Source organism: Bradyrhizobium genosp. SA-4 str. CB756 (assembly GCF_000473125.1).
In the GTDB taxonomy this organism is placed as follows: Bacteria; Pseudomonadota; Alphaproteobacteria; order Rhizobiales; family Xanthobacteraceae; genus Bradyrhizobium; species Bradyrhizobium arachidis.
This window is the reverse complement of sequence record NZ_KI421499.1, coordinates 4,557,932-4,614,009: the sequence shown is the minus strand read 5'-3', so window position 1 is coordinate 4,614,009 and position 56,078 is coordinate 4,557,932. Positions and strand designations below refer to the sequence as shown.

54 protein-coding genes, 2 pseudogenes and 1 riboswitch (2 of these 57 running past the window's edge) are annotated in these 56,078 nt (G+C 64.3%); of the genes and pseudogenes, 35 read left to right on the top strand and 21 right to left on the bottom strand.

The features are described 5' to 3' along the window. From mmsA to BRAGE_RS0122610, 4 genes are all read left to right on the top strand, one after another. On the top strand, positions 1-1,278 hold the 3' portion of the coding sequence (gene mmsA / locus BRAGE_RS0122625) for a multiple monosaccharide ABC transporter ATP-binding protein (RefSeq protein WP_028146346.1). 300 nt of this gene lie to the left of the window's left edge; the window shows 1,278 of its 1,578 coding nt (coding positions 301-1,578); its start codon lies beyond the left edge, outside the window; the stop codon is at positions 1,276-1,278. Then, positions 1,275-2,465, top strand: a complete 1,191-nt coding sequence (gene mmsB, locus BRAGE_RS0122620; RefSeq protein ID WP_027558905.1) for a multiple monosaccharide ABC transporter permease — start codon at positions 1,275-1,277, stop codon at positions 2,463-2,465. The genes mmsA and mmsB overlap by 4 nt, the downstream gene beginning before the upstream one ends. A gap of 95 nt (positions 2,466-2,560) precedes the next feature. Next, the gene (locus BRAGE_RS0122615; protein WP_027558906.1) at positions 2,561-2,773 is read left to right on the top strand and encodes a hypothetical protein; all 213 of its coding nucleotides are present in this window, start codon (positions 2,561-2,563) and stop codon (positions 2,771-2,773) included. A gap of 137 nt (positions 2,774-2,910) precedes the next feature. After that, entirely contained in the window at positions 2,911-4,155 is a 1,245-nt protein-coding gene (locus tag BRAGE_RS0122610; RefSeq protein WP_027558907.1) for a sensor histidine kinase, read from the top strand. 27 nt (positions 4,156-4,182) lie between these two features. Here BRAGE_RS0122610 and BRAGE_RS54720 read toward each other — a convergent pair whose 3' ends face one another. Beyond that, positions 4,183-4,338, bottom strand: coding sequence for a hypothetical protein (locus tag BRAGE_RS54720; protein ID WP_085965373.1), 156 nt, complete (start codon positions 4,336-4,338; stop codon positions 4,183-4,185). Positions 4,339-4,509: 171 nt separating this feature from the next. Here BRAGE_RS54720 and BRAGE_RS0122600 point away from each other — a divergent pair, with 171 nt between their 5' ends. The 15 genes from BRAGE_RS0122600 (at position 4,510) to BRAGE_RS0122530 (ending at position 19,656) form a co-directional block, all read left to right on the top strand. Further along, a complete protein-coding gene (locus BRAGE_RS0122600; protein ID WP_027558908.1) occupies positions 4,510-5,085 on the top strand; it encodes a cytochrome c oxidase subunit 3 family protein in 576 nt (191 codons plus the stop codon). 2 nt (positions 5,086-5,087) lie between these two features. Then, positions 5,088-5,348 (top strand): cytochrome C oxidase subunit IV family protein, encoded by a 261-nt coding sequence (locus BRAGE_RS0122595; RefSeq protein WP_027558909.1) that lies wholly within the window; start codon positions 5,088-5,090, stop codon positions 5,346-5,348. A gap of 112 nt (positions 5,349-5,460) precedes the next feature. Next, positions 5,461-5,913 carry a c-type cytochrome gene (locus BRAGE_RS0122590; protein WP_027558910.1) on the top strand — a complete coding sequence of 151 codons (453 nt, stop codon included), beginning with the start codon at positions 5,461-5,463 and terminating at the stop codon, positions 5,911-5,913. A gap of 39 nt (positions 5,914-5,952) precedes the next feature. After that, positions 5,953-7,299: a cbb3-type cytochrome c oxidase subunit I gene (locus tag BRAGE_RS0122585; RefSeq protein ID WP_027558911.1), complete on the top strand. Its 1,347-nt coding sequence runs from the start codon at positions 5,953-5,955 to the stop codon at positions 7,297-7,299. A gap of 62 nt (positions 7,300-7,361) precedes the next feature. After that, positions 7,362-8,174 carry a CbbQ/NirQ/NorQ/GpvN family protein gene (locus BRAGE_RS0122580; protein WP_027558912.1) on the top strand — a complete coding sequence of 271 codons (813 nt, stop codon included), beginning with the start codon at positions 7,362-7,364 and terminating at the stop codon, positions 8,172-8,174. 10 nt (positions 8,175-8,184) lie between these two features. Further along, entirely contained in the window at positions 8,185-10,104 is a 1,920-nt protein-coding gene (locus BRAGE_RS0122575) for a nitric oxide reductase activation protein NorD (RefSeq protein ID WP_027558913.1), read from the top strand. Between the two features lie 76 nt (positions 10,105-10,180). After that, positions 10,181-10,846 carry an HAD family hydrolase gene (locus tag BRAGE_RS0122570; RefSeq protein ID WP_027558914.1) on the top strand — a complete coding sequence of 222 codons (666 nt, stop codon included), beginning with the start codon at positions 10,181-10,183 and terminating at the stop codon, positions 10,844-10,846. A 4-nt stretch (positions 10,847-10,850) separates the two neighbouring features. Beyond that, a complete protein-coding gene (locus BRAGE_RS0122565) occupies positions 10,851-11,801 on the top strand; it encodes a sugar-binding transcriptional regulator (protein ID WP_027558915.1) in 951 nt (316 codons plus the stop codon). A gap of 306 nt (positions 11,802-12,107) precedes the next feature. Beyond that, positions 12,108-13,418: an ABC transporter substrate-binding protein gene (locus BRAGE_RS0122560; protein WP_027558916.1), complete on the top strand. Its 1,311-nt coding sequence runs from the start codon at positions 12,108-12,110 to the stop codon at positions 13,416-13,418. Between the two features lie 96 nt (positions 13,419-13,514). Beyond that, positions 13,515-14,387: a carbohydrate ABC transporter permease gene (locus BRAGE_RS0122555; protein ID WP_028146344.1), complete on the top strand. Its 873-nt coding sequence runs from the start codon at positions 13,515-13,517 to the stop codon at positions 14,385-14,387. Position 14,388: 1 nt separating this feature from the next. Continuing rightward, complete coding sequence (locus tag BRAGE_RS0122550; RefSeq protein ID WP_027558917.1) at positions 14,389-15,219, top strand: carbohydrate ABC transporter permease; 831 nt, start codon at positions 14,389-14,391, stop codon at positions 15,217-15,219. Positions 15,220-15,228: 9 nt separating this feature from the next. Further along, positions 15,229-16,236: an ABC transporter ATP-binding protein gene (locus BRAGE_RS0122545; protein WP_027558918.1), complete on the top strand. Its 1,008-nt coding sequence runs from the start codon at positions 15,229-15,231 to the stop codon at positions 16,234-16,236. Positions 16,237-16,255: 19 nt separating this feature from the next. After that, complete coding sequence (locus BRAGE_RS0122540) at positions 16,256-17,029, top strand: SDR family NAD(P)-dependent oxidoreductase (protein WP_027558919.1); 774 nt, start codon at positions 16,256-16,258, stop codon at positions 17,027-17,029. Positions 17,030-17,068: 39 nt separating this feature from the next. Beyond that, the gene (locus BRAGE_RS0122535; RefSeq protein ID WP_027558920.1) at positions 17,069-18,715 is read left to right on the top strand and encodes an FGGY-family carbohydrate kinase; all 1,647 of its coding nucleotides are present in this window, start codon (positions 17,069-17,071) and stop codon (positions 18,713-18,715) included. Between the two features lie 5 nt (positions 18,716-18,720). Next, positions 18,721-19,656 carry a carbohydrate kinase family protein gene (locus BRAGE_RS0122530; RefSeq protein WP_027558921.1) on the top strand — a complete coding sequence of 312 codons (936 nt, stop codon included), beginning with the start codon at positions 18,721-18,723 and terminating at the stop codon, positions 19,654-19,656. A gap of 6 nt (positions 19,657-19,662) precedes the next feature. On the opposite strand, the gene BRAGE_RS0122525 is transcribed toward BRAGE_RS0122530, so the two are convergent. Next, positions 19,663-20,550, bottom strand: coding sequence for a LysR family transcriptional regulator (locus BRAGE_RS0122525; protein ID WP_027558922.1), 888 nt, complete (start codon positions 20,548-20,550; stop codon positions 19,663-19,665). 121 nt (positions 20,551-20,671) lie between these two features. Between BRAGE_RS0122525 and BRAGE_RS0122520 the strand changes: the two genes are divergently transcribed. The 7 genes from BRAGE_RS0122520 to BRAGE_RS0122490 all read left to right on the top strand — a co-directional run bounded on the left by BRAGE_RS0122520 (position 20,672) and on the right by BRAGE_RS0122490 (position 28,925). Further along, positions 20,672-22,093: an amidase gene (locus BRAGE_RS0122520; protein ID WP_027558923.1), complete on the top strand. Its 1,422-nt coding sequence runs from the start codon at positions 20,672-20,674 to the stop codon at positions 22,091-22,093. A gap of 84 nt (positions 22,094-22,177) precedes the next feature. Then, a complete protein-coding gene (locus tag BRAGE_RS0122515; RefSeq protein WP_027558924.1) occupies positions 22,178-23,128 on the top strand; it encodes an ABC transporter permease in 951 nt (316 codons plus the stop codon). Continuing rightward, complete coding sequence (locus BRAGE_RS0122510; RefSeq protein ID WP_027558925.1) at positions 23,125-24,018, top strand: ABC transporter permease; 894 nt, start codon at positions 23,125-23,127, stop codon at positions 24,016-24,018. The genes BRAGE_RS0122515 and BRAGE_RS0122510 overlap by 4 nt, the downstream gene beginning before the upstream one ends. A gap of 2 nt (positions 24,019-24,020) precedes the next feature. Then, entirely contained in the window at positions 24,021-25,034 is a 1,014-nt protein-coding gene (locus tag BRAGE_RS0122505; RefSeq protein ID WP_027558926.1) for an ABC transporter ATP-binding protein, read from the top strand. Further along, positions 25,031-26,035 (top strand): ABC transporter ATP-binding protein, encoded by a 1,005-nt coding sequence (locus tag BRAGE_RS0122500; RefSeq protein WP_027558927.1) that lies wholly within the window; start codon positions 25,031-25,033, stop codon positions 26,033-26,035. The genes BRAGE_RS0122505 and BRAGE_RS0122500 overlap by 4 nt, the downstream gene beginning before the upstream one ends. A gap of 54 nt (positions 26,036-26,089) precedes the next feature. Continuing rightward, positions 26,090-27,586 carry an ABC transporter substrate-binding protein gene (locus BRAGE_RS0122495; protein WP_027558928.1) on the top strand — a complete coding sequence of 499 codons (1,497 nt, stop codon included), beginning with the start codon at positions 26,090-26,092 and terminating at the stop codon, positions 27,584-27,586. A gap of 364 nt (positions 27,587-27,950) precedes the next feature. After that, positions 27,951-28,925, top strand: a complete 975-nt coding sequence (locus BRAGE_RS0122490) for a magnesium transporter CorA family protein (protein WP_027558929.1) — start codon at positions 27,951-27,953, stop codon at positions 28,923-28,925. Positions 28,926-28,995: 70 nt separating this feature from the next. Here BRAGE_RS0122490 and BRAGE_RS0122485 read toward each other — a convergent pair whose 3' ends face one another. The 3 genes from BRAGE_RS0122485 to BRAGE_RS0122475 form a co-directional block, all read right to left on the bottom strand. Beyond that, a complete protein-coding gene (locus BRAGE_RS0122485) occupies positions 28,996-30,546 on the bottom strand; it encodes a winged helix-turn-helix domain-containing protein (protein WP_027558930.1) in 1,551 nt (516 codons plus the stop codon). Between the two features lie 146 nt (positions 30,547-30,692). Continuing rightward, positions 30,693-31,328 (bottom strand): alpha/beta hydrolase, encoded by a 636-nt coding sequence (locus tag BRAGE_RS0122480; RefSeq protein ID WP_027558931.1) that lies wholly within the window; start codon positions 31,326-31,328, stop codon positions 30,693-30,695. Next, on the bottom strand, positions 31,325-32,263 hold the full coding sequence (locus BRAGE_RS0122475; RefSeq protein WP_027558932.1) for a ring-cleaving dioxygenase: 939 nt from the start codon (positions 32,261-32,263) through the stop codon (positions 31,325-31,327). Before BRAGE_RS0122475 ends, BRAGE_RS0122480 begins: the two co-directional genes overlap by 4 nt. Positions 32,264-32,391: 128 nt before the next feature. Here BRAGE_RS0122475 and BRAGE_RS0122470 point away from each other — a divergent pair, with 128 nt between their 5' ends. Continuing rightward, positions 32,392-33,303 (top strand): LysR family transcriptional regulator, encoded by a 912-nt coding sequence (locus BRAGE_RS0122470; RefSeq protein ID WP_027558933.1) that lies wholly within the window; start codon positions 32,392-32,394, stop codon positions 33,301-33,303. A gap of 18 nt (positions 33,304-33,321) precedes the next feature. Here the strand turns inward: BRAGE_RS0122470 and BRAGE_RS0122465 are convergent, their stop codons facing one another. Further along, positions 33,322-34,203 carry an alpha/beta fold hydrolase gene (locus tag BRAGE_RS0122465; RefSeq protein ID WP_027558934.1) on the bottom strand — a complete coding sequence of 294 codons (882 nt, stop codon included), beginning with the start codon at positions 34,201-34,203 and terminating at the stop codon, positions 33,322-33,324. A 55-nt stretch (positions 34,204-34,258) separates the two neighbouring features. Then, positions 34,259-34,459: pseudogene (locus BRAGE_RS57925) on the bottom strand (hypothetical protein); the annotation flags it as partial. Between BRAGE_RS57925 and BRAGE_RS52965 the strand changes: the two are divergent. The 4 genes and pseudogenes from BRAGE_RS52965 to BRAGE_RS49095 form a co-directional block, all read left to right on the top strand. Next, positions 34,448-34,689: pseudogene (locus BRAGE_RS52965) on the top strand (LysR substrate-binding domain-containing protein); the annotation flags it as partial. The pseudogenes BRAGE_RS57925 and BRAGE_RS52965 overlap by 12 nt on opposite strands. A 265-nt stretch (positions 34,690-34,954) precedes the next feature. Beyond that, positions 34,955-36,553, top strand: coding sequence for a hypothetical protein (locus BRAGE_RS0122450; RefSeq protein WP_027558935.1), 1,599 nt, complete (start codon positions 34,955-34,957; stop codon positions 36,551-36,553). A 19-nt stretch (positions 36,554-36,572) separates the two neighbouring features. Then, positions 36,573-37,181 carry a tetratricopeptide repeat protein gene (locus tag BRAGE_RS51730; protein WP_051377985.1) on the top strand — a complete coding sequence of 203 codons (609 nt, stop codon included), beginning with the start codon at positions 36,573-36,575 and terminating at the stop codon, positions 37,179-37,181. A gap of 176 nt (positions 37,182-37,357) precedes the next feature. Then, positions 37,358-37,588, top strand: coding sequence for an MGMT family protein (locus BRAGE_RS49095; protein WP_035729978.1), 231 nt, complete (start codon positions 37,358-37,360; stop codon positions 37,586-37,588). 318 nt (positions 37,589-37,906) lie between these two features. Here BRAGE_RS49095 and BRAGE_RS49090 read toward each other — a convergent pair whose 3' ends face one another. The 6 genes from BRAGE_RS49090 to BRAGE_RS0122410 all read right to left on the bottom strand — a co-directional run bounded on the left by BRAGE_RS49090 (position 37,907) and on the right by BRAGE_RS0122410 (position 42,693). Further along, positions 37,907-38,317, bottom strand: coding sequence for a cupin domain-containing protein (locus tag BRAGE_RS49090; RefSeq protein ID WP_051377983.1), 411 nt, complete (start codon positions 38,315-38,317; stop codon positions 37,907-37,909). Positions 38,318-38,473: 156 nt separating this feature from the next. Beyond that, positions 38,474-38,875 carry a hypothetical protein gene (locus BRAGE_RS0122430; RefSeq protein WP_231164316.1) on the bottom strand — a complete coding sequence of 134 codons (402 nt, stop codon included), beginning with the start codon at positions 38,873-38,875 and terminating at the stop codon, positions 38,474-38,476. A gap of 191 nt (positions 38,876-39,066) precedes the next feature. Next, positions 39,067-39,504 carry a hypothetical protein gene (locus tag BRAGE_RS0122425; protein WP_141262973.1) on the bottom strand — a complete coding sequence of 146 codons (438 nt, stop codon included), beginning with the start codon at positions 39,502-39,504 and terminating at the stop codon, positions 39,067-39,069. A 148-nt stretch (positions 39,505-39,652) separates the two neighbouring features. After that, on the bottom strand, positions 39,653-39,892 hold the full coding sequence (locus tag BRAGE_RS0122420) for a DUF3551 domain-containing protein (protein WP_027558938.1): 240 nt from the start codon (positions 39,890-39,892) through the stop codon (positions 39,653-39,655). Positions 39,893-40,140: 248 nt separating this feature from the next. Further along, positions 40,141-41,112, bottom strand: coding sequence for a 2,3,4,5-tetrahydropyridine-2,6-dicarboxylate N-succinyltransferase (gene dapD / locus BRAGE_RS0122415; RefSeq protein WP_027558939.1), 972 nt, complete (start codon positions 41,110-41,112; stop codon positions 40,141-40,143). Positions 41,113-41,715: 603 nt separating this feature from the next. Beyond that, positions 41,716-42,693: an ABC transporter substrate-binding protein gene (locus BRAGE_RS0122410; protein WP_084334266.1), complete on the bottom strand. Its 978-nt coding sequence runs from the start codon at positions 42,691-42,693 to the stop codon at positions 41,716-41,718. A 348-nt stretch (positions 42,694-43,041) separates the two neighbouring features. Here BRAGE_RS0122410 and BRAGE_RS0122405 point away from each other — a divergent pair, with 348 nt between their 5' ends. Beyond that, the gene (locus BRAGE_RS0122405; RefSeq protein ID WP_181411692.1) at positions 43,042-44,013 is read left to right on the top strand and encodes a cysteine synthase A; all 972 of its coding nucleotides are present in this window, start codon (positions 43,042-43,044) and stop codon (positions 44,011-44,013) included. Between the two features lie 511 nt (positions 44,014-44,524). Here BRAGE_RS0122405 and BRAGE_RS52135 read toward each other — a convergent pair. The 6 genes from BRAGE_RS52135 to cobU form a co-directional block, all read right to left on the bottom strand. Beyond that, positions 44,525-45,493, bottom strand: a complete 969-nt coding sequence (locus BRAGE_RS52135) for an ABC transporter substrate-binding protein (RefSeq protein ID WP_159073923.1) — start codon at positions 45,491-45,493, stop codon at positions 44,525-44,527. A gap of 202 nt (positions 45,494-45,695) precedes the next feature. Next, on the bottom strand, positions 45,696-48,389 hold the full coding sequence (locus BRAGE_RS0122385; protein WP_027558945.1) for a hybrid sensor histidine kinase/response regulator: 2,694 nt from the start codon (positions 48,387-48,389) through the stop codon (positions 45,696-45,698). After that, positions 48,386-49,429 (bottom strand): ABC transporter substrate-binding protein, encoded by a 1,044-nt coding sequence (locus tag BRAGE_RS0122380; protein WP_027558946.1) that lies wholly within the window; start codon positions 49,427-49,429, stop codon positions 48,386-48,388. Before BRAGE_RS0122380 ends, BRAGE_RS0122385 begins: the two co-directional genes overlap by 4 nt. Positions 49,430-49,600: 171 nt before the next feature. Then, positions 49,601-50,233 (bottom strand): 5,6-dimethylbenzimidazole synthase, encoded by a 633-nt coding sequence (bluB, locus tag BRAGE_RS0122375; protein WP_027558947.1) that lies wholly within the window; start codon positions 50,231-50,233, stop codon positions 49,601-49,603. A 4-nt stretch (positions 50,234-50,237) separates the two neighbouring features. Then, positions 50,238-51,020, bottom strand: coding sequence for an adenosylcobinamide-GDP ribazoletransferase (gene cobS, locus BRAGE_RS0122370; RefSeq protein WP_027558948.1), 783 nt, complete (start codon positions 51,018-51,020; stop codon positions 50,238-50,240). Further along, a complete protein-coding gene (gene cobU / locus BRAGE_RS0122365) occupies positions 51,017-51,520 on the bottom strand; it encodes a bifunctional adenosylcobinamide kinase/adenosylcobinamide-phosphate guanylyltransferase (RefSeq protein WP_027558949.1) in 504 nt (167 codons plus the stop codon). The genes cobS and cobU overlap by 4 nt, the downstream gene beginning before the upstream one ends. Positions 51,521-51,640: 120 nt before the next feature. On the opposite strand from cobU, the gene cbiB reads away from it, so the two are divergent. Then, positions 51,641-52,594, top strand: coding sequence for an adenosylcobinamide-phosphate synthase CbiB (gene cbiB, locus BRAGE_RS0122360; RefSeq protein WP_027558950.1), 954 nt, complete (start codon positions 51,641-51,643; stop codon positions 52,592-52,594). 11 nt (positions 52,595-52,605) lie between these two features. Continuing rightward, the gene (cobD, locus tag BRAGE_RS0122355) at positions 52,606-53,571 is read left to right on the top strand and encodes a threonine-phosphate decarboxylase CobD (RefSeq protein ID WP_027558951.1); all 966 of its coding nucleotides are present in this window, start codon (positions 52,606-52,608) and stop codon (positions 53,569-53,571) included. Here cobD and BRAGE_RS0122350 read toward each other — a convergent pair. Beyond that, positions 53,560-55,008, bottom strand: coding sequence for a cobyric acid synthase (locus tag BRAGE_RS0122350; protein ID WP_027558952.1), 1,449 nt, complete (start codon positions 55,006-55,008; stop codon positions 53,560-53,562). The genes cobD and BRAGE_RS0122350 overlap by 12 nt on opposite strands. A gap of 5 nt (positions 55,009-55,013) precedes the next feature. After that, complete coding sequence (gene cobO, locus BRAGE_RS0122345) at positions 55,014-55,646, bottom strand: cob(I)yrinic acid a,c-diamide adenosyltransferase (RefSeq protein ID WP_027558953.1); 633 nt, start codon at positions 55,644-55,646, stop codon at positions 55,014-55,016. A 40-nt stretch (positions 55,647-55,686) separates the two neighbouring features. Further along, positions 55,687-55,907: riboswitch (cobalamin riboswitch) on the top strand. Between the two features lie 96 nt (positions 55,908-56,003). On the opposite strand from cobO, the gene BRAGE_RS0122340 reads away from it, so the two are divergent. Then, positions 56,004-56,078 carry the beginning of a DUF1636 family protein gene (locus BRAGE_RS0122340; RefSeq protein ID WP_027558954.1) on the top strand. The gene runs 300 nt beyond the window's last position, so only the first 75 of its 375 coding nucleotides appear in the window; its start codon is at positions 56,004-56,006; its stop codon lies off the right edge, out of view.

The following is a 56,078-nucleotide window of genomic DNA, read 5'->3' as shown; positions in this document are numbered from 1 at the left end:
AACATTTTCCTCTCGCATCCGCCGTCGAAGTTCGGTGTGATCGATCGCGACGAGGTCTACCGGCGCACGCGCGAGCTGCTGGCGCAGGTCGGCCTGAAGGAGTCGCCGGATACGCTGATCACCGATCTTGGCGTCGGCAAGCAGCAGCTCGTCGAGATCGCCAAGGCGCTCTCCAAGCGCGTCCGCATGCTGATCCTGGACGAGCCGACCGCGAGCCTCAACGAGGCCGACAGCGCCGCGCTGCTCGAGCGCCTGATGGCGTTCCGCCAGCAGGGCATCGGCTCGATCCTGATCTCGCACAAGCTCAACGAGGTCGCCAAGGTCGCTGACCACATCACCGTGCTGCGCGACGGCCGCACCGTCGACAGCATCGATTGCCGGGCCGAACCGATCCAGGAAGACCGCATCATCCGCAGCATGGTCAACCGCGATATGGCTCACCGTTTCCCGGAGCGTAGCGCGAGGATCGGCGAGCCCGTGCTGACCGTCGAGAATTGGTCGGTCTATCACCCCATCCATCCCGAGCGGCAAGTGATCAAGAACGTCAATTTCGGGGTCAAACGCGGCGAGGTCGTCGGAATTGCCGGGCTGATGGGGGCGGGCCGCACCGAATTCGCCATGAGCCTGTTCGGCCGCTCCTGGGGCACCAATATCAGCGGCCGCATCGCCCTTGAGGACCGGGAGATCGCGTTGCCGAGCGTCGCCGCGGCGATCGATGCCGGCCTTGCCTATGTCACCGAGGATCGCAAGCAACTCGGTCTGATCCTCGCCGACGACGTCCGCAAGAATATTACGCTCGCGAGCCTCGACCAGGTCGCGCCGGGGAGGGTGATCGACGATATCGCCGAGCTGAAGGTCGCCAGCGATTACCGCAACCGCATGCGCATCCGCTGCTCCGATGTCTACCAGGAGACCGGCCAGCTCTCCGGCGGGAACCAGCAGAAGGTGGTGCTGTCGAAATGGCTGATGACCGACCCCAAGGTCCTGATCCTGGATGAGCCGACAAGGGGCATCGACGTCGGTGCCAAATACGAGATTTACTGTATCATCAATGAGCTGGCAGAGGCCGGCCGCGGCGTTGTGGTGATCTCCTCGGAGATGCCCGAGCTGCTCGGCATCTGCGACCGCATCTGCGTCATGAACGACGGCGCCTTCGTCGGCGAGTTCAAGGGCGCGGATGCGACGCAGGAAAAGATCATGCGCGCCATCATGCGCAACGAACGAAGCAACGGAAACGGCGCGGTCGAGGCCGCGGAGATGGGAGGTGAGCAGCCATGACCGACAAGACGGTTTCGCTGCCCGAGGAGCGGCGGCACGGCAGCTTTATCAAGAACAATCTGCGCAATTACGGCATGCTGATGTCGCTGATCGCGATCATGCTGTTCTTCCAAATCATGACCGGCGGCACGCTGCTGCAGCCGCTCAACCTCACCAACCTGGTGCTCCAGAACAGCTACATCGTCATCATGGCGCTCGGCATGCTGCTGGTGATCGTGACCGGACATATCGACCTCTCGGTCGGTTCAGTCGCGGGCTTCGTCGGTGCAGTCGCCGCGCTTCTGATGGTGACCTACAAGGTCGACTACACGCTCGCGTTCATTGCCTGCCTGCTGGTCGGCGCAGCCATCGGCGCGGCGCAGGGCTATTGGGTGGCCTATTTCAAGATCCCGTCCTTCATCGTGACGCTGGCGGGCATGCTCGTGTTCAAGGGCCTCGCGCTCGCCGTGTTGCAGGGCCAGTCGCTCGGGCCGTTCCCGTCGACCTTCCAGAAATTGTCGTCGGGCTTCATTCCGGAGCTGCTGCCCGAAGCCGGCACGCTGCATCCGACCTCCATGCTGATCGGCGCGGTGCTCGCGCTCGGGCTGGTCTACGCCAGCGCCAAGAGCCGGGCGCGGGAAGTGTCGCACGGTATCGAGGTTGAACCCTACGCGTTCTTCCTCGGCAAGAGCATTGTGCTGTCCTGCGCCGTGCTCTATTTCACTTATCTGATCGCGACCTATCGCGGCCTGCCCAACGTGCTGGTGATCATGAGCGCGTTGATCGCGCTCTACGGCTTCGTCACCCGCCGCACCGTGATCGGCCGCCAGATCTATGCGGTCGGCGGCAATGCCAAGGCGGCCAGCCTGTCCGGCATTAAGACCGAGCGGCTGACCTTCCTCACCTTCGTCAACATGGGCGTGCTGGCCGCGCTCGCCGGCCTCGTCTTCGCCGCGCGGCTGAACACGGCGACGCCGAAGGCGGGCCTCGGCTTCGAGCTCGACGTCATTGCCGCCTGCTTCATCGGCGGCGCCTCGGCCTATGGCGGTGTCGGGCGCGTCGGCGGGGCCGTGGTCGGCGCCATGATCATGGGCGTGATGAACAACGGCATGTCCATCCTCGGCATCGGTATTGATTATCAGCAGGTTATCAAGGGTCTGGTGCTGCTCGGGGCAGTATGTATCGACGTGTATAATCAGCGGCGGTAGGCGCAAAATCACGTCGCGGGGGAGGCTCTGGCGCTGCCCCCGCCAGGCGATTGCAATTTTCGTCAATTTCGATCACGGCATCGCGAGCGGAACCGATGCCTCGCGATGACCATGATTTGGGGTCTAAATCCGGGGGTGCCGAGCAGGGCACGGGCAGGGCAGCACCGGTGGCGGCTCATATCCACGAGATGTCAGACGATGAATTTGAGGGGCGGCTTCGCATCCTCTTGCGCATCGTTTCTGTCTGCACTCTCGGGCTCTGCTCCTTTGCTGCAGGTTTGTTGATCGGCGCCTTTGTTCTGTTTTGAACGAGGCGATTCACGCCAAAGCCTCGAAACGAGAGGCGCCGGCGCGCCTTCTTGATCTAGATCAATCGGCAGCCAGTTTCGTGCGAATTTCATGCGGTTGGCGTAAGGGATTACGGGGAACCTGAGTGACGCGTAGAATGAGGTCATCGCCGGCTTCGGAGGTGATGCTGGTCTCGACGTTGCCGGCGTTGCAACTGATCTACGACACTGCCCCGATCGGGCTCGCCTGTCTGTCACCGGACTGCCGCTACCTGCTGATCAACCAGCGCCTGACCGAAATCTGCGGCATATCGGTCGAGGGCCATCTCGGGCATACGGTCAGGGATTGCGTGCCGGCTCTGGCGGAGTCCGTCGAGCAGATCGTCCGTTCGATCATGCAGACCGGCGAGCCCGTGATCGGCATCGAGGTGGCGGGGCAACGGGCCGACCAGGCCGAGGAGCGCTCCTGGGTCACCTATTGGCATCCACTGCGCATGCCGGATGGCGAAATCGTCGCGGTCAACGTGGCGGCGGAGGAGATTACCGAGCGCAAGCGCGCCGAGCGGGAGATCCGCAGTGCCAGGGATGCCGCGGAGACCGCGCTTCGTCATTTGCGCGATATCCAGGACACTCTGATCGAGGCGGAAAAGCTGGCGGCGCTCGGGCGCATGGTCGCCGGTGTCGCGCACGAGATCAACACACCGCTCGGCAGCAGCCTGACGGTCGCCTCGACGCTGCAGCGCAAGGCCGAGCAGTTCGCCGCGGAGGTCGCGCGGGGCAGTCTCAAGCGTTCGACATTGACGGGCTTTCTGGAGCTGGTGGGCGATGCCTCGGCGCAGCTGGTCACCAATCTCGGCCGCGCCGCCGAACGGGTGCAGTCCTTCAAGCAGGTGGCGGCCGATCAGACCCTGTCACACCGGCGCAGCTTCGATGCGGGCGAGCTGACCGGCCAGGTTCTCTCCCAGTTCGAGCGGCAGCTGCGCACGCGCGACATCGCGCTCGGTCTGCGCTGCGAGCCCGATCTGGCCATGGACAGCTATCCCGGTCCGTTCGGTCAGGTACTCACCAACCTCGCCGTCAACGCGATGACGCATGCCTTCTCCGGTGGCGGAGCAGGAAAGATCGACGTCTCGCTCCGCGCGGTAGGCCACAGGCATATCGAGCTGTTGTTTGCCGACGACGGTTGCGGCATGGCGCCCGACGTGGAGCGGCGGGCCTTCGATCCCTTCTTCACCACGCGCCGGCATGACGGCGCGAGCGGCCTTGGCCTGCACATCGTGCACAGCATCGTCGTGGATCGATTGGGCGGACAGCTCCGGCTCGAAAGCAAGCCCGGTGAGGGCACGCGGTTTCAGCTGGTCCTGCCGAGAACGGCGCCCGACCGGCGATCCGTCGCGAGCTGATCGCGCCCCCGATCCGCGGTGTCCGGATTATTGCGTCGTGAACAGCACCGTCGCGATTGCGACGGAAAGGCTCACCGCCGAAACCGTCGCGACCGTCGACAGCACGCCCATGCGCCGGAGCGCGATGGCGAAGGCGATGATGATGGGTGTCGCGGTCATCAGCCCGATCTGTGCATCGCTCATCTCAGCGCTCGCTATTCCCTGGGAACATGAGCCGGTTTGTAACGAGCTCCAGCAGGCCGGACGTTGCGTCGGCGCAAACAAGTGCTCTGGCGATCTCCGAGTTTGTTCTGCGACAAATTCCGAACAGGACGGTTGAGCTAAGGCTGGCCGGTGTCCTGATCCGGAAAGACGATGTCTGCGGCCGACTGCGAACGAGAGGGAACCGGTTGGGGAATCCTGGAAGATCTCCCCGGCGATCCCATGATCTGGGTGCTGATCTTCAGCGAGCTCGTCGCCTTCGGCCTGTTTCTCGGTGCCTTCGTGGTCGCCCGTGCGATCCACCCGACGGTGTTTGCGGCGGGGCAGGCGGCGCTGGATTCGAATCTCGCGGGCCTCAATACAATCGTGCTGGTGACCAGCGGCTGGGCTGCGGCCCGGGCGACGAAATCGGCGCGAGCGAGCGAGAAGCGGATATCACGCCGCTGGCTCCTTATCGCGATGGCGCTCGGCGGCTTCTTCATCGCGATCAAGCTTGCCGAATATGCCGAGGAGATCGGCCGCGGCATTGGCTTGGAGACCAGCCCGTTCTTCACGCTCTATTTCCTGCTGACCGGCTTCCATCTCCTACATGTCGCTCTCGGCATCATCATCCTCGCGGTGGTCTGCCGCCGCGCCGAGACCGTGGGCGTCGAGACGGGTGCCGCCTTCTGGCACATGGTCGATCTGGTCTGGATCGTCATGTTCCCGATTCTCTATCTGGCGCGGTGACGATGCCGGATCGCCTCGACATCACCTGGTTCGTGCTGATCGGCCTCGCGCTCGCGACCATCCTGCTGCCGCCATTGATGCCGTGGCAGGTGCTCGGCAATGCTGCGCTGCTGTCGCTGGCCGCCATCAAGGGCCGCCGGATCGCGCTCGACTTCATGGATCTGCGCGTCGTGCCCGCGCTGTGGCGTGGTCTCGTCGGCGCCTGGATCGTCATCGTGCTGCTGTTCGCCTGGCTCGCCTCCGCCGTCGTCGCCCTGATCTGACGCGGTCGACGCGAGCGTTCATTGCTCCCCGACAAAGACCCATCCGCACTAACAGGCAAAATACAGCATCACCGCTTCCTCACGACTGGACTCACAACGGAAAGGATTGGCAATGGCTGAACGCCTGACCAAGTCGGCGGCTCGAAACGTCTTCTACGGCGGCTCGGCCTTTTTCTTCGCCATCTTCTTAGGGCTGACGGCGCACAGCCATTACTACATGGCAACGACCTCGACGGACGCGACGACGCTGACGTGGTCGGTCGCGCGCGGCAAGCATGTCTGGGAGAAGAACTCCTGCATCAACTGCCACACGCTGCTCGGCGAGGGCGCCTATTTCGCGCCGGAAGTCGGCAACGTCTGGGACCGCTGGGGCGGCAATGAGGATCCGGCCGCGGCGCGCGAGACGCTGAAGGCCTGGATGCAGTCGCAGCCCTCGGGCGCGGAGGGGCGGCGGCAGATGCCGCAGTTCAACCTCACCGACCAGGAGCTCAACGACCTCGCCGACTTCCTGCAATGGACCAGCAAGATCAAGCGCCAGGAATGGCCGCCGAACAAGGCGGGCTGAGCTCGCCGCTTTCCTCTTTCAAGACAGAGAGAACCCGAGATGAAGTACCAAACCCAGAAAGTCGCGATGCTGTATTTCTACGGCGCGCTGACCCTGTTCCTGGCCCAGGTCCTGTTCGGCCTGCTTGCCGGGACCATCTATGTCCTGCCCAACACCCTGTCGGTCATCCTGCCGTTCAACATCGTCCGGATGATCCACACCAACGCACTGATCGTGTGGTCGCTGATCGGCTTCATGGGCGCGACCTACTTCCTGCTGCCCGAGGAAACCGAGACTGAACTCTACAGCCCGCTGCTGGCAAAGATCCAGTTCTGGATGTTCTTCGGCGCCGCGGGCGTGGCCGTGGTCGGCTACCTCTTCCATTACCATGAGGGCCGCGAATTCCTCGAACAGCCCTTCATCATCAAGGTCGGCATCGTCGTCGTCTGCCTGATGTTCCTGTTCAACGTCACCATGACGGCGCTGAAGGGCCGCAAGACCACGGTCACCAACATCCTTTTGTTCGGCCTCTGGGGCGTTGCGATCTTCTTCCTGTTCGCCTTCTACAACCCGGCCAATCTCGCCGTCGACAAGATGTACTGGTGGTACGTCGTCCATCTCTGGGTCGAGGGCGTCTGGGAGCTGATCATGGCCTCCGTGCTCGCTTTCCTGATGATCAAGCTCAACGGCATCGACCGCGAGGTCGTGGAGAAGTGGCTTTACGTCATCATTGGGCTGGCGCTGTTCTCCGGCATCCTCGGCACCGGCCACCACTTCTATTGGATCGGCGCGCCCGGCTACTGGCAGTGGATCGGCTCGCTGTTCTCCACGCTCGAGGTCGCGCCCTTCTTCACCATGGTGATCTTCACCGTGCAGATGACCTGGAAGGCCGGCCGCAAGCATCCGAATCGCGCCGCGCTGTTGTGGTCGGTCGGCTGCTCGGTGATGGCGTTCTTAGGGGCGGGCGTCTGGGGCTTCCTGCACACGCTGTCCTCGGTGAACTATTATACGCACGGCACGCAGGTCACCGCCGCGCACGGCCATCTCGCTTTCTTCGGCGCCTACGTGATGCTGAACCTGTCGGTGATGGCCTACGCGATCCCGCAGATCAAGGGACGCGCGCCCTATAACCAGTGGCTCTCGATGGCGAGCTTCTGGATCATGTGCACGGCCATGATGACCATGACCTTCGCGCTGACCTTTGCCGGCGTGATCCAGGTCCATCTCCAGCGCGTGCTGGGCCAGAGCTACATGGACGTGCAGGACCAGCTCGCCTTCTTCTACTGGGTGCGGCTGGGCTCCGGCGTGTTCGTCGCGATCTCTGCGCTGATGTTCGTCTGGGCCGTGCTGGTGCCGGGCCGCGAGAAGCCGGCGACGATCCCGGCTGCCTTGCAGCCGGCCGAGTGAACGCGAAGGCGGCCGCGCAACGTCGCGGCCGCCTCGTCAAACCGATTTTCCGGAGAAGGAACATGAAAGCAGCACTTCACGCTCTGGCGGCTCCCGCACCTGAGCTCCCGGCCTATGTCGCAAGCGGCAACGAATGCGCGCTGTTCGAGCACGCCTGGCGGCATCGGCTGCCTGTGTTGCTGAAGGGGCCGACCGGCTGCGGCAAGACCCGTTTCGTCGCGCATATGGCGACGCGGCTGGGGCTGCCGCTCCACACGGTTGCCTGTCACGACGATCTCACGGCAGCAGATCTGACCGGCCGTTACTTGCTGAAGGGCGGCGACACCGTATGGACCGACGGTCCGCTGACGCGCGCGGTGCGCGACGGCGGCATCTGCTATCTCGACGAAGTCGTGGAGGCGCGCAAGGACGTCACTGTCGTCCTGCATCCGCTGACCGACGACCGCCGCATCCTGCCGTTGGAGCGCACCGGCGAGGAGCTTGTTGCGCCAAGCAGCTTCATGCTCGTGGTCTCCTACAATCCCGGCTACCAGACGCTGCTCAAGGCGCTGAAGCCGTCGACCCGTCAGCGCTTTGTCGCCATCGAGTTCGGCTTCCTTCCCCCGGAGCAGGAGATCGCGGTGGTCGCGGCCGAGAGCGGGCTCGCGCCCGATTACGTGCGGCCGCTGGTCGCGCTGGCCGGCCGGCTGCGCGCGTTGAAGGGCCATGACCTCGAGGAGGGGGTCTCGACCCGCCTCCTCGTCTATTGCGCCACGCTGATCGCAGCTGGCGCCTCGATTGCCGATGCCGTGTCGGCAGCCATGATCGAACCACTGACCGACGACGCCGACGTCAAGGCCGCGCTGCTCGACGTCGCGCGCGCCGTGATCTCCTGAAGGTGATGTGATGCTCGATTTCCTCGAGCTTGAAGAAACGGTCGGCCGGGCCTGGCATCGCCTGGTCGGCGGCACCGCGAGCTATCCTGTTTATGCCGAACACGCCGTGTGGCTCGCGGAAGTCCGCAGCCGGATCGCGATCATGTTTCGCGCGCTCGGCGGCGAGACCGGCGTGCAGATCGCCAGCGCGAGTGCCCGTAGGGCGGGGCACCGTCTCGGCTGGCGACAGCGCATCGGGCTCGGCGACGAGCGGCTGGAGCAGCCGGGGCGCGATGCAGCAACAATTTTCCTGCCTGACAGCATCGCGATTTTCGCCGACCGTGAGCTGAACGCCGCGCTGTACCGCTGGCTCGCCGCATGGTTTGCGTTTGCGCCTCCTGACGCGATCAAGGAGGCCGATCCGCTGCGACGCGACCTGCTGATGCTGCGCCGGACCAGCGAGATCGCGGTGCTCGTGCTGACAGAATGTCCGGGCCTTGCCGAAGATTACGGTCGGCTGGCTGCGGCCACGGCCATGGCGCGGCCGCACCGCCGATTGCCGCGGATCGAGCAGGACATGGAGCAGATCGTGCTCGCTCTGCTTGGCGCTGATGTGCCGCCTGAGGGCAAGCTGTGGCCGGCGATGACGGGGACGGGACCGCTGCCGGACAAGGCGCCGCCGGGCTATCGCTCGATCCTGCCATGCCCGCTCTGGGGAGATTGCTGGACGCGCGCGCTTTCGCCGGCGCATGCGGGCATGGACGAGTGCGCGCCGGCTGCTTCGCCCGCACCGTCGGACAATCGCAAGCGGTTCGCCATCCGCGAGCGCGAGGACGGCGCCAATCGCCGCGATCCCTTCGTGCTCAACCGTTTCGAAAAGATCCTCGCCATGGCCGAGATGGTCAATGTCGACCGTCCCGCCGACGACAGCGAGGACGAGGATGCGCAGAAGGCCGCCGACGATCTCGACGAGATCACGCTCAGCCGCCGCAGCGGCAAGCCGGCGAGCCGGCTCAAATTTGATCTGGATTTGCCGCCGGAAGCGCTCGATACCTCGTGCTTGAACGCGGAGCTATCCTATCCCGAATGGGATTATCGCAGCAGCTCCTATCTGCCCGATCATTGCCGCGTGCTCGCCGCACCGGCTTCCGAAACCGGCGAGAGCTGGGCGCCCGACGAGACCATGCGCCGGCACATCCGCCAGGTCCGCCGTCGCTTCGAGATCGTGCGGCCGCGCCACGAATTGATGCGTGCCCAGGCTGACGGCCATGATCTTGATCTCGACGCGCTCGTGCGCGCGCGCTGCGATCTGCGCGCCGGCGGCAATGGCGCCGGTCTTGATCGTGTCCACATGGCGATGCGGCCGCAAGGGCATGATCTTGCCGTCACGCTGCTGGTCGACGTCTCGCTCTCGACCGACGCCTGGGTCGATGGCTATCGGGTGCTCGACGTCGAGAAGGAAGCGCTACTCGTGCTAGCTCATGGCCTGTCGGCCTGCGGCGATCACCACAGCATCCTGACTTTCACGTCGCGCCGGCGCTCCTGGGTGCGGCTCGAGACCGTCAAGGCGTTCGGCGAGCCGATGAGCGGCGCGGTCGAGCGCCGCATCGGCGCGCTCAGACCCGGCTATTATACCCGGATCGGCACGGCGGTGCGCCACGCCTCAGCTGAGCTTGCACGCCAGCCGCAGCGAAAGAAGCTGCTGCTCGTCCTCACCGACGGCAAGCCGAACGATGTCGATCATTACGAGGGACGCTTTGCGGTCGAGGACACCCGCAAATCCGTGCAGGAGGCGCGCCGGCTCGGCATCGCGGTGTTCGGCGTGACGGTCGATGCTGCTGCGCAATCCTATTTTCCGACGCTGTTCGGCCGCAGTGGCTACGCCATCGTCGGCAACATCCGCCGGCTGCCCGCGGCGCTGCCGGCGATCTACCGGCAGGTGGCCCATTGAACGACCTGGGAGCCCGCGGCGCCATGTTCCAAGGTGAACTATTGCTCATCAATTGGGTATATGATCGAATGGCCGGATGGACCAAAGCCGGCCAAGGCCTGACCTGATCATCTTCGACTGCGACGGCGTGCTCGTCGACAGCGAGCTGTTGAGTTGCCAGTGCCTGTCCGACGAGCTGTCCCTATCCGGGATATCGCTGACGCTTGCGCAGGCGCTCGAGCTGTTTCTCGGGCGAAGCACCAGTGCGGTCACCCAACATTATCGCGAGCTCGGCCAGATGGTGCCGGTCGACTTTCCGCTGCGGCTGAAGTCGCGCGTGCTGACCGCCTTCGAGACGGCGCTCCGTCCGGTTCAGGATGTCGATACCGTCCTGTCCGGCCTGCGCGTGCCGCATTGCGTGGCCTCCTCGAGTGATCTCGACCGCGTCGCGCTGTCGCTGAGGGTGACGGGCCTTGCGCCGCATTTCGAAGCGCGGATCTACACCGCGCAAATGGTCGAGCGTGGCAAGCCGGCGCCCGATCTCTTTCTCCACGCGGCGGAGAAGATGGGCGCGGAGCCTGCGCGCACGCTGGTGATCGAGGACAGCGTCAGCGGCGTTCAGGCGGGCAAGGCAGCCGGCATGACGGTCTGGGGATTTGTCGGCGGCAGCCATTATCGGGGGCGCGACGGCCGCGCTATATTGTCCGCCGCCGGAGCCGATCGGGTCTTCGCGCAGATGAGCGATTTCTGGAAGGAGGCGTGACGCCTTGGCTGGCGAGAACGATAGGTCGAGACTTGATGATGCCGCGCGGGCGGGCTGGCTCTACTTCATTGCGGGCCACACCCAGGACGAGATCGCAAAAATGCTCCAGGTCTCACGCGCCTCGGCGCAGCGGCTGGTCTCGCTATGTCTTGCCGAGCGGCTGATCACGTTCCGGCTCGAACATCCCATCGCCGCGTGCATGGAATTGGCGGCACGGTTGAAGGAGCGGTTTGATCTCGTCCATTGCGAGGTGGTGCCCGCCGATCCTGCGGCGCCGCAGGCCACCGCCGGCATCGCCGAGCGCTGCGCCAATCTTCTGGATTCGACCCTTCGTTCGGAGACGCCCGTGATCGTCGCGCTTGGCACCGGGAGGGCGGTGCGCGCCGCGGTCGAGCGCGTCACGCCGATCGACCGGCCTAACCATCAGATCGTCTCGCTGGTCGGCAACATCTCCGCCGACGGCTCGGCGAGCTTCTACGACACCGTCGGCCGGCTCGCCGATCGCACCGGCGCGCGGCATTATCCGATGCCGCTGCCGTTCCTGATGTCGTCCGAGGACGAGCGCAACAGGATGGTGCGGATCGAGCCGATTGCGAAGGTGAAGGCGGTCGCGGCCAAGGCGGATTTGCGCCTGGTCGGCATCGGCCAGATGGACCAGAAGGCGCAGGTCCATATCGACGGCTTCGTCACCCGCGACGAATTGTTCGAGATGATGCGGCTGGGCGCCATCGGCGAGATCACTGGCTGGGCCTATGATGCCAAGGGCCGCCTGCTCAAGGCCGGCGCCAACAAGCGCCTCACCAGCATCCCGCCGGAAGTGCCGGCCAAGACCACGACCATCGGCGCCGCGGTCGGCGCCGCCAAGGTCCCCGCGATCGCGGCGGCGCTGAACGGGCGGCTGATCAACGGCCTGATCACGGACGAGGCGACCGCAAGGGCGATCCTGGAGCGGTAGGGCGGGGCGCGTTTTCCAGCGTTAGCGAGGCGAACAGTCTCACCACCCACGACGCTGTCATCGTCCGCGCAGGCGGACGATCCAGTACGCCGCGGCCTCGCTTGGGGCAAACCAACAGACGACACGGAGTACTGGATGCCCCGCCTGCGCGGGGCATGACGGTGTGAGAAGGTCTGCTCCTCCCGCACCGCAGCACTCATAAGTTGCGCGAATCCCGCGCGCCTGCTTGACAACCGCCGCCTCCCGATTGAACATACGCCCAACGCGTGGGCATATGCTCAAAACGCGAGTTTGAGGGAGGTCACCGTGAAGCAATTCCTCGGCGCCGTCTGCGGCGCGTCCGTCCTGCTGGCCGTCCCCGCGATGGCCGAAACCACCCTGACGATCGCCACCGTCAACAACGGCGACATGATCCGCATGCAGGGGCTGACCAGCGAGTTCACCAAGAAGAATCCGGACATCACCGTGAAATGGGTGACGCTGGAAGAGAACGTGCTGCGCCAGCGCGTCACCACCGACATCGCCACCAAGGGTGGCCAGTTCGACGTGCTGACGATCGGCACCTATGAGGTGCCGATCTGGGCCAAGAAGGGCTGGCTGGTGCCGCTCGCCAATCTCGGGGCGGATTACGACGTCGCCGACCTCCTGCCCAAGATCAAGGATGCCGTCTCCGTCGACGGCAAGCTCTACGCCGCGCCGTTCTATGGCGAGAGCTCGATGGTGATGTACCGCACCGACCTGTTCGAGAAGGCCGGCCTGAAGATGCCGGAGAAGCCGACCTGGGACTTCGTGATCGACGCCGCCAAGAAGCTCACCGACAAGAGCGCCGGCACCTACGGCATCTGCCTCCGCGGCAAGGCCGGCTGGGGCGAGAACATGGCGTTCCTCTCGGCCATGGCCAATTCTTACGGCGCACGTTGGTTCGACGAGAAGTGGGAACCGCAGTTCAACACGCCGGAATGGAAAACGACGCTCACGACCTACGTCAATCTGATGAAGGAGGCCGGCCCTCCCGGTGCAAGCTCCAACGGCTTCAACGAGAACCTTGCGCTGTTCAACGCCGGCAAGTGCGCGATGTGGATCGACGCGACGGTTGCGGCGTCCTTCGTCACCAATCCGAAGGAATCCAAAGTCGCCGACAAGGTTGGCTTCGCGCTCGCGCCCAACACCGGGCTCGGCAAGAACGCCAACTGGCTGTGGGCCTGGAACCTGGCGATCCCCGCCGGCTCGAAGAAGACGGACGCGGCCGAGAAGTTCATCGCCTGGGCGACCAGCAAGGACTACACCAAGCTCGTCGCATCGAAGGAGGGCTGGGCCAACGTGCCGCCGGGCACGCGCACCTCGCTCTACCAGAACGATGAGTATCTGAAGGTTGCGCCGTTCGCCAAACTGACGCTGGCCTCGATCGACGCGGCCGATCCGAACAAGCCGACGGTGAAGCCGGTGCCTTATGTCGGCGTGCAATACGCCGCGATTCCCGAGTTCCAGGGTATCGGCACGCAGGTCGGCCAGCAGTTCTCCGCGGCGCTCGCGGGATCGACCAGCGTCGATGCAGCGCTCTCGGCCGCACAGTCCTCCACCGAGCGCGAGATGAAGCGCGCCGGCTACATCAAGTGAACCCGAGCTCGTCCTCCTGAGCTCAAACTCGCGGCCATCCATCAGTCCAGCCCCGGTTGGATGGCCGCCTTCTTCCCGCAAGCGGAGACCTCAGGAATGGCAACCCGGCAGACGCAATTCCTTGCGCGGTCGCTCCTGACCCCGGCCGTCGGACTGCTGTTCATCTGGATGATCGTTCCGCTTGCGCTGACGATCTACTTCTCGACCCTGCATTACAGCCTGCTCGATCCCGGCTCGGAATCGTTCGTCGGGCTGGAAAACTTCCGCTACTTCCTCACCGATCCTGCCTTCCTCGCCTCGCTCCAGAACACGCTGGTGCTGGTCGGCTCCGTCCTGGCGCTGACCATTTTGCTCGGCATTCCGCTCGCGCTGCTGCTCGACCAGCCCGTGGTGGGGCGCAACTTCGTGCGGCTGATGGTGATCGCGCCGTTCTTCGTGATGCCGACGGTGAGCGCGCTGGTCTGGAAAAACCTCTTGATGCACCCGGTGTCCGGGCTGTTCGCCTGGCTCGCCTCGCTGGTCCATTTGACGCCGATCGACTGGTTCAACGATGTGCCGCTGTTCTCGGTGATCCTGATCGTCGCCTGGCAATGGCTGCCCTTCGCGACGCTGATCCTGCTGACCGCATTGCAATCGCTCGACGAGGAGCAGAAGGAAGCGGCCGAGATGGACGGCGCCAGCGCCGTCTCGACTTTCATCTACATTACGCTGCCGCATCTCGCGCGGCCCATCACCGTGGTGATCCTGATCGAGACCATCTTCCTGCTCACCGTGTTCGCCGAGATCTTCGTCACCACGGGCGGCGGGCCGGGCCTGCAGACCACCAACATCGCCTTCCTGATCTATTCGCAGGCGCTGATCCAGTTCGACGTCGGCAGCGCCTCGGCGGGCGGCCTCGTCGCGGTGGTGATTGCCAACATCGTCGCATTCTTCCTGGTCCGCATCGTCGGCCGCAATCTGGAGGCCTGACATGGCGCGGATGGCAACGACGCAGCGGGTGGTGGTCTCGACGATCGGGGCGTGGTTCTTCGGCTTCCTGATCTTCTTTCCGATCCTGTGGATGGTGCTGGCGAGCTTCAAGACCGAGCTCGAGGCCTTCGCGATTCCGCCGTCCTTCCTGTTCTTCCACTGGACCACCGAGAACTACGCGACGGTGCAGGAGCGCAGCGATTATTTCCACCACGCAATGAACTCGATCATCATCGCCGGCGGCTCGACCTTGATCGCGCTCTTGATCGCCATTCCCGCGGCCTGGTCGATGGCGTTTTCGCCGACCAAGCGGACCAAGGACACCCTGCTCTGGATGCTCTCGACCAAGATGATGCCGCCGGTCGGCGTGCTCGTCCCGATCTACCTGATCTACAAGAATTTCGGCCTGCTCGATTCCCGCGCCGGCCTTATCTTCATCCTCTGTCTCGGCAACTTGCCGATCGTGATCTGGATGCTGTTCACCTATTTCAAGGAGATCCCGCGCGACATCCTGGAGGCCGCGCGCATGGACGGCGCCACGATCGGCCGCGAGCTGGTCTACGTGCTGACGCCCATGGCGATCCCGGGTCTCGCGTCGACCTTGCTGCTCAATCTGATCCTGGCCTGGAACGAGGCGTTCTGGACGCTGAACCTTTCGACGTCGAACGCCGCGCCGCTCACCACGTTCATTGCGTCCTATTCCAGCCCGGAAGGGCTGTTCTGGGCAAAGCTGTCGGCGGCCTCGACGCTGGCGATCGCGCCCATTCTCGTCCTCGGTTGGTTCAGCCAGAAGCAGCTCGTGCGCGGGCTCACCTTCGGCGCGGTGAAGTGAGGGGCTGCGATGGGTCAGATCACACTTCAGGGCGTGCAGAAATCCTTCGGCCCCGTGCACATCATCAAGGGCGCCGACCTTGACATCACCGACGGCTCCTTCGTGGTGTTCGTCGGTCCTTCCGGCTGCGGCAAGACCACGCTGCTGCGCCTGATCGCCGGGCTCGAGGATGTCACCGGCGGCAGCATCCTGATCGATGGGAAGAATGTGGTGGACACGCCGCCCGCGAAGCGCGGGCTGTCGATGGTGTTCCAGTCCTACGCGCTATATCCGCATATGAGCGTGCGCGGCAATATCGGCTTCGGCCTGAAGATGGCGGGATTGCCCAAGGACGAGATCAACCGCAAGGTCGAGGCGGCCGCCGCGACGCTCAACCTGACGCCCTATCTCGACCGCAAGCCGCGCGAGCTTTCCGGCGGCCAGCGCCAGCGCGTTGCGATCGGCCGTGCTATTGTCCGAGAACCCAAGGGATTCCTGTTCGACGAGCCGCTCTCCAATCTCGACGCCGCGCTGCGCGTGCAGATGCGCATCGAGGTGACGCGGCTCCAGAAACAGCTCGGCACCACCGCCATCTACGTCACCCACGACCAGGTCGAGGCCATGACCATGGCCGACAAGATCGTCGTGCTCAACGCCGGCAAGATCGAGCAATACGGCTCGCCGCTAGAGCTCTACGAGCGTCCCGCAAATCTCTTCGTCGCGGGCTTCATCGGCTCACCCAAGATGAACTTCGTCACCGGTGAGCCTGCGTTGCAGAAGGGCGCGGCAACGATCGGCGTGCGGCCGGAGCATCTGAAGATCGAGCGCGATGGCGGAGGCGGCTGGCAGGGAACGATCTCGGTTGCCGAGCATCTCGGCAGCGACACCTTCCTCTATGTCGATGCGGGCCCGCTCGGCATGCTGACGGCACGCTACATCGGCGAACTAAGTCTGCATGCCGGCGACCGCGTGTCGCTGGTGCCGGACCCCGCGCGCATCCACCGCTTCGACCAGAGCGGCAACGCACTTCGCGGCTAACAAGAAACGGAAGACCACCATGTACCTGGAAAAATTCAAGCTGAACGGCAAGACCGCGTTCATCACCGGCGGCGGGCAGGGCATCGGCCTTGGCTGCGCCGAGGCGCTGGCTGAAGCCGGCGCCAAGGTGATCATCGGCGACCGCGACAGCAAGGTCGCCGATGACGCAAAAGCCGCTCTCAAGGCCAAGGGTTTCGACGTCGAGACCGCGATCATGGACGTCACAGACACCAAGCGGGTGGCGGAGGTCGCAAGCGACCTCGTCGCCCGCCACGGCAAGGTCGACATCCTCGTCAACAATGCCGGCATCGCGCGCAGCGAGACCCCGGCCGAGACCGTCACCGACGAGCATTGGCTCAATGTCATCGACGTCAATCTCAACGGCACTTTCTGGTGCTGCCGCGAGTTCGGCAAGCACATGCTGAAAGCCAAGAGCGGCGCCATCGTCAATGTCGGCTCGATGTCCGGCTTCATCGTCAACAAGCCGCAGGAGCAGTGCTTCTACAACGCCTCCAAGGCCGGCGTGCACCATCTGACCAAATCGCTCGCCGCCGAATGGGGCGCGCGCGGCATCCGCGTCAACGCGGTGGCGCCAACCTATATCGAGACCCCACTCAACGCCTTCGTGAAGAGCAATCCAAAAATGTACGACGCCTGGATCGGTGGAACCCCGATGGCGCGGATGGGGCAGGTCGAGGAGATCGCCTCCGTCGTCTTGTTCCTTTCTTCGGAGGCCGCCAGCCTGATGACCGGCAGCATCGTGCTTGTGGATGGCGGCTACACTTGCTGGTAGGCTCACCGTCAAAACTGACGAGAGCTTCCGGGAGCGAGCATGCCGCGAGCGTATATCGGCGTCGATGTGGGGACCACGAGCACGCGGGCAGGGGTGTTTGACGAGGCCGGCACGCTGCTTGCGACCGCGCGGCATCCGATCCGGATCTGGCACGAGGCCGGCGACATCGTCGAGCAGTCCTCCCAGGACATCTGGGAGGCCTGCGTCAAATCGGTGCGGGCGGCGATGGCGGAAGCCGCGATTGCGCCCGACAGCGTCGGCGGCATCGGCTTTGATGCCACCTGTTCCCTCGTGGTCCTCGATAAGCAAGGCGAGCCGCTCACAGTCAGCGCCTCCGGTGAGGCGCAGCGCAACGTCATCGTCTGGATGGACCATCGCGCCGTTGCCGAGGCGCGGCTGATCAATGAGACCGAGGACGCCGTGCTGCGCTATGTCGGCGGCTCGATCTCGCCCGAGATGGAGATGCCGAAACTGCTCTGGCTGAAGCGGCATTTGCGCGCGAGTTTTGATGGGGCCGGCTATTTCTTCGATCTGGCGGACTATCTGACCTGGCGCGCCACCGGCTCGCCAAAACGCTCGACCTGCACCGTCACCTGCAAGTGGAACTATCTCGCCCATGACGGCGGCGGCTGGAGCGCGTCGTTCTTCAAGCGCATTGGACTTGCGGATTTCGTCACCGAAAAATACGCCCGCATCGGCACCGAGATCGTCGCGCCCGGCACTCGCCTCGGCGAAGGGCTCATCCGGGGCGCTGCGGCCGAACTCGGCCTGTCGCCGGGCACGCCGGTCGGCGCCTCTCTGATCGACGCGCATGCCGGCGGTATCGGCGCGATCGGCGGCCGCGACGGCTCCGGCGGAACGGCGGATGTCACCGATCGCCTCGCCTACATCATGGGAACGTCGGCCTGCATCATGGCGACGACCAAGGAGCCGTGCTTCGTGCCCGGCGTGTGGGGTCCATATTATTCCGGCATGGTGCCGGACTTCTGGCTCAACGAGGGTGGCCAGTCGGCCGCGGGCGCTGCGATCGACCATCTCCTCAAGTCCCATCCCGGCCACGCCGAAGCGAACGCGGCGGCGCGCGGCGAGGGTCTCGAGCTCATCGACTTCCTCGAACGCAGGATCATTGCGCGCGCGGGCAGTGCCAGCCGTGCCGCTCTGTTCGCCCGCGATGTCCATGTGCTGCCTGAATTCATCGGCAACCGCTCGCCCTACGCTGACCCGGATACGCGCGCGGTGATCGCCGGCCTCGATCTCGACACTGATATCGGCTCGATGGAGCGGCTGTTCGTCGCCGGCCTCTGCGGGCTCGCCTACGGCCTCGCCGAGGTGATCGAGGCCTTTGCCGCGCACGGCGTTCATTCCAGTCTCATGATCATGGGCGGCGGCGCCAGCCGTAGTCCTTTGGTGCGGCAGATCATGGCCGACACCACGGGTCTCACCGTCGCGCTGCCGCAGACCAAAGAGCCGGTGCTGCTGGGCGCGGCGATGTTAGGTGCGGTCGCCGGCGGCGCTTATGCCTCGATCGGCGAGACCATGGCAAAGATGTCGGTGCTGGGAGGCAAGAGCGAGCCGACGACGCCCGACATGGCCGCTTTCCACGCCCGCAAGCGCGAGGTCTACAAGCTGCTGCGCGAGGTCGATCGCAGCAGCCGTGCCGCGATGCGCGACATCGCCAAAGGTTGAAACGGATGTTGATTTCTTGCGGCGATGCGCTGATCGATTTCGTCCCGACGCGAAACGCTGCCGGGCGCGAAGCGGTGATGCCCGCCGTCGGCGGCTCCTGTCTCAACGTCGCGATCGGCATGGCGCGGCTGGGCGCACCGACCGGTTTTGTCGGTGGCATCTCGACCGACCTGTTCGGGCAGATGATCGCAGATCACGCCGCGGCGTCCAACGTCCAGCTCGATCTCGCCACCCGCAGCGATCACCAGACCACGCTCGCCTTCGTCCGCATCGTCGCCGGCGAATCGCATTACGCCTTCTACGATGCTGGGACCGCGACGCGAAACTGGACTTTCCGGCGCGGCAGGATCCCTTTCGCAACCATCGAGGCCGTCCATGTCGGCTCGACCACGCTGGTCAACGACCAGGGCGCGGCCGAGACCAAGGCTTTGATTGCGGACGCACGGGCCTCCTCTACCGTCTCCTTCGATCCGAACTGCCGGCCCAATCTCGTCAAGGACAAGCCGGCCTATGTCGCGCGGATGGCGGAATTCGCCGCCGGCGCCGATCTCATCAAGATGTCGGATGTCGACTTCGCCTATCTCTTCGGCCAGGAGCCTTATCAGCAGCGCGCAGAGATGCTGCTCGGGCAGGGAACGCGCCTCGTCGTCATTACCCGCGGCAACAATGGCGCTGTCGCGTGGCACGCGGGGGCAGGGCAGATCGAGGTCGCAGCGCCCAAGGTCGAGGTCGCCGACACCATCGGCGCCGGCGACAGTTTTCAGGCGGCACTGCTGTTCGCCCTGCACAAGCAGGACCGCATCGCCCGCGAGAGGCTGAAGGACATCACTGCCGACGAACTCCGCCGCGCACTGTCCTTTGCCGCCAATTGCGCTGGTCTCACCTGCACCCGTCCGGGTGCCGATCCGCCGTGGAGTCACGAGGTGACGTGGAGCGTCTAGCCCACATCACAGCCTTGCGACGACTTTCTCGGCGCATTTGAGAAAGGTGCGGATCAGCGGGCTGTGAGCGTCGCGCCGCCAGCAGACCGCAATGTCGATGGAATCGCTGGCGTCCCGCAGCGGCCGGAACACGATGCCGCGTGGCGCGCCGAGCTGCGCGCAGGCCGGTAGGATCGCGAAGCCTTCGCCGGCGAGGACGAGGCTCATCGCCGAATGCACCGTCTCCACCCGGCTCGCGATCGGCATCACCACCTGGTGCCGGCGCAGCAAGGCAACGACGGCCGAGGAGGCGGGGCCATGGTCGGGATGCGGCAGCGCGATCAGCGGACGGCCCTGCAATCTCGCCATCGGCACCGAGCTCAGGCGGGCGAGCGGCGAGGCGGTCGGCATGACCAGCATGAAGGGCTGCGCGCCGATCCGCGCCACCTGGATCTCGGGATGGTTGATGGCGGGCATGCACAGCGCGACCGTGACGCTGCGGTCGAGCAGCCGCGCCTCGCGGGTCGAGGCGCTGAGCTCGGCAAAGTCGAGGTCGACGCCGGGAATCGAGCGGCGCAGCTCGGGAATGAGCCGCGGCAGCATCGCGTTGGCGAGCACGAACATGTAGCCGACCGACAGCCGCCCGCGCCGCCCCGAGGCAACCGCGCGCGCGGCTTCGATGCCGTCGGCCGCCATCGCCAGCGCTTCGCCGGCGCGCGCCAGCAGCGCCTGGCCGGCCTCGGTCAGGTCCATGCCGCGCGTGCCACGGCGGAACAGCGGCGCGCCGACCTCGGCCTCGAGCTTGCGGATCTGCACCGAGAGCGGCGGCTGCGCCATCCGCAGCCGCTCGGCGGCCTTGCCGACACTGCGCGCCTCGGCGACCGCGACGAAATAACGAAGCCGGCGGAGATCCATTGGCATACCGAAAGCGTATGGGTTGGCGTCAAAAAACGTATTGGACGGCGAGTTAACAAAACTGTCATTCTCGCTGTCAATGCCTGCCAACGGTGGCGGGCTTTCGGAGCGTGATGTGACGATGAACGACGATCCCTGTCTCCTGTCCGCAACCGAGCTGCGCGGCCTCATCGCCGCCAGGAAGCTTTCGCCGGTCGAGGTCGTCGGCGCTGTGCTCGCGCGCGCCGAGGCGCTGCAGAGCGAGTTGAACTGCTTCATCACGTTGTGTGGCGACGAGGCGATGGCGCAGGCTCGCGCCGCCGAGCGCAAGATGATGGCCGGCGAGCCGCTCGGCCTGCTGCATGGGCTTCCCGTTACCGTCAAGGACATCGTCAACACCAAGGGCGTGAAGACGACCTTCGGCGCCGTGCCCTACAAGGATAATGTGCCCACCGAAGATGCCGTCGCGGTGGCAAAGCTCCGCGCGGAAGGCGCGATCCTGATCGGCAAGACCACGACGCCGGAATTCGGCAGCAAGTGCCTGACCGACTCGCCGCTGTTCGGCCGCACCCGCAATGCGTGGAGCGCGGAGCGTTCCTCCGGCGGCTCCAGCGGCGGCGCGGCGGTGGCGGTGGCAAGCGGCATCGCGCCGCTGGCGATCGCGACCGACGGCGGTGGCTCGACCCGCATTCCGGCCGCCTGCAACGGCGTGGTGGGCCTGAAGCAGAGCAACGGCGTGATCGCGCACAGCCAGGCGCTCGACGCCTTCGGCAACCAGACCTATGTCACGCCGACGACGCGCACAGTCGCGGACACCGCGCTGATGATGCAGGCGATGGCGGGCGAGGATGCCTGCGATCCCTGGTCGATCGGCGTGCCCGTGCCCGATTTCGTCCGCACGGCTGCCCCGCGCGGCGACCTGCGCGGGCAAAAGATCCTGTACTGCCTGACGCCGCCGGGCCGCCCGGTTTCCGCCGATGTCGCGGCCAGCTTCAAGGCGAGCCTCGATCGGCTGGCGAGCCTTGGCGCCGAGCTCGAGGAATTCTCGGGCGAGGGGTTTGACATCGAGCCGATCTGGCGCGCGATCAACCACACGGTCTGGCGCACGCGCTTTGCCAAGCTCGTGGCCGAGCATGGCGATACGCTGAGCGAGGCCTTCGTCAAGCAGGTCGCGCTCGCGACCCATGTCAGCGGCGTCGACTATCAGGAGGCAATGTTCGCGCGCACCGCGCTGTTCCGCCGCGTGCAATCGCTGCTTGCGCGCGGGCATGTTCTGGCGATGCCGACGCTGACGCGCACCGCGCTGCCGATCGAGCAGGACCTGTTCGGCACCATTGAGATCGATGGCAAGCTCTTCGACAGCGTCCGCCCGCACTGGTTCCCCTGGACCATGCCGTTCAACATGACCGGCCATCCCGCGATCAGTCTGCCCTGCGGCTTCGGCCGTGATGGCCTGCCGATCGGGCTCCAGCTCGTCGGCCGCTTCCGCACTGACGCAGAATTGCTGCGCGTCAGCGCGCTGTTCGAGTCCTCAACCGACCTTCTGTCCCGCCGGCCTGGCTGAGGTGAGGACCATGCCGCAAAGGACTTGCGTTGGCCGTCCGGACATGTTGATCGTGCCTCGGATGAGCCCCGAACCTGAACGCGCATGAGCGTATTTGTCCTTCGACGTGTCCTGACCTTGCTGGCGACGCTGGTCGGCGCATCCGTGATCATTTTCCTGGTGCTGGACGCCCTGCCGGGCAATGCCGCGCAGATGCTGATGGGTGCCGACGCTTCGGCCGATGCGGTGCGCGCGCTCACCGTCAAGCTCGGGCTCGACCAGCCGCTGGCGGTCCGCTATCTGCAATGGATCAAGGGCCTCTTCGTCGGCGACCTCGGCAACTCCTATGTCTACGGCACCCCGGTCGCGAGCCTGATCGCGGAGCGGCTGGTGCTGACCATTCCGCTCGCGATCATGTCGATGCTGATCACGGTGACGCTGGCGCTCTCGGCCGGCATCTACACCGCCGCCAACCACAACAAGCTCGGCGACGTCGGCGTGATGTCGCTGACGCAAGTGGGCATCGCGCTGCCGAATTTCTGGTTCGCGATCCTGCTGGTGTTGTTGTTCTCGGTGCGGCTGCAATGGCTTTCGGCGGGCGGCTTTGCCGGCTGGGAGGACGGCATCTGGCCGGGCATCAAGTCGCTGCTGCTGCCGGCGATCTCGCTCGCGGTGGTGCAGGCCGCGATCCTTGCGCGCGTGACGCGCTCGGCCGTGCTCGAAGTGCTGCGTGAGGATTTCGTGCGCACGGCGCGCGCGAAGGGGCTCGGCAAACGCGAGGTGCTGTGGCGCCACGTGCTGCGCAACGCCATGATTCCCGTGATGACGGTGATGGGCCTGCAATTCGCCAACCTGCTCGCCGGCACCATCGTGATCGAGAACGTGTTCTATCTGCCGGGCCTCGGCCGGCTGATCTTCCAGTCGATCGCCAACCGCGACCTGATCGTGGTGCGCAATTGCGTGATGCTGCTGGCGGCCATGGTCGTCGTCGTGAATTTCGTGGTCGACGTGCTCTATGCGTTCATCGATCCCCGCATCAAGGTCCATGACCTGTGAGCGCGCCCTTGACCACTCCGCTTGACGCGCCGTTCGCCACGCGCCGCTTGCCGGCCCGCACGTTCTGGGGCCGCGCGTTGCGCCATCGCAGCTTTGTGCTGGGCGGGGCGCTCAGCCTGCTGGTGCTTGTCTCGGCGCTGCTCTCGCTGGTGTGGACGCCGTGGTCGCCCTACGAGATCGATATCGCCTCGAAACTGCGGCCGCCGTCGGCGGCGCATTGGCTCGGCACTGATTCCTTCGGCCGCGACATCGTCTCGCTGCTGCTCGCTGGCGCGCGCTCGACCATTCTGGTCGGCATCATCGCCGTCAGCATCGGTCTCACCTTCGGCGTCTGCCTCGGCCTGATTGCGTCGGCCAAACGCGGCTGGACCGAAGAGATCATCATGCGCTTCTCCGACTTCACCTTCGCCTTTCCGGCCGTGCTGTCCGCGATCATGCTCGCCGCGGTCGTGGGGCCGGGCATGGTGACCTCGATCGTCGCGATCGGCATCTTCCAGATCCCGACGCTGACCCGGCTGACGCGTGGTTCGGCCAACGCGATCTGGGCGCGCGAATTCGTGCTGGCGGCGCGCGCAGCGGGGAAGGGTAAATTCCGCATCACCATCGAGCACGTACTGCCGAACATCCTGTCGATCCTGATCGTGCAGGTGACCATCCAGTTCGCGCTCGCCATTCTTGCCGAGGCTGCGCTCTCCTATCTCGGTCTCGGCACGCAGCCGCCGCAGCCGTCCTGGGGCCGCATGCTGAACGATGCGCAGACGCTGCTGTTCCAATCGCCGATGCTCGCGGTCTATCCGGGCGCGGCGATCGCGATTGCCGTGCTCGGCCTCAATCTGCTCGGCGATGGATTGCGCGATCTGCTCGATCCCCGGCTGGCGCGGGAGCGGTGACGATGGGCGAGGGCGCAAACATGCCGCTGATCGAGGTCGCCAATCTCGGCGTCCGCCTCAACACCAGCCGCGGCCCGGCGCAGGCCGTGCGCGGCGTCAGCTTCACCCTGAAGCGCGGCGAGACGCTGGGGCTTGTCGGCGAATCCGGCTGCGGCAAGTCGGTCACCGCGCTGTCGCTGATGGGCCTCTTGCCCGAGAGTGCGCTCGTCACCGGCAGCATCAGGCTGGACGGCAGCGAGCTCGCGGGACTATCGGATGCAGCCTATTGCCGTCTGCGCGGCAACCGCATCAGCATGATTTTTCAGGAGCCGATGACCGCGCTCAACCCGATGCACACGATCGGGCACCAGGTTGCCGAGCCGCTGCGGCGTCACAAGAAATACTCGGCGGCGCAGGCGCGGCGCGAAGCGATCGCCTTGCTCGATCGTGTCGGACTGCCCGATCCGGCCAGGCGCGTTGATGCCTATCCGCACCAGTTCTCCGGCGGGCAGCGTCAGCGCGTCACCATTGCCATGGCGCTCGCCTGCGAGCCTGATCTCTTGATCGCGGACGAGCCGACCACCGCGCTCGACGTCACCATCCAGGGCCAGATCCTCGACCTCATCGCCGATCTCGTCGAGGAGCGCGGCATGTCGATGATCCTGATCTCGCACGATCTCGGCGTCATCGCCGAGAACGTGCAGCGCATGATGGTGATGTATGGCGGTACCGTGGTCGAGAGCGGCCCGACCGACGAGGTGTTCCGCCGCATGGGACATCCCTACACGCAGGGCCTGTTCCGCGCCCGCCCGAAGCTCGGCGCGCGCAAGGGCACGCGGCTGACGACGATCTCTGGTACCGTGCCGGAGCTCGCGGACCTTCCGGCCGGGTGCACCTTTGCCGATCGATGTCCGCTCGTGATCGATGCCTGCCGTGCTGCGCTGCCGCCGATGGCGGATGTCGGACCCGGACATGGCGTTCGTTGTATCAGGACCGACGTCTCGATGGCTGCAAATGTCGGAGCGCTGTCGGCATGAGCACCGCGCCGCTTCTCGACGTCAGGGATCTCGAGCAACGCTACACGCTGCCGCGCGAGAGTCTGTTCCGCCCGCCCGGCCAGGTGCGCGCGCTCAACGGCGTCAGCGTGACGGTCGCGGCCGGCAAGAGCCTCGGCATCGTCGGCGAGTCCGGCTCCGGCAAGTCCACCTTCGCGCGCGTCGTGATGGCGCTGGAGCGGCCGACATCGGGAGCGGTCACGCTGCTCGGCCGCGACCTCAACCGCGTCCCAGCGGACGAGCTGCGCCGCGCGCGCCGCGACTTCCAGATGGTGTTCCAGGATCCGTACGGCTCGCTCGATCCGCGCCAGACTATCGCCCGCATCGTCGCCGAGCCGCTCACCGTGCTGGAAGGCGCCGACCGCAGCACCTTTCGCGCGCGCGTTTCGACGGTGCTGCGGCAGGTCGGCTTGCGAGATGCCGACATGGACAAATATCCGCATGAGTTCTCCGGCGGTCAGCGCCAGCGCATCGCGATCGCGCGCGCGCTGATCACCCAGCCGAAGCTGATCGTCGCCGACGAGCCGGTCTCCGCGCTCGACGTCTCCGTGCAGGCGCAGGTGCTCAACCTGATGCAGGACCTGCAGGAGCAGTTCGGCCTCAGCTACATCCTGATCAGCCACGACCTCGCCGTCGTCGATTATCTCTGCGACGAGGTCGCGGTGATGTATCTCGGCCGGATCGTCGAGCAGGGACGTCCCGAGGATCTGTTCGAGCGCTGCGCCCATCCCTATACGCGGGCGCTGCTGGATGCCGTGCCGCGGGCGCGTGCCGGGGGCGGCCGGCGCCGCCGCGGGGCCCAAGTGATCGCCTCGCAATCGGCAGCCGCAACGGGGTGCCCATATGTCGCGCGCTGTCCGCTTGCCGACCAGCATTGCCGCGAGGTTCCGCCCTTGCTACGCAAGGTGGGCGAGGGGCACCTTGCCGCCTGCCACAAGGCGGAGGCGGTGATGGCGTTGCCGCAGGCGGCCATGGAAGGTTAGTGTCCGCCGCAGGATTGGCGTAGGCTCAAAGAAAGCAGGCCGGGGAGTTACGAGATGTTCAGGAAGCTATCGATCGTCGCTATTGCCGCAGCGCTCGCCGCGGCGCCGCTGCCGGTGCTGGCGCAGGGCAAGAAGGACAGCGTCGTCATGGCGATGACGCTGGAGCCGCCGGGGCTCGATCCCACCAACGCGGCGGCTGCCGCGATCGCCGAGGTCACGCTCTACAACATCTACGAGACCCTGACCAAGATCAACGAGGACGGCTCCGTCGCGCCCCTGCTGGCGGAGAGCTGGACCGCATCACCGGACCTCAAGACCTATACGTTCAAGCTGCGCAAGGGCGTCAAATTCCACAACGGCGAGGCGTTCGATTCTGCCGCGGTAAAGTTCTCGTTCGAGCGCAACGCGGCCGCCACCAGCACCAACAAGGACAAGAGCCTGTTCCAGGCTTTCGAGAAGGTCGAGGCGCCCGACGCCGACACGGTGGTGATCACCCTGAAATACGGCGAGCCGAACCTGCCGTTCCTCCTCGGGCAGGCGAGCGGCTCGATCGTCGAGCCGAAGAGCGCAGCCACCAATGTCACGCAGCCGGTCGGCACCGGGCCTTATCAGTTGGGGGCCTGGGCCAAGGGCTCCTCGATCACGCTGAACAAATGGGCCGACTATCGCAACGCCTCCGCGGTCAAGCTCTCGAAGGTGACGATCCGCTTCATCTCCGATCCCGCAGCGCAGGCCGCGGCGCTGCTGTCGGGAGACGTCGATGCGTTCCCGCGTGTGTCGGCCCAGCGCACCATCGCGCAGTTCAAGGCCGATCCGCGCTTTAACGTCATGATCGGCGGCTCCAGGGCCAAGACCATCGTCGGCATCAACGAAAAGAAGAAGCCGCTGGATGACGTCCGCGTCCGTCGCGCCATCCTGGCCGCGATCGACCGCAAGGCGATGATCGACGGCGCCGTCGATGGTTTCGGCACGCCGATCGGCAGCTTCTACGTGCCGGGTGCGCTCGGCTATGTCGACACCACCGGCATCAATCCCTACGACCCGGAGAAGGCCAAGAAGCTGCTCGCTGAAGCCGGCGTCACCACGCCGCTCGAGCTGTCACTCAAGCTGCCGCCGCCGCCCTATGCGCGCCAGGGCGGCGAGATCCTCGCGGCCCAGCTCGCCAAGGTCGGCATCATCGCCAAGATCGAGAACGTCGAATGGGCGCAGTGGCTGTCGCAGGTGTTCGCGGCCAACGGTCCGCATAATTACGATCTCACCATCGTCAGCCATGTCGAGCCGTTCGATCTCGTCAAGATCACCGAGCCGGACTACTATCTCGGCTACAACAACGAGACCTTCAACGCGCTCTACAAGCAGATCGTGTCGACGCCGGACGAAGCAGCCCGCGCAAAGCTGCTCGGCGAGGCCCAGCGCATGCTGGCCACCGACGCGGTCGCCGGCTTCCTCTACCAGCCGCAGCTGATCACCATCACGAACAAGAAGCTGAAGGGCGTCTGGAAGGAAGTCCCGCAATACGAGAACGACTTCTCGACGTGGTCCTGGGAGTAGGGGACCGCGCGACCAGGTCGAACCTGTCGTTTCAACATCGGCCTCTTCCCATCGGGGAGAGGCCATTTTCTTGGCCCGTCCAAACAAAAACCTGCAAAACAACCCCATGCACAGTAGCCCGGGTAGTCATTTCAATGGCTTGCGCGCGCCGCTCGATGGCATGCGCAAATTCTCGATGCCGGTTGACCCGTCGGGCAAAACACTGGCATGATGGCATCATCGAAGAAGGCCGCACCGCTTTCACGGGTGAGCGCCGCCTCTGTTGATCTCCCCAACTTGAACGATTGAAACCCTCATGCGTTAGCCCGGCGCAGGATGGTCGCCTGCCGTGCGGTCCAGCGCGAGGGTTTGCGGAGGTCGCTCATTGCTCAAACTATACAGGTGGCCGTCCGACGACTGGCAAAGCATCCACACGGAAATGCCCTCGGAGATCATCTGGGCTGACCTCCTGAACGCAACCGCGGAGGAGAAGCAGTTCGTCGAACGCTTGCTGAAGATACGGATTCCGTCCGAGGATTCGCTCAGCGAGATCGAGGCGTCGAGCCGCCTGATCCTCGACCACGGCACGCTCTATCTCAGCTCGCCTGCGGTCCGGCACAACGAGGAAAACGAGGCCGAGATCACGCCGGTAGGATTTCTCATCGGCCCGCACGTGCTGGTGACGGTGCGTTTCGCGCAACTGCCGACCTTCGACGACGTCGGCAAGCGGATCGGCTCCGACGACAGCCTGGAGAATGGCATGTGTGTGTTCACCAGCCTGCTCGAAGCCATGATCGACCGCGGCGCCGATGTTCTGGAGCATCTCGGCGCCAAGGTCGACAAGCTATCCCACGGTGTCTTCAAGGGAGGGCTCGTCCGCACCAAGCGCCCGGTGCGCTCCAGCCGCAGGATGCGCGAAGCGCTGGAGAACATCGGCGATCTCGCCGATCGTCTCGCCAAGGTGCGGGACGTCCTGCTCGGCGTCGGCCGCGTCGCCTCGTTTGCCCACGATGTCGGGAGCGACTGGATCACCGCTGCATCGAAGAAGCGCCTCCAGGCCGTGTCGAAGGACGTCGCCTCGCTCAGCGACTACGAGACGCGCTTGACCGACAAGATCCAGCTTCTGCTCGATGCGGTGCTCGGCTTCATCAACATCCAGCAGAACGAGCTGTTCAAGATCCTGACGATCGTCTCGGTCGTCGGCGTGCCGCCGACCATCCTGGTCGGCATCTGGGGCATGAACTTCAAGCACATGCCGGAGCTCGACTGGACGTTTGGTTATCCGTTGGCCTGGCTCGCGGTCATCGCCAGCGCCTTGCTGCCGCTGTTCTGGTTCAAGCGGCGCGGCTGGTTCGAGTGATGGAAGCGGCGCACCGTTTCGGAACGATGCTCCGCTGCTTCGTCAGCTTGCGCAGGCAGTCACGCCGACTTCACCCTTCGGGCACACCGGCTAGATGTAGCCCTTTCAGGATGCGCTTGGCGCCCGCCAGGAAGGCCGGATTGTCGCTGACTGAAAAGCTCTTGAAACGACGAATGGTGAAGGTGGGATTGAGTGCAAGTCCGGCTCTCACGGCAGCCTGGGCCTCGGGCAATCTGCCAAGATGTGCGAGCGCAGAACCCAGGCCAAAGCGTGCGAAGGCATAATTTCGATTGGTTTCAATGCTGCGATGGAACCAGGTGACGGCTTCGGCATCCGCCTCAAGCTGCATTTTGGCGAAGGCGATGTCGCCCATCCAGGCAAAAGCGAAGATATCGTGAGGAGACAGGCGTAAGGCCTGGTTGACATGGCCCTCGGTCTCCTTGCCACAACCAGTGAACAGTTTGGCGATACCTATGACTGGGTGCGCGACAGCCAAATTGCGGTCCAGCGCCAACGCCCGCTCGCACTCGGCCACGCCTTCGGCGATGCGGTTCGTATAGACGAGAACGGCCCCCAAAGTGACGTGGGCCCAGGAATGATTTGGCGCAACAGACAATGCCTTTAGCAAGGTCGTTTCTGCCGCAACAAGGAGGGAATGGCTGTCATCGGTCAACATGGCGCAGGCAGTTAGAGTGTCGACCGTCGCCATCCACACCATCGCATCGACGTTTCCGGGGTCGACCGACAGCGCCCGTTCAAAAAAGTGGCGGGCCGGACGCAGATTTTCGGACGTAAGCCCCTTGTTCCACCAAAAGCGACCTTGAAGATAAAAGTCCATTGAATCCGGATGCGGGACACTTTCGGCCCTGCGTGCCTCGGCTTCAATGAGTTGCGCGTTCAGCGTATTGGCGAGCCGCGATACAATCTCGTCTTGCAGATCGAACAGGTCGGCGACGGCCTTGTCGAAACGGTCGGACCATAGTTGCGAGCTATCTTCAGCATTCACGAGTTTGACGTTCACCCGAAGCCGGTTTCCGGCGCGCTGGACCGAGCCTTCGACCACATAACGGACATTCAACTCACGGCCGATCTGTCTGAGATCGAGCACCTTGCCCTTGTAGGTGAATGCGGTGTGTCTGCCGATGACGAACGACCGCCTGATGCGTGACAGGTCCGTGGTCAGGCTCTCGGTGATGCCGTCGACCAGGTAGTCCTGTTCCGGGTCAGCACTGAGATTGGCGAAAGGCAGCACGACAATGGAAAGGTGGGCCGGCGATGTCCGGGGTGCCGAACCAGTCAATTCGATTTCGGACATTTCCCGCACAGCGCCAACGAAGCGAAAGCCCTTGCGCGGCAGCGTCTTGATCAGGCTTTGCTTCTGCCCCGAGTCGCCGATGGCGCTCCGCGCGGCATTAAGCCGAGTAGTCAGCGCGGCATCCGAAACGATGCGCCCGTTCCAAACGGTCGCGACGAGCTCGTCCTTGCTGACGACGCGATCACGATTGCAGATCAAGAACTCGAGCAGGTCGAAGAGCTGCGGCGTAACCGATACCAGCTCCGTCCCCCGGCGCAATTCGCGCCGGCCGGTGTCAAATGTGCAGTCTTCAAAGAGATAACGCAATCCGTTCTCCCTCGCCTGAACACCTGACGAGCAGGATAGCTTACGATCGGAGGAATGTAAGCAACGAGGTGATCGAATTGCATCCGCGACGGGCTCGAATGACGGCAGCGGCGCACCGCTTGAACGATGCGCCGCTGCTCGTTAGCTCACGCCGCTTTGGCCTCGACGCTGCCGATCCAGTTGCGGGCCAGCGTCACGTCGGCCTGCGACAATTGATGGCCCGCCGGCAGCACCCTGTGGTCGACACGCGCCCCTGCGTCCAGCAGCAGCGCTGCAAGTTGTCCCGAATTGCTCGCCGGCACGATCGGGTCGTTTTGCCCTGAGAGCAGCAGCACCGGCTTGCCGTCGAGTTCAGCCTTTAGCGGATCGGTTTTGGGCGGATCCGACAGCGGCACCATGGCCCGCAGCAGGATCGCGCCTGCAAGCGCCCCCGGCTTCAGCAGCAACAGCGCGGCTGCGATGTTGGCGCCGTTGGAGAAGCCGACCGCAATCGGCGCGGCGATGCCGTATTGCTTCCGCGCATCCGCGACGAACTCGCCGAGCTCGAGCGCACGACGCCGCACGTCCTCCTCGTCGAACACGCCTTCGGCAAGACGGCGGAAGAAGCGTGGCATGCCGTGCTCGAGCGCGCGGCCGCGCGGCGAGAGCAGAGCGGAGCCGGGCGAAATCATCTTGCCGAGCCCGAGCAGGTCGTTCTCGTCGCCGCCGGTGCCGTGCAGCAGCAGCAGTGGAGGGGAGCCCGCGGTGGTCGCGGGCTCGAAACGATGGATGAACTCGGTCACGACACGCTCTCCTCCAGGCGCGGCAGCACGCCCTCGATCTGCTTGCGGTGCTGCTCCAGGAAAGCTGGCAGCTTCAGGTCGCGTCCCAGCGTCGCGACGGGCTCGTCGACGGCGAAGCCGGGGATATCGGTCGCGATCTCGAACAGCACGCCGCCAGGCTCGCGGAAGTAGATCGAGCGGAAGTAGTTGCGGTCCCGCTGCTCGGTCGGGTGCAGGCCGTGATTGCTCACGAGCTTTTCCGCCATCTTGCCCTGCTCGGCATCGTCAGCCGCGCGGAAGGCGATGTGGTGCACCGAGCCGCCGCCCTGATGCCCGCGCAGAAAACCCTTGGCCTCGTAGATGTCGACGACGTTGCCCTCGACATCACCAGGCGCCTTGAAACGGATCACCGAGCCTTCGCGACCGGTCTCCTTGAAGCCGAACACGTCGGTGAGGACGGCAGCCGTCTTTGCCGCGCTGTCGAGCAGCAGGGTCACGCCGTGGAAGCCGCGGATCGCGTGCTCGGCCGGCACGTCGCCATTGCTCCAGCCGGGCTCGTTCTCGGCGCCGGGGATGCCGACGAGTGCGAGCGCCATGCCGTCAGGATCGGTGAAGGGCAGCACGGACTCGCCAAAGCGCTTCTCGAGCGCCTCGTAGGCAATGCCCTTCTCGATGAAGCGTTGGGTCCAGTAGCCGAGCGAGCGCTGCGGCACGCGGAAGGCGGTCTGATGGGTCTCGCCGACGCCGCGACGCCCGGCGGGAACGCCGGCCCAGGGGAAGAAGGTGAGGATGGTGCCGGGGCGGCCGGTCTCGTCGCCATAATAGAAGTGATAGGTGCCGGGATCGTCGAAATTCACCGTCTTCTTGACGAAGCGCAGGCCGAGATCCCGGGTGTAAAAGCCGAAATTGCGGATGGGATCGCCGGCGATCGCGGTGACATGGTGCAGTCCAGACATTGTGGTCCTCCAGATGCGGGGAGCTTTCTTGCTCTCGTTGGAAATATCGTTCCGCTTTGGATTGGAGACAATCCATGCAAATATGACGGCTATGTCTACGATTTGGAAACAATCGCCGGGGCCAGCGCTTGGATAAGGTCGCCAGCCTGCGGGCGTTCGTGAAAGTGGTCGAGAGCGGCAGCTTTGCCGAAGCGGGCCGGCAGCTCAGGCTGTCGCGCTCGGCGATCAGCAAATACATCGCCGACCTCGAGGAGAGCCTCGGCGTCCAGCTGCTGAACCGGACCACGCGGCATGCGAGCCCGACCGAGAACGGCCAGCGCTATTTCGAGCGGGCGGTCGTGATCCTCTCGGAGATCGAGGCCGCCGATCAGGCGGTGACGCAAGCCCAGTCGGCGCCGCGGGGCCTGTTGCGCGTCAACGCGCCGATGTCGTTCGGCACCATGCGGCTGGGTCCCGTGCTCGCCGATTTCATGACGCACTATCCCGAGCTTCAGCTCCAGATCGTGCTCAGCGACGATCTGCTCGATCCGGTGCAGGACGGCTTTGACGTGACGCTGCGGATCGCGGAGCTGGAATCCTCCAGCCTGATCGCGCGAAAAATCACGCCGGTGGCGCGGATGATCTGCGCCTCGCCGGATTATCTCGCGCGGCACGGCACGCCCAGGCATCCGCAGGATCTGCGCGAGCACGCGTCGCTCACTTACGGCTTCCTGCTCACGGGCAACCAGTGGAAGCTCACTGGCGGCGATGGCGACCACTGGATCCAGCCGGCCTGGTCGCTCTGCGTCAACAACGCCGAGGTGCTGCGCGACGTCGCGATCAAGGGCAGAGGGCTCGCGCTGCTTCCCGAATTCATCGCCGCCGACGCGTTGAAGAAGGGCCAGCTGCGGACGGTGCTGGACGACTATTCCGCGCCGCCGCTCGCGCTCTACGCGGTCTATCCGCCGACGCGGCATTTGTCGGTGAAGGTGCGGCTGTTCATCGATTTTCTGGTGGAGCGGTTTGGGCGGGAGGAGGACGCGACGAGCCGATTAAAATAATCGGCTTGTCGCGCCGATCTATTTCTTCCCGTCGAGGAACTCGCGCACCGCCTTGATGGTCGCTGCCGGATCCTCCTCCATCAGCCAGTGTCCGGCGTCCGGAATGACGACCTCCGTGACATCGGTCGCCGCGTTCCGCATCACGACGGCTTCCATCTTGCCGAACGATTTCTCGCCGCCGATGGCGAGCACCGGCATCGCCAGCTTGGTCGTGATCGCCTTCTTGTTGTCTTCGGCGTCGGTGCGGATCGCCCTGAACTGCGCGAAGGCCGCGTGCATCGCGCCCGGCCGCGCATAGAGCTCTGCGTAATGGCGGCGCGTGGCCTCGGTGATCTTCGAGGGCGTGCCCGCGAATTCATTCCAGAAGCGGTCGAGATAGATGCGCTCGCGGCCCTTGACCAGCCGCTCCATGTCGGGGCCGCCGAAATCGAAGTGCCACAGCAGCGGGCTGCGCACGACCTCGTCCCACGGCGGCACGCCGGGCACCGGCGCATCCATGACGACCAGCCTCTCGGTCAGGTCGCGATACCGGGCCGCGTAGGCATAGGCCACCATGGTCCCGATATCATGCCCGACGACCGCAGCCTTTTCGATGCCGAGCGCCTGGAGAACAGCCCGCATGTCGGCCGCCTGGCTCCATTTGTCGTAGCCCTTGTCGGGTTTGTCCGAGAGGCCCATGCCGCGCAGATCGGGCACCACGACGGTGTGATCGCGCGCAAGGTCAACGCCAAGCCTCGCCCACATGTCGCCGGTGTCGCCGAAGCCATGGATCAGGATCACAGCGGGACCCTGGCCGCCGACGCGCACATGAATCTGCGTGCCGTTGGCCGGGATGGTCTTGGTCTTGAAGCTGGACGGGAAGGACTCCGTTTCGGCGCGCGCGGCAGATGCAAGCAGCATGAGAAGAATGGCGAGACATTTTGCGCGCACCCGGCGACTCCTATCGTCCTGAAGTTCAGGGAGTGTCCGTACGCTGCTCTTCGGACTGAAGCAACCTGTCCAGCGCGCTCATCGAGGCCTTCTGAAGCGCAGCGAGCTCGCGCGCCGCGCTCTGGCATTCCGGCGGCGACATCGAGCCGGCCGCCAGCTCGACCGCGCAACAGCGCTCGAACAGGCGGACGAGGCCGAGCGCGCCGGCGGCGCTGCCGAGCCGGTGCGTGATGTCGCGATCAAGGGCAGGAGGCTCGCGCTGCGCCGGAATTCAGCGCCGCCGATGCGTTGAAGAAGGGCGAGCTGCGCACCGTGCTGGACGACTATTCAGCGCCGCCGCTCGCGCTCTACGCGGTCTATCCGCCGACGCGGCATTTGTCGGTGAAAGTGCGGCTGTTCATCGATTTTCTGGTGGAGCGTTTTGGCCGGGAGGAGGCGGGCGCGCGGACGCGCTGAGGCGGCCATGTGGACCCATATCAAACGCTGGGCTTCCGGATGTCCGCTTCACCTCGAGCAGCGACGAAAAACGGGGCGTGCGGCGACTTCGCCTCTGGGCCAATAACGGAAATTTCGCTGTCCTATTAAGAGGGTGGCGCGTGTAGTAAGCTCCGATCGAGTTCAACCAATTCAGCAATACGCCTCCCTGGGCCTGGTCTTTGTCGCAACTTTGCACGCGGCAGGTCACGCGCGTCACCGCGTGCATTCTGGAGAGGAGAGTTAGATGAGAACTCACTCGATAAAGATATCTTTTGCGCTAGCCCTGCTAGGTGCTGCCATCACGAGCGGTGCAATTGGTCAGCAAGACCAACAGCTCGGTAAGGTGACGTTCCCCACCTCCTGCGATCCCGGTGTTCAAGCCGAGTTCGACCGCGGCGTCGCCATGCTGCATTCATATTGGTTCCTGATCGCCCGCCGGAAATTCGAAGCGATACTGCAACAAGATCCCGGCTGCGCCATGGCATATTGGGGTGTGGCGATGGACCTCCTTGGCAACACGCTTGCGACCACGCCATCAAATGTCGAGGCACAAGCAGCCTGGGATGCACTTGAAAAGGCACGGTCGGTCGGGGCGAAGACGCCACGTGAGCGGGACTGGATCGAGGCGCTGAGCGCCTATTTCCGCGACTACAATAAGGTTCCCGTTGATGCCCGTCTGACGGCCTACAATGCTGCGATGGAGCGCATGGTGCAAACCTATCCTGACGACTATGAGGCGAAGGCGTACTACGCGCTCACGCTACAAGCCTCCGCGAAGAAGAACGACCTCTCATACACTAACCAGCTGAAATCCGCGGCACTTCTGGAAAGCCTGTTCGAGGAGAACCCTCAACATCCGGGTGTGACGCATTACCTCATTCACGCCTACGATTTTGCTCCGCTTGCCGAAAAGGGGATTGCATCAGCCCGTCGCTACGCCGGCATCGCGCCGGCGGTGCCGCATGCGCGGCACATGCCGTCTCACATCTATTCCATGGTCGGGCTCTGGGAGGAATCCATCGCCTCAAACGCCTTGGCGCTTGAGATTCAGCCCGACTACTATCACGCATCGGACTTCACGGTGTATGCGCATCTGCAGCTCGCGCAAGACGCCAAAGCCGACGCGATGATCAAAAAGTCGCTGGCCACCGCCGATCGCGGCGACCGGCCGATCAACTTCGTCAATTTCACCGCCAAGGCCGCCATGCCGGCGCGCTATGTCTTGGAGCGTGCCGACTGGGCCGGCGCTGCCGCCCTGGCGATGACGCCGACCAAATATCCCATGGCGGATTCGTTGATCCGCTTCACGCGCGGTCTCGGCATGGCGCGTGTCGGCGATATCGCCGGCGCCAATAAAGAGATCGAGGAGATGAAAGTGTTGCGCACGACGCTGCAGGGCGCTGACCAATCCTACTGGGCCGAACGCACCGAAGAGCAAATGCTTGCGGTCTCCGCGTGGGTCGCACTGAAGGAAGGCGACCACGATCGGGCCCTCAAGTTAATGCGGGCAGCCGCCGACAGCGAAGACAGCAGTGTCAAACACGTGGCCATGGAGAATCGCCTCTTTCCGCTGCGCGAACTGTTGGCGGAATTGCTCCTGGAGGTCGGACAGCCCACAGCCGCACTGAACGAGTATGAGACCGCACTCAAGCAAACTCCCAATCGCTTCCGCGCGTTCTGGGGCGCCGCGCGTGCTGCCGACCGCTCCGGCGACCGTCAGAAGTCAACCGAGTATTATAGCAAGCTGATAGAGCTCGCCGGGAACGCCGATACGGAGCGGCAGGAAATCCGTGAAGCCAAAGCACAATTGCGGAACGACACCGTGGGTACTTCACGACAATGATGCTTCGGCGGTCCGATCCATGCCCAAGAGCGCCGTCAATGTAGGAATGACAACGTTGATCCCGGCAATTGCTGCGGCGACGGTGCTCGGTGGGCTTGTCGCTTATTTTGCCGTCTACGGGAATGACCGGACGGAATGGGGGAGTATACCGCTGTTCAGCGGGTCCACCGGCAAAGGGACGACCGCAGTCACGCCCGAAGCCTGGCCGATCTGCACCACCATGGTACCCGTGGCGGCGGATGCTGAGTGGGTGGAGCTCGATCCCGATTTCAAGGCGGGCAAGAGAGCGCTTGCCGCTGCGGACTGGAATGGGGCCATTGGATCGTTCACGCGCGCCGCCCTGCGTGACCCGCTCAATGCCGATATCCAGAACTATCTTGGTTATTCCTATCGACGCTTGCGCCAACTCGGGCCGGCTGTTGGACACTATCAGCAGTCGCTAACGCTAGATCCGCGTCACCGCAGCGCGCACGAGCATCTTGGCGAGGCTTATCTGGTGCTCGGCGAGCCCACCAAAGCTGAGCAACATCTGGCTGCATTGGAAAATCTCTGCCTCCTTCTTCCTTGCCAGGAATATGACGATCTCAAGCGCGCCATCGCGGCATACAGAAAGCTGGCTGCACATTGAGGGCAGATTGTCCGCTTCGGAATTCGGGCGCACGTCACATGTCGGTTTCGGATCAAAATGCGAGGAACTCAGAGCGAGCAAATCGAGTCCGCTTAGCCGCAAGGAGCGGGCCTCCGCCAGATGAGGCGCAACTTCGCTGATGGGCCAATAGCTGAGAAAGGTGCTACACTCGGCCTATGAAAACGTTTTCGGACAAGGTCCGCGACATCGTGCGCAAGATCCCCAAGGGGAAGACCATGACGTACAAGGCTGTCGCTGCCAAAGCCGGCAATCCGAAAGCTGCACGCGCGGTTGGTGCCATCATGCGCACGAATGACGACCCATCGATCCCGTGTCATCGCGTTATTGCAAGCGGCGGCTCAATGCGCGGCTACGTTCGTCCGCGCCGTCGGCCGGCCCAACAATGATCCGCTTGACCGGGAGCTTCACCGCGCATCGCGGAAGAATGTGACATAGCCCGTAGGATGGGTTGAGCCTTTGCGAAACCCATCGTCAATCCAACGCCTCGCACAATATCGAAGACCGGGCTTGGACTGATCGCCCGCCAGTCCATCGGGTAGCGAGTGAGATCGACGTGACCGTGAGACGAAGAGGGCCCCTAATTGCGCACGCGCTCCATGCTTCACCGGATTGGTACGCGGTCATGACGGAAACAAGAGCGATGGGTTTCGCAAGGGCTCAACCCATCCTACGTGCTGTGCAAGTCCAAAACTTCTCAGACTGGTTCAAGGGGCATTGGTTTGGAGCGGCTGGCCCTTGGTTGCGTATTGGAAACCGAGAGCTCTCGCTGGCTGTGCCGAACTCGCGTTTCTAAAGTTGTGGACCTCGCCCGGCATCTCCGCGTATGCCTCACCTGCCTTGAAGGTTTGCGGCGGCTTTCCATCAACCTCGTAGACAACTGCACCGTCGAGCACGTACACGAATCTCGGCGTCGGGTGCGAATGTCGGCCGGTAGCGGAGTTCGGCGGGATGTCAGCAACCCACACACTCATGTCTTTACCCTCCATTTCCGGAAGGGCAGTCTTGAGAAGGTCGGTCCGTTTGATCGTTGGTGCCTGTTGTCCGACTGTGATCTGACCGCCGATTAGGAATAAAGCGGTACCAAGGATCGTCCCAGACAAAATGGCTCGCCACATAGCGGGCTCCCATTGCTTTGAGCGGGCGGAGCGGCTCGCGACCGCACAAGTCTAGGGTGTGAGCACAGCTACGGCAAGTCCGCTCCGGTGGCGCACCATGCCGCGATTGGTCTGCTAAGGGCCAATTTCGGTGGGCAGGCCGAAGGTTTCCGCCGCTCATCCAGCTCTCGCGTCGCGCACCGCCTGCGCGACTTTCGTCGCCTGCGACACCCGTCCGATCTTTGCGCCTGCAATGATCTTTCTTCGGCGTGTGCTTGCCTTCGGCACCATGCCTTCGTTCGCGTTGGCTCCGGCTGGGGGATAGGTCGTGAAATTCGCGGCGCGATGCAGCGCGAGAGCCTTTCGCGCCGCTTCGACATGCGCGGTCCGAGCTGCCAGGTTGTGAAGACGCCTGAGCTCGTTGTTCAACCGCTTCAGCGCGGCGGCGAAGACTTGCTTGCGTTCTGATGCATGCTCGGCGGTTCCTGGAAAGCTGGCTCCGCGAGCCTCGGCCTTTCCGCGCCCCTCTCGCTGCCTTTGTCGGCCGAGCGTTCGCTCCTTGTCGCGCATCTTGCGCAAGCGAGGTCGCATGGCCTCGAGCTCAGCGATGTCGACGTGATAGATGGCGGGATGGTGCGTGAGGCGGATCGTCTCATATTCCTCGTGGCTGAGGAGGCTGCGTTCGAGCTTGCAGGGGACCGACATTCTCATCCCTCCAGTTGATTTCCTTGAAGTTCAGGCAGATGGACGCGTCCAGGTCGACGATTTTCTCAATCATCAAGCCGCACCCACCAACAATGATCGGCCGCCTCGGCCCTCGGTTCCTTCTGTTCACCTGGCGGGCTGAGATCCCATTTTGTCGCTGGATCAATACAAAACAGGGTCAGTCCGCCGCTTGTCCAGTCGTGAACCTTCTTGACCCGGTACATCGTGCCGCCTGGTCCGAAGCGGGTGCAGACGTTGGTGAACATGCCGCTTCCCGCGGCGGGGTTGTCCGGTAGGGGATGGCGGTCGACAAATTGCAGTGCCGCCGAGAGGCCATCCGTGGTGCGCGTGCGTTCCAGCTCCTTGGTGTTCTCCAGGTCGAAGCAGGCGAGCGTTTGGGACCGCAGCGTGATGATGTCGTCGATTTGGGGCAGCTTGGCGGCATGGGCGGGAGCGATGGCAGCTACAGCCAACGCTGCAATCAGCCGAGATGATGGCTTCATGGCTGTGGCTCCCTTCACGATTTCAGCCCCCTGGCTTCCGCGAGCTTGGAGCCAAGGGAAGTACCTCAGCCGAAACTGACGCAAGTCCACCAAGGGCCGGGAGCCGAACTCAAGCGAGAGCCTCGCCCGGTGCGCCCGCGGCGTTCAATCACTGTCTGCCCTGCTGCGAGCGTCCGAATGCATAGCGCGGATTGACCCCGCAGGACGCATGGGTGCCGGAGGCAGCCGCCCTGCACTGCTGGAGGGTCGCGAACTGGCAGTTGCCGGGATGGCCCCAGCGGCGGCCTTGCAGGCAGTAGCGATCTGCGGCCGCGACCGCGGGCGAGAGTGATCCGACCGTGACCAGGATCAGAATGGCGGACACCGCAGCAAACAGAATACGGCCCATCTCAGTCCTCCTGTACTGCTCGTTGTATGAGCGCTCACCTGTGCTTCACTCGGGTTGGAGAGGCACCGGGACCAAGGTCCATAATAACTTCAGCGTGCCGAATGATGATCCGATCATACCCTTAGAGTTCGCGGTGAATTTCCCGAGGGAAATTCGGAGGGCCGGTTGGGGTCAAGAGCGCCGTTTGGAAGGTTGAGGCGGGCTAATCCCGCCACAATGGTCGCCGACGAATTCTTCGCGTGATCCACCTAGCCGTGAAGCTGCGAGTTGAGGCCGTCCCAATTGGGTGTGCGTCTGGTTGCCTCAAGAGCGCCGCTCTGGGAGTTCCGACGAAACAGAAGGCCCTTCTGGCCCGAGAGCTCTCTGGCTTTCACCACGCGACCTTCTTCCAAAAGGATGCGGGCGCCCGCCGTGACATAACAGCCTGCTTCGACCACACAATCATCGCCCAGTGAAATGCCAATGCCGGCATTGGCTCCGATCAGGCAGCGCTCGCCAACTGTAATCCTCTCTTTTCCTCCTCCTGACAGCGTCCCCATGATCGACGCTCCGCCACCAATGTCGCTGCCGGTCCCCACAACCACACCGGCACTGATCCGGCCTTCGACCATGCAATGACCAAGCGTGCCTGCATTGAAATTGCAAAAGCCTTCATGCATGACGGTCGTGCCCGGTGCCAGATAGGCTCCCAGCCTCACGCGATCCGCATCTGCAATTCTCACGTCCGCGTGCGTCACATAATCGGTCATGCGCGGAAATTTATCGACGCCAGTCACCTCGAAATTTAGGCCACGCTTTCGTGCCTCCATTCGCGCTTCCGGCACACGAGTGCATTCGCACGGACCGAGAGTGGTCCAGGCAACGTTCGGGAGCAGGCCGAAAATCCCGTCAAGATTCAGGCGATTGGGTTCGACCAGCCGATGGCTAAGCAGGTGGAGCCGAAGATACGCGTCGTGCACGTCGACGGGCGCGGATGCCAGGGACGCGATTTCGGTACGGATCGGAACGATGTCGACGTTGCGAATATCGTCGTGCCGCGCATATCCACCCGCCGGCTCGCCCAACGCCCCCCTGATCTCCTGCTCCGTCAACCGCGCCGTCGCCGCTTGGCCTGTCTCCGCACTCAAGCGCAGCTGAAGAAACCAGCAATCCAGGACGCGGCCATCAGTCGAAATCGTCGCAAATCCCTCGCCTGCCGCGCCCCTCTGCTCCATCGTCATCTGAATTGCTCGCGCTGTGATCCACCGAATATCGACAGTCTAGGGAATGCCGCGGATGCTGACCAGACCAGCGGTCCCATCATCGGCGTAAACTTCGCCGGTGGATGCGGACATCAGAGACGTGGGCCGCATGTCCGTAGCCGCCGATCGGCAGCTGGCGCCGTAACGTTCGCAATGGGGCCAGAAGCGGAAGTTAACGTCGGTACACAGCGCGAGTCGCAAATCTTTAATGCACTGGGACGCTTTTGCCGATTTGAGTGTCTTCGTTAGCAATGTTCAGACTAATGGTGGAGCCGAATGGCGTCAGACGACGCTTGCTATGCGGAACCTGTCGCCATGCGACTGAGAACTGAGAAAAGCATAACTACCCGACGAACCGTTTATCTCTGATAGTCCTCCGCTGTTTGGCGTCCCTAAGCGCTTGCCTGCCGTGGTGAAAGCTGGTGCATTATTGCGATCCTTGCGAACGGCGTCATTTCATGCACTGAAGCTATTTTGTTGCGCCATCCTGCGCCGCTCCCTTCGTCAGCCGTCATGCTGAGAGCTGAAGCGCGGTTCGGCTCACGGCCACAAGCAGACTAGCGCGTCGGCACGATGATCCGTTTATTCAATCACCTGATCCGCGCGGGCGAGCAACGTTGGTGGTATCACGATGCTCAAGGCATTAGCCGTCTTGACATTGATCACCAACTCGAACTTTGCCGGTTGTTGAATCGGAAGCTCGGCAGGTTTGACGCCTTTGATGATCTTATCGACGTATGCTGCGCCTCTCTTGAACAGATCGACGAGGTCGGGGCCGTAGCTCATCAGTGCTCCCATTTCGGCCGCATCGCGATAACCAAAAATCGCAGCTAGTTGTGCCTCCCGCGCAGCATCAACGATATTACGCCGATACGTCCATAGGAGCCCTTCTGGAAAGACAATGAGCCCCTCAACGTTTCCGCGAGCTGAACGGAACACAGTGTCGATCTCCTCCGCTCCGCGCACATCGTAAGCGGTGAGAGTAAGGTTTTGCGATTGTGCGGCCTGCTTTACCGCATCAAGGTAGAAACGGCTACCAGGGTTGCCAGAATTCCAAAGCGCGCCAATTCGAGTGAGTTTAGGGGCTGCTTCGTGCAAAAGCTCGAGCATTTTTGCGTTTGTTTCCGGCGTGACCTCCAAAGAAAAGCCAGTCAAGTTGCCACCGGGATGAGAGATGCTGGCAGCTAGGCCACCTCCTACGGGATTAACGACGGCAAGCGCGACGATTGGTATCTGTGCTGTAGCTTTCTTGATAGCAACAGCTGGCGGATGGCCAGCCGTGACAATAACGTCCGGCTCACTCTGGGCCAACTCGCGCGCCACGTCGTCGTATTGGCTCTCACGCCCGGCCATCCAGCGGTACTGGATAGAAATGTCGCGCCCCTCACTATAACCTAACTCCTTCAATCCTTGCCTGAAGGACTCAGCAAGAGGGTTCGGACCAGCTGCAACTGAAAAGAAAACGACTCGCCATACCTTTCCTGATCTCTGCGCCCTAACCGATCGCGGCGCAAACACCGTGACAATCCCGCTTACAACGAGGCCTCGTCTATCGATCATGCGACGCTCCTCTTGAAGGTGCGTTACGCCTTTGCAACGGCAGCATACTCGCTTGTGCCGCCCGTGACCCGCGAAACAAGGTCGCAGCGAAGAGGAGGTCAACCGTGATGTCCGCCGCGGGTCATTTGTCCGCCCCCAATCTGCTCGTCGCCGGAAAGCCAGGCTCAAGATGAAAGACAGCTAAGGGCCACATGCCGAAATGAACACAGTGCAGGAATGGAATTGCCGATCAGGTCGGCTGAACGCCAAAGTCGTTGCCCGTATCGCCTGAATTAGAGAACGAAATTGTCCGCTCGGCAGCCTAAGGTTGGGGAGCGCGAAGGTGAGGGGGCGATGAACGGTATCCGAATGGGATTTTTGGACTCCATCGGCAATACGCCATTGATCAGGCTGCGAAGGGCATCGGAGGCCACGGGCTGCGAGATCTACGGCAAGGCCGAATTTCTCAATCCTGGTGGGTCGATCAAGGATCGCGCGGCCCTCGCCATGGTCAACGATGCCGAGCGAAGTGGCAGGCTCAAGCCGGGCGGCGTCATCGTCGAAGGGACGGCGGGAAATGTCGGCATCGGCATTGCGCTCGTGGCAAATGCACGCGGCTATCGCAGCGTGATCGTGATGCCTGACACGCAAAGTCAGGAGAAGAAGGATATGTTGCGGTTGTGTGGTGCGGACCTGCGACTGGTCCCCGCCGTTCCCTATTCAAATCCCGGTCATTACGCTCGCTATTCAGGTCAGCTCGCCGAAGAGCTCGGTGCATTCTGGGCCAACCAGTTCGACAACACTGCCAATCGCGAGGGCCACTACCGCACGACCGGGCCGGAGATTTGGCAGCAGACGGGCGGAAAGATCGATGGCTTTACCTGTGCCGTCGGCAGCGGCGGGACCTTGGGTGGGGTCGCGCGCGCCCTCAAGGAGCGCAACCCAGCCGTCAGGATTGCGCTCAGCGACCCCATGGGCGCTGCGCTCTATAACTGGTTCACCAAGGGCGAGCTGACGAGCGAAGGCGACTCCATCACCGAAGGGATAGGGCAAGGGCGTGTGACCAGGAACCTGGAGGGCACGCCAATCGATGCGGCGTATCAGATCACGGACGAGGAAGCGTTGCCCGTTCTGTTCGATCTGATCGAGCATGAAGGGCTGGTGCTCGGTGGATCGAGCGCCATCAACATCGTCGGAGCCATGCGGCTTGCGCGCGACCTCGGTCCCGGCAAGACCATCGTGACGATCCTCGCGGATGGCGGTCAGCGCTATCAATCCAAGCTGTTCAACCCGGAATTTCTGCGCAAGAAGAATCTGCCGACCCCGCATTGGATGGGATAGCCCGCATCGGGCAGGATGCGCGCTAGCGGACTGATCCTTGCCCCTTGCCGTTCTGCCGGGTGGGATTCCAGTCAAACCAACGCGCCCCGTTTAGATCATCTGGCGAATCAATTGCGCCAAGACGGTCGCAGCGGCTCGTAAAATTGCAACGACCGCCTGGAACGGCGGTCGCGCAAATAAGCAGCTCCTTGGGATGACTGCGATCGGCCCGATTGATCGAGGTTATTTGGATGCCATCGCCGTAATGCGCGGCCACTCGTCCATTTGCACACGAGCGACAAGTCTATAGCCACCGTCAACTGGTCGGAAGATCGAGGTCTCGCCTTCCTTCACGTCAAACCAGTCCCTTCCAAGCGCTGCGACGATGTTCGGTTGGTGAGTGATCAGCACCGTGTTCGTGCGATCTTTCGGCGACACAGACCCAAGTCCGCTGACCAGATTTTGGCTTCCGTCAAACGCTTCTGCCACAAAGCCCAGCAGACTTTATGTGGTGAACTTTAGATTCACCTGACTAGTCGATCACCTCGTCGGCGAGCGCGAGCAGCTTGTCCGGAATGTTGAGATCGAGCGCCTTTGCCGTCTTCATGTTGATGACGAACTCAAATTTGGTGGCCTGTTCCACCGGCACATCGGCCGGTTTTTCGCCCTTGAGTATGCGGCCGACATATAGTCCCACGAGACGATAGGCGTCGGCGACATTGCTCCCGTAGCTCATCAAGCCGCCGGCTTCCGGATACTCGCGCCATTGAGCTATGCTGGGGATGATGTACCGCGCGGCCAGAGCAGCGATTTGGTTGCTTTGGTAAAGGAAGACCCCATCGGTTCCAATAACAACGGCGCGAGCGCCACGGGTGATCAAATCAGGAACCACCGCATCGATTTCCTCTTGATTTGTGGCGTTGGCAACATGCAATTCCAGACCCAGGGTCCGCGCCGCAGCTTCGATTTCCCTGCGCTCTACTTGGCTAAATGGATTTGCTGGGTTTGTCAGAAGCGCGATCGTCCTATCGTTAGGTATCAATTGGCGCAGTACGTCGACGCGCTTCGCGACCACTGGGGTCTGAAGTAGAGAAACTCCTGTAATATTTCCTCCCGGGTGCGCGAAACTTGCGACAAGTCCGAGCTCAACGGGGTCGGCGCCTATCATGAAAACTATCGGAATCGTTCGCGTCGCTTCTTTTGCAGCAAGCGCCGTCGCTGTGGCTCCCAATACAGCGATTGCGTCGACTTGCCGACTAACCAGCTCGGCCAAGATAGCCGGCGAGCGGTCATAGTGGCCTTCCGACCACCGCCATTCTATCGCGACGTTTAGATTTTCGACGAAACCCATTTGCGTCAGGCCGCGACGAAATGCGTCCTCGAAATGCGTGCCTTGCCCGCGGTTTCCGATGCGCAAGACGCCGATCGTTCGCAAGTGCTGCCGCTGGGCGGGCGCACTCGCGGGCCAGGCGACGGCCGCGCCGGCAAGCCAGGCGATCAATTCCCGACGTCCGATTGTGCCTCGCATCTGCCGCCCCTGAGGACTGCCTGGCGCTATGTTACCGCGCCGCGTGCATAGTGTCTCTAGCCCAGCTCAGGCGGCACCGCACCAAATTGGTTCGGGCGGGACGAGGTCTTGATGTCCGACATGGATCACAGGTGGAAACGGCGAACAAATCCGGACTCGTGCCGTTCGAGCCTCTCTAGTCCACGGCGCGCTGATCGGCAGATGTGAGCAACTCATCCAGCGCGCTCATCGAGGCTTTCCGAAGCGCGGCGAGATCGCGGGCGGCGCTCTGGCACTCGGCCGGGGACATCGAGGGGGCCGCCAGCTCGACCTCACGGCAGCGCTCGAACAGGCGGACGAGGCCGAGCGCGCCGGCGGCGCTGCCGAGCTGGTGCGTGGATCGCGCGAGCTGCATGCGGTCGCCAGTTGTCGCGGCCTTGGCGATGTCATCGATCAGCTTTTCGCTGGTCTCTTCCAGCAGACGGTGGAGCTTTGCGATTTGCGCCGCGCCCAGCAGCTCTTTCTGGTCGTCGAGAAAGTGCCGGTCGATCAATGCGCCCGCGGTGAGCTGCACGTCTGCCGGCTCAGCCTCGAGATCGTCCTCGATCGCTTCGCGTAGCGCATTGATCAGGATCGGCTTGCTGACGATCTTGGCGATGCCTGCGCCTGCAAGCCGTTCGCGGGCGCTGCGCGAGACGTCGGCGGTCACGGCGATGATGCGCGGCATCTTCGGCAAGGCCAGCTTGCCGATCTTTGATGCCGCTTCCACGCCATCCATGTCGGGCATGTGCAGGTCCATCAGAATCACGTCGAAGGCCTGATCGCGCGCGAGGGCGATGGCCGAGGCGCCGTTGCCGGCGAGGGTGGGGCGGTGGCCGAGCCGTTTCAGGATGGCTTCGCCGACCTCGCGATTGACGGGATCGTCGTCCACCAGCAGCACGCTGAGCTGCCGCGACGGCGGCGGAATTGCACCTTGCGCGACGCCGCTCGCGGCGCGGCCGAGCGGCACTTCGAGCGTGAACGTGCTGCCTTCGCCCGGCGTGCTCGTCACCGTCAGCTCGCCGCGCATCAGGCGTGTGAGGCGCCGGGCGATCGCAAGGCCGAGGCCGGTGCCGCCGAACCTGCGCGCGATGCTGTCGTCGGCCTGCACGAAGTCCTCGAAGATCCGCTCGTGCATGTCAGGGGCGATGCCGATGCCGGTATCGCGGACCGTGACGCGCAGCAGCACATGATTGTCGTGCTGCTCGGCTTCTGCCCTCACGGCGATCCCGCCGTGCGGGGTGAACTTGATCGCGTTGCCGATCAGGTTGAGCAGGATGCGGTTGAGCCGGACGGGATCGCCGTGCACCGAGATATCGGCCGTTGCCTCACAGGCGAGATCGAAGGCGAGGCCCTTGCCGAAGGCCTGCGGGCGCATCAGATCGGCGGCGGTCTCGACGAGCTGGTCGAGCCGGAAGTCGCGCGTCTCCAACGCCTCGGTGCTGGCCTCCAGACGCGCATATTCCAGGATGGCATCGACCAGCGCGATCAGCGTTTCGCCCGATGCGGCCGCGGTCGCGAGCTGGCGGCGCTGCGCTTCGCTGAGGCTGCCGTCGTCGAGCAGTTGCAGCACGCCCATGACGCCATTGAGCGGCGTGCGCAGCTCGTGGCTGACGACGGCGAGGAAGCGCGACTTGGTCTCGTTGGCCGCCACCGCCGCGCTGCGCGCGCGCTCGGCGGCATCGTGCTCGGCAAGGGCCTGATCGCGCGCCTTCTCCAGCTCGGAGGTGCGCTCGATCACCTTGCGCTCCAGCGTCGCATAGGATTCGCGCAAATGCGCGGCCATGCGGTTGAACTGGTCGCCGAGCGCTTCCAGCTCGTCGCCGGTCTTGATCGCAAGCCGCAGGCCGAGATCGCCGCTGCCGATCCGGCGTGCGCCCTGCGTCAGGATCTGGATCGGCACGGTCATGCGCCGGCTGAGGAAGAGTGAGACCAGCACCGCACCGGCGAGCAGAATGACAAGGAGAAAGGTCGACCGGCCGATCGATGCATAGATCGGCGCATAGGCCTCGCTGAGCGGCAGCTCGACGAACACCAGCCATCCGAGCGAGGGGACCGTCGCATAGGTCGACAGCACGCGCTGGCCCGACAGGTCCTCCTTGACCAGGCCACCCGAGGGCGGCCCGACGCCGTCGAGCGCGGTGCGCACGTCCGCATGCCCGGAGAGATCGCTGCGTTGCAGCGCCGGCCACAGATCGGGATGCGCGATCAAGACGCCCTCGCGGTCGACCACATAGGCCTTGCCGGTGTTGCCGACCCTGATCCCGGCGACCAGGTCCCAGATGAAGCGCAGATTGACCTCGGCGACGACCACATTGGGGGAGCGGCCGGTGCCGCGCGTCGCAATCGTCATGAACGGCTCGGTGTCGCCGAAGAAGTAGACGGGCCCGTAATAGGCCCGGCTTTCATTGGCGCCGCGGAAGGCCGGCGACGTCGAGAGATCGGCCTTGCTGCCGATCCTGTCGGCGATGCGGCGCGACACGCGCACCTGCTCGCGGCCCTGCGCGTCGAGCTCGGTGATCTCCGCGATCGCGGGCGAGAGGCGCAGCAGGCGGATGGCGTTGAGGCGATCGTCTTCGTTGGTCGACAGCTCCGGCGGCAGGCGCGAGAGCCATCTGATCTGGTTCTCGATCTGGCCGATGAACTGGCCGATCTGGATCGCCGCGCTTGCGGCCTGCTCGCGCTGGATCGCGGCGAGAAGCTGCTTCTGCTCGCGATAGGAGAACCAGACGTCGAAGCCGGTGTTGATGGCGAGCGCGGCGAAGGCGAGGGCGACGATCGAGACGAGATATTTGCGGAACAGCCGGCCGGGTGGCGTCCGCAAATGTCCCTGGTCGACCTCTTCGTTCACTCGCGGATCTCGTCGGCGCGCGCCAGCAGCGTGAATGGAATCCTCAATCCGAGCGCGTTGGCAACGCTGCGGTTGATCAGGAGCTCGTATTTGCGCGGCGATTGCACCGGCAGGTCGCCTGCCTTGGTGCCGCGCAGGATGAGATCGACATAGTCGGCCGAGCGCACCTCGAGCGTCGGGCCGTAGCTCATCAGTCCGCCCGCGTCCATGAAGTAGTGAAACGGATAGATCATCGGGACGCGATATTTTGCCGTTGCTGCGACGATCGCCTGGCGGTTCACCACCAGGAAGCTGTCGACGAGCGAGATCATCGCGGCCTTGGGCGGCTCGGAAAAGCGGCCGATCGCGCCCTCGATCTCCGCGGCCTTGCCGACGGGGACGAGGACCACGCCGACCCCGCATGTCACGGCCTCCGCCTCGAGCGAGTCGAGATAGTAGCGCCCGGCGCGCGGCGTCGTCGCCGGATTGTACAGCACGCCGACACGCGCGATGTCGGGCACGGCCTCCTTGATGAGCTGAAGCCATTTGCCGCCCATCTCGGGCGTGCTGCTGGTGAAGCCGGTGACGTTGCCGCCGGGATGGGCGAGGCTCTCGACGAAGCCGTTGCCGACGGGATCGTTGGAGGTCGCGAACACGATCGGGATCGTCCTGGTGGCCGCGAGGACGGCCGCGGTCTCACCCGTCGAGCCGGTCAGGATGACGTCGGGCTTGAGATCGATGATCTCCTGGATGGCGCTCTTCAACTTGTCGGCTCCGCCGAAGCTCGAGCGCAGCTCCAGGCGGAAATTGACCCCTTCGACCCAGCCGCGTTGCCGCAGGCCTGCAATGAGGCCGCCAAGCCGGGTGGTCGCAGCTTCGGTCATGCTGCGTCTCGTCAGCTCGTCGTCGAGTGACAATGCAGTCAGCGAGGCGACGATGCGCATGCGATCCGGCATTGCGCCGAGCGCGAAGAAGCCCGCGGCAGTTGCGCCGGCGAGGCGAAGGAAATCGCGGCGGGCGACCGCCGGCGCAGCGCGGGCAGGAGCGGGCCGCTCAATCATGAAATGTTTCGCAAAAATTGTTCCTGACGCTGTGCATATCCCGAAAGGCTAGCAACCACAATTGATGAAAAACTACGCTTATGAACGCTCATTCGCAGCCTTTGGCAGCCCGATACCGTAAGCCTACGCGGCCAGGGAGTCGTCTGTTTCGGGTTCTGCAAGAACCAGCCTTCAACGCCGCAGCGTGAATTCGCCCGCTCCCCGCCGGTGCTCCCATTTCGCCCGCTCCAGCTCCGGCCGGTCGCATTCAGCCTCGGGATAGCCGACGCAGAGATAGGCGATGAACTTCCAGGTATCAGGCACGTCGAGAATGGTGTGAATTCGTGCAGGATTCAGGATCGACACCCAGCCAAGGCCGATACCTTCCGCGCGCGCGGCGAGCCACATCGCGGTGATCGCGGCGACGACGGAATATTCCGTCGTCTCGGGCATGGTGGCGCGGCCGAGGCCGTGGCCGATGTCGCTGGCCTTGTCGGCGAACACGGCGAGGTGGCCCGGCGCCTGCTCGAGCCCCGACAGTTTGAGCGTGGCGTAGCGCGCGGCGCGTTCGCCGGCATAGGCACCGAGCGCATCGGCGTTGCATGATTTGAAGTCGTCGATCACGGCGCGGCGGCGAGCGGCATCGTCGACGATGACGAAGCGCCAGGGCTGGCTGAGCCCGACCGAAGGCGAGAGGCAGGCGGTCTCGATCAGGCGGTCGATGGCGCCGTCCGGCAGCGGATCGGTGCGAAAGCGGCGCACATCGCGGCGCCACACGAACAGCTCGTGCAATTGCCGGCGGAAGGTGTCATCGAACTCGACCATCGGCTCAGCGTCCGATCTGAAAGGCCGCGGCGACCAGCAGGATCAGGATCTCGCCGATCTGCTCGAATGCGCCGAGAATGTCGCCGGTCTGCCCGCCGATCTGGCGGATTGCAAGCCGCGCCAGCAGCAGCCCGGCGAGCGAGAGCAGGATCAGGCCGACCAGCGCCTTGCCCGGCCCCAACGCCAGGGCGAGTGCGAGCGTTCCAACCGCAAAGGCGATGGCGACGCTCCGTCCCGGCGGTACTCCCGCGCTGGCCGACAATCCGTCCGGCCTTGCCGGCGGGACCAGTGACATGAAGGCCGGTACGCCCGCGCGCGCCGCCGCATGCGCGGCGCACAGCGCGAGCGTGACGGCCGCGGGACTGGCGATCGCCGCGAGCGCGCTCCAGCGCAGGCCGAACGACAGGATGAGCGCGCAGACACCATAGGTGCCGATCCGGCTGTCGCGCATGATCTCGAGCTTGCGCTCGCGGGTGCGGCCGCCACCGAGCCCGTCAGCGGTATCGGCAAGTCCGTCCTCGTGCAGCGCACCGGTGATCAGGGTGGTCGCAGCCAGCGCGAGCAGCGCGGCGAGGTTCGGCGTCAGTCCGACGCGGATGGCGATTTTGTAGACCAACGCGCCGGCAAGGCCGACCAGCAGTCCGGCGACGGGGAGCGCCCAGGTCGCGCGCGCGACGGCGCCGTCGGCTGCAGGCTTTGACGATGCCACGGGGAGGATCGTGACGAACGACGCCGCCATCCTGAGATCGGCGATGATGTCTTTCAAAAATTCGGCGCGCGGCATCATTTCAGTTTCATCGGCAGGCCGGCGACCACGAACTCGACCTCGTCGGCGACGGCGGCGATGGTCTGGTTCATGATCCCGGCGGCGTCGCGATAGCTGCGCGCCAGCGCATTGTCGGGCACGATGCCGAGGCCGACCTCGTTGGTGACGAAGACGGCGGGGCTTTTCAGGCGGGGCAGGGCGCTGGCGAGCTCTCTCACTTCACGCTCCCAGTCGCGCTCTGCATGCATCAGGTTGGAGAGCCACAGCGTCAGGCAATCCACCAGTCGTGCGCCGTCGCCATCGGTTGCGACCAGTGCGGGCACGAGATCGAGCGGCACCTCGCGTTCGAGCCAGTCAGTTCCGCGCCGCGCGCGATGCTTGGCGATACGCGTCTCCATTTCCGCATCGAGGGCCTCGGCCGTCGCGACATAAACGGGCTGCCCGGGGAAGGCGCGCGTGCGCATTTCCGCACGCTTGCTCTTGCCCGATCGCGCTCCGCCCGTGATCAAGATGACGGCCATGAAGGTCTCCTGTGGGCCTGACTAACCACCAAACGCGGCCAAAGACAAAGCCGAAATCAGGCGGGCAGGGCTTGCGCTCGCCCCTCGCTTTGCGCAACAGGGGCGGGACAGGAGGTGGGCGTGGGCTTTGCAGGTGCGATGGTGGTGGCGATGGCGGTGGATGCCCTCTCGGGCTGGCCGTCATGGCTGTTCGCCCGGATCGGCCATCCCGTGACCTGGCTGGGCCGGCTGATCGGCGCCATCGACGCCGCCTGGAATCGCGATTCCGATCCGCCGGCGCTCCGCCGCGCTGCAGGTATTGCCGGCGCGCTCGTGGTGATCGCGCTCTCCGTCGCGGTCGGCTGGGTGCTTCAGTCCTTGCTACAGTCAATGCTTCCCTGGGGCTGGATCCAGATCGTGCTGGTCGGCGTCCTCGCCTGGCCGCTGGTCGCTTTGCGTTCGTTGCATGATCACGTCGCCGCCGTCGCGCAGCCGCTACGGGCCGGTGACATCGCGGCTGCGCGCGACGCGGTCTCGCGCATCGTCGGCCGCGATCCCGCCGCCCTCGATGAAGCCGGCATCGCGCGCGCGGCGATCGAGAGTCTTGCGGAAAATGCGTCCGACGGCATCGTCGCGCCGGTGTTCTGGGGCGCGCTGTTCGGCCTGCCCGGCATCTTGGGTTACAAGGCGATCAATACCCTGGACTCCATGATCGGTCATCGCAGCGAACGGCACGAGGCTTTCGGCTGGGCCGCGGCGCGCATCGACGATGTCGCGAACTTCATTCCGGCACGCCTGACCGGCTTCTTGTTCGTGCTGCTGGCACCGCGCCGATCCCTGGCGCTGGCGTGCATGACGCGCGATGCGCGCCGTCACCGTTCTCCCAACGCCGGCTGGCCGGAAGCGGCGATGGCCGGTGCGCTCGGCGTGCGGCTCAGCGGTCCCCGCATCTATCATGGCAGCGTCACGAACGAGCCCTGGCTGAACGAAGGCGCGCGCGATCCGCATCCCGCCGACATCGGCGAGGGACTGAATGTCTACCGCCGCGCCATGCTGCTCCTCGCCGGTCTGCTTGCGATCCTCGCCTTCGCGTGAAAGAACAGAGCATGCGCGAGCACGGTGGAAATCTCGATCTGGCCCAGCAGCGGTTTGGCGGCCGCGCGGAGGACTGGATCGATCTGTCGACCGGGATCAACCGGCTGCCTTATCCGGTGGGCGAGGTGAGCGCGCGCGCGTGGAGCGCGCTGCCGTCGCGGGCCGAGATCGAGGCATTGCATCAGGCGGCGCGGCACGCCTACCGTACGAGTGCACCGCTCGTCGCGGTGGGCGGAGCGCAAGCCGCCATCCAACTGCTGCCGCAACTTGGCGCGCCCGGCTGCGCCCGCATCCTCGCGCCTACGTACAATGAATATGCGGGAGTGCTGTCGGCTGCGGGTTGGGACGTCCACGAAGTCGGCGAGCTCGATGCGCTGGCCGGCGCGGACCTCGCCATCGTGGTCAATCCCAACAATCCCGATGGCCGGACCTTCGCACCAAAGGATCTGCTGGCGTTGCTGCCGCGCGTCGGCCGTCTCATCGTGGATGAGAGCTTTGTCGACGCCGTTCCGCATCTGTCGCTGGCGCCGGAAGCGGATCGCCCTGGGCTGCTGATCCTGCGTTCCTTCGGGAAGTTCTACGGCCTTGCCGGCCTGCGGCTCGGCTTCACGATCGGCAACGCCGCTGACATTGCAAAGCTGGCGGCGATGTCGGGCCCTTGGCCTATCTCTGGCGCAGCGATTGCGATTGGCGGCCGCGCATTGCGCGACGATGCCTGGGCGGAGGCGACATCGGCGCGGCTTGGGCGTGATTGTGTTCGCCTCGACGAGATAGCGCTAGGACAGGGCTGGCGGCTCATCGGCGGTGCATCGTTGTTTCGTCTCTACGAGACGTCAGACGCGCTCGCCGCGCAGGAGAAGCTTGCACGTCGCCAGATCTGGTCGCGCGTGTTCGCGCAAAAACCGGCATGGCTGCGGCTCGGGCTTCCCGGCGTTGAGGCCGAATGGACGCGCCTCGCCGATGCCCTAGCGCGCTAGCGCGAGCAGGCCCTCGACATCGAGATGTTTTTCGATGTGATCGGCGAGGGCGTCAAGCGCGCTTTCGACCCGGGCATGATAGGGCTCGTTGCCCGCGGGGATGTCGAGCTTCGCCAAAAACGCCTTGCGGAAATCATCCGACGTGAACAGGCCGTGCAGATAGCTGCCCTGCACGCGGCCATCCCTGGAGATCGCGCCTTCCGGCTCGCCGTTCAGCTTTGCGAACGGTCGGGCACGATCGGGCCCGTCGGTGCGGCCGATGTGGATTTCGTAGGCTTCGATCAACTGGTCGGTCGTGGCGTGGACGGCTGCGACGCGCGTCAACGTCTTCTGCGGGCTCATCACCGTCTCAACATCGAGAAGCCCGAGCCCCGGCGTATCACCTGCCGGGCCTTCAATGCCATCGGGGTCGGCAACGCTGCGTCCGAGCATCTGATAGCCGCCGCATAGGCCGAGCACGTGGCCGCCACGGCGGTGATGCGCGAGCAGATCGATGTCCCAGCCCTGCGCGCGCAGGAACGCGAGATCGCCACGGGTGGACTTTGAGCCGGGGATGATGACCAGTCTGACGTCGCCGGGGATCGCTTCGCCGGGGCGCACCATCAGGAGATCGACGCCTGGCTCGAGCTTGAGTGGATCGAGATCGTCGAAATTGGCGATGCGCGACAGCGCGAGGCACGCGATCTTGCATTGGCCGGGCTTGCGCGCATCACTGAGGCCCAGCGCGTCCTCGGCCGGCAGTTCGCCCGCGCGGGCGAACCAGGGCAGCACGCCGAGGCCGCGCCACGCAGTCTTCTCTTCGATCAGCCTGTAGCCGTCGTCAAACAGCGTGGGATCGCCGCGGAACTTGTTGATGACAAAGCCCTGGATCATCGCGGCATCGTCGGGGTCGATCACCGTCCTGATGCCGACGAGCTGGGCGATGACGCCGCCGCGATCGATGTCGCCAACGAGCACGACCGGCACGTCGGCCTTGCGCGCAAAGCCCATATTGGCGATGTCGGCCTTGCGCAGATTCACCTCGGCCGGACTGCCCGCGCCTTCGACCAGCACCAGATCAGCGCGCGCCTTCAACCGCTCAAAGCTCTCCAGCACCGCGCCCATCAGCGAGGGCTTCATCGCGGCGTATTCGCGCGCCCGCGCGGTGGCGATGCGTTTTCCATGCACGACGATTTGCGCGCCGACATCGGTCTCGGGCTTCAGCAGCACCGGGTTCATGTCGGTGTGCGGCTCGACGCCCGCCGCGAGCGCTTGAAGCGCCTGCGCACGCCCGATCTCGCCGCCATCGACGGTGACGGCCGCATTGTTCGACATGTTCTGCGGCTTGAAGGGAAGTACGCGCAAGGCCCGCCGTGTGAAGGCGCGCGCGAGGCCGGCCACGATGAGCGACTTGCCCACGTCCGAGCCGGCCCCCTGGATCATCAGTGCGCGTGCCATCGCGCTCAGAACTCGACGCCGGCTTGCGCCTTGATGCCGGAGCGGAAGGGATGCTTGACCAGCGTCATCTCGGTGACGAGATCGGCGATCTCGATCAGCTCGTCCTTCGCGTTGCGCCCGGTGAGCACGACGTGCGTCATCGGCGGCTTCGAGGTCAGGAAGTCGACGACCTCGGCGATGTCGAGATAGTCGTAGCGCAGCGCGATGTTGATCTCGTCGAGCACGACCATGCGCAGGTTCGAATCGAGGATCAGCTCCTTGGCCTTCTCCCAGCCGGCGCGGGCGGCGGCAATGTCGCGGGCGCGGTCCTGCGTTTCCCAGGTGAAGCCTTCGCCCATGGCATGGAACTGGCAGAGCTCGCCGAAATGGCCCGTGAGCAGACGCCGCTCGCCAGTATCCCAGGCACCCTTGATGAACTGCACGACAGCGCAGGGGAAGCCATGGGCGACGCAGCGGACGATCATGCCGAAGGCCGAGGACGACTTGCCCTTGCCGGCGCCGGTGTGGACGATGATCAGGCCCTTTTCGCCGCTCTTGGTCGCCATGATCTTGTCGCGGGCGGCCTTCTTCTTCGCCATTTTCTGGGCGTGGCGGGCGTCGGTTTCCTCAGTGGTTTGGGTATCCGGTTCTGGCGTCATCGGTCCCGGTCCTTCGGCTTGACAAGAGGCGGCCGGGGGCAAATGGTGGCCCGGCACTGGTTCCTGTCCTATGACAGGCGAAGAGGGAATGCGATAGGGTCCGAATCGGCAAGATTTGGGTCCAAAATGCAGCCGCCCCCGCGACCGTGACCGGAGAGATGCCCGAAGCCACTGATCCCCTAGGGGATCGGGAAGGCGGGGATCGAAGGGCCAAAACCCTGCTCCGCAAGCCGGGAGACCTGCCAGCGCGGACGAGTTTTGGACCGGCGGACGGGGTGTTCCGCGACGGGGAAACGGGCCTTCACGAGAATGGTCCGTGTGCCTCTTCGCCTCCCGCTGTTTATTCTGGAAGAGGCGATGACCGTCACACTTCACGTCTGCATCACCTGCCGCGCTGGCCAGACGCTTGGCGAAGGCGAGACCACACCCGGC

Bases quoted from the DNA above. Each gene is read 5' to 3' on its own strand.
- BRAGE_RS0122475 (WP_027558932.1), bottom strand. From the start codon at position 32,263: ATGTCTGGACTGCACCATGTCACCGCGATCGCCGGCGATCCCATCCGC.
- BRAGE_RS0122515 (WP_027558924.1), top strand. From the start codon at position 22,178: ATGAGCGTATTTGTCCTTCGACGTGTCCTGACCTTGCTGGCGACGCTG.
- cobD (WP_027558951.1), top strand. From the start codon at position 52,606: ATGCGCGAGCACGGTGGAAATCTCGATCTGGCCCAGCAGCGGTTTGGC.
- BRAGE_RS49095 (WP_035729978.1), top strand. From the start codon at position 37,358: ATGAAAACGTTTTCGGACAAGGTCCGCGACATCGTGCGCAAGATCCCC.
- cobO (WP_027558953.1), bottom strand. From the start codon at position 55,646: ATGACGCCAGAACCGGATACCCAAACCACTGAGGAAACCGACGCCCGC.
- cobU (WP_027558949.1), bottom strand. From the start codon at position 51,520: ATGGCCGTCATCTTGATCACGGGCGGAGCGCGATCGGGCAAGAGCAAG.
- BRAGE_RS54720 (WP_085965373.1), bottom strand. From the start codon at position 4,338: ATGAGCGATGCACAGATCGGGCTGATGACCGCGACACCCATCATCATC.
- mmsB (WP_027558905.1), top strand. From the start codon at position 1,275: ATGACCGACAAGACGGTTTCGCTGCCCGAGGAGCGGCGGCACGGCAGC.
- BRAGE_RS0122405 (WP_181411692.1), top strand. From the start codon at position 43,042: ATGGGATTTTTGGACTCCATCGGCAATACGCCATTGATCAGGCTGCGA.
- BRAGE_RS0122505 (WP_027558926.1), top strand. From the start codon at position 24,021: ATGGGCGAGGGCGCAAACATGCCGCTGATCGAGGTCGCCAATCTCGGC.
- BRAGE_RS0122350 (WP_027558952.1), bottom strand. From the start codon at position 55,008: ATGGCACGCGCACTGATGATCCAGGGGGCCGGCTCGGACGTGGGCAAG.
- BRAGE_RS0122530 (WP_027558921.1), top strand. From the start codon at position 18,721: ATGTTGATTTCTTGCGGCGATGCGCTGATCGATTTCGTCCCGACGCGA.
- BRAGE_RS0122570 (WP_027558914.1), top strand. From the start codon at position 10,181: ATGGACCAAAGCCGGCCAAGGCCTGACCTGATCATCTTCGACTGCGAC.
- BRAGE_RS0122535 (WP_027558920.1), top strand. From the start codon at position 17,069: ATGCCGCGAGCGTATATCGGCGTCGATGTGGGGACCACGAGCACGCGG.
- BRAGE_RS0122550 (WP_027558917.1), top strand. From the start codon at position 14,389: ATGGCGCGGATGGCAACGACGCAGCGGGTGGTGGTCTCGACGATCGGG.
- BRAGE_RS0122540 (WP_027558919.1), top strand. From the start codon at position 16,256: ATGTACCTGGAAAAATTCAAGCTGAACGGCAAGACCGCGTTCATCACC.
- BRAGE_RS0122450 (WP_027558935.1), top strand. From the start codon at position 34,955: ATGAGAACTCACTCGATAAAGATATCTTTTGCGCTAGCCCTGCTAGGT.
- bluB (WP_027558947.1), bottom strand. From the start codon at position 50,233: ATGGTCGAGTTCGATGACACCTTCCGCCGGCAATTGCACGAGCTGTTC.
- cobS (WP_027558948.1), bottom strand. From the start codon at position 51,020: ATGATGCCGCGCGCCGAATTTTTGAAAGACATCATCGCCGATCTCAGG.
- BRAGE_RS0122615 (WP_027558906.1), top strand. From the start codon at position 2,561: ATGCCTCGCGATGACCATGATTTGGGGTCTAAATCCGGGGGTGCCGAG.
- BRAGE_RS0122545 (WP_027558918.1), top strand. From the start codon at position 15,229: ATGGGTCAGATCACACTTCAGGGCGTGCAGAAATCCTTCGGCCCCGTG.
- BRAGE_RS0122495 (WP_027558928.1), top strand. From the start codon at position 26,090: ATGTTCAGGAAGCTATCGATCGTCGCTATTGCCGCAGCGCTCGCCGCG.
- BRAGE_RS0122500 (WP_027558927.1), top strand. From the start codon at position 25,031: ATGAGCACCGCGCCGCTTCTCGACGTCAGGGATCTCGAGCAACGCTAC.
- BRAGE_RS0122525 (WP_027558922.1), bottom strand. From the start codon at position 20,550: ATGGATCTCCGCCGGCTTCGTTATTTCGTCGCGGTCGCCGAGGCGCGC.
- BRAGE_RS0122575 (WP_027558913.1), top strand. From the start codon at position 8,185: ATGCTCGATTTCCTCGAGCTTGAAGAAACGGTCGGCCGGGCCTGGCAT.
- BRAGE_RS0122380 (WP_027558946.1), bottom strand. From the start codon at position 49,429: ATGATTGAGCGGCCCGCTCCTGCCCGCGCTGCGCCGGCGGTCGCCCGC.
- dapD (WP_027558939.1), bottom strand. From the start codon at position 41,112: ATGACGATGGAGCAGAGGGGCGCGGCAGGCGAGGGATTTGCGACGATT.
- BRAGE_RS0122410 (WP_084334266.1), bottom strand. From the start codon at position 42,693: ATGATCGATAGACGAGGCCTCGTTGTAAGCGGGATTGTCACGGTGTTT.
- BRAGE_RS0122425 (WP_141262973.1), bottom strand. From the start codon at position 39,504: ATGAAGCCATCATCTCGGCTGATTGCAGCGTTGGCTGTAGCTGCCATC.
- BRAGE_RS49090 (WP_051377983.1), bottom strand. From the start codon at position 38,317: ATGTGGCGAGCCATTTTGTCTGGGACGATCCTTGGTACCGCTTTATTC.
- BRAGE_RS0122465 (WP_027558934.1), bottom strand. From the start codon at position 34,203: ATGCTGCTTGCATCTGCCGCGCGCGCCGAAACGGAGTCCTTCCCGTCC.
- BRAGE_RS0122520 (WP_027558923.1), top strand. From the start codon at position 20,672: ATGAACGACGATCCCTGTCTCCTGTCCGCAACCGAGCTGCGCGGCCTC.
- BRAGE_RS0122595 (WP_027558909.1), top strand. From the start codon at position 5,088: ATGCCGGATCGCCTCGACATCACCTGGTTCGTGCTGATCGGCCTCGCG.
- BRAGE_RS0122585 (WP_027558911.1), top strand. From the start codon at position 5,953: ATGAAGTACCAAACCCAGAAAGTCGCGATGCTGTATTTCTACGGCGCG.
- BRAGE_RS0122555 (WP_028146344.1), top strand. From the start codon at position 13,515: ATGGCAACCCGGCAGACGCAATTCCTTGCGCGGTCGCTCCTGACCCCG.
- BRAGE_RS0122600 (WP_027558908.1), top strand. From the start codon at position 4,510: ATGTCTGCGGCCGACTGCGAACGAGAGGGAACCGGTTGGGGAATCCTG.
- BRAGE_RS0122580 (WP_027558912.1), top strand. From the start codon at position 7,362: ATGAAAGCAGCACTTCACGCTCTGGCGGCTCCCGCACCTGAGCTCCCG.
- BRAGE_RS0122420 (WP_027558938.1), bottom strand. From the start codon at position 39,892: ATGGGCCGTATTCTGTTTGCTGCGGTGTCCGCCATTCTGATCCTGGTC.
- BRAGE_RS51730 (WP_051377985.1), top strand. From the start codon at position 36,573: ATGCCCAAGAGCGCCGTCAATGTAGGAATGACAACGTTGATCCCGGCA.
- BRAGE_RS0122610 (WP_027558907.1), top strand. From the start codon at position 2,911: ATGAGGTCATCGCCGGCTTCGGAGGTGATGCTGGTCTCGACGTTGCCG.
- BRAGE_RS0122590 (WP_027558910.1), top strand. From the start codon at position 5,461: ATGGCTGAACGCCTGACCAAGTCGGCGGCTCGAAACGTCTTCTACGGC.